This is a genomic window from Rothia sp. P5764 (assembly GCF_048512965.1).
Taxonomy (GTDB): Bacteria; Actinomycetota; Actinomycetes; order Actinomycetales; family Micrococcaceae; genus Rothia.
In genome coordinates this window covers 1-45,445 of sequence record NZ_JBLXXQ010000008.1, presented here as the reverse complement: position 1 = coordinate 45,445, position 45,445 = coordinate 1, and the positions used below count along the sequence as shown (strand labels likewise).

The window sequence follows — 45,445 nt, the reverse complement described above, 5'->3', positions numbered from 1 at the left end:
GGGGTGCTGCCCCTCCCGTCCTGAGCGCCCAGTGTAGCCCCAGCGGGTCTTGGTCAAGGGTGAAATGTACGGCTTCGCCGCCCTTGACCTGCGCCCACCGCTTTGGGGCTATCTGCTGCTCGCTATCAGGACGAGGGGGGGAGCTACGGGTGCTTTGCCCGGGTACCGGTGACGGCCGCCGGTGGGTGAGGTAGAAACGTAAATATTTATTTATGTTTTTATTGCTAAAAACCCTACCCTCATAGGTTTACCTGTGGTAAACTTATATATGTGGTCAGGGGACAGAAGACCCAAGCCACAACCCAAAAGAACCCCTAGAGACAGGAGAGCTATGATGAATAGCTTGCAACTGGCCGACCCTCAAAACCTGCTAATAGTCGCTGAGTCAGGATTCTACGCCGAGGATCCAGAACACGACGAGCCAACATCATGGGTGTATCACCTAGATGCTTTTGCCCTATCTCCTAAGGACGGCGAAATTGTTGCCAAGATACGCAGTGTCGAACTAGATGGCACACCAGGGCTAGACAGGCCCCGACCTTTCTACCTCACTCGGGAGGAAGTAGAGAATCGGAAACTCGAAGATGGACGCGAAGAGCGCGACTTAGGTGACATCCTGCCGCAGTGGAGGCCAATACTTATCGAAGCTGTTTTGAATGAAGCAGAGCACGGGCTTACTGAGCTGATGAAATCCAGCTAAACAACCCCAGCAGGGGAGCCGGGATACCGGCCCCCGCCCTGTATCTGCAAAACAACTAACCATAAGGAGCCGACATCATGGCCGCAAGTATCACCTACAGCAGTAAAAACATCATCATTTTTGAGTTCCAAAAAAAGATCGACACAGAGGTATCTCCAAACCTCATCAAAACATCCAGTAGCTACATCATTATCGGTTCTATCCCCCACAACTGCCCGGAAATACCCGGTACTGAAGTCAACCTGCAAGAGGTGAAGCAAGCAATCCGTGAGGACATCCTGAGCCTCATGAGTGAGGCTACTAGCCTAGAAGAATTCACCGACCACCTGCTGAAATACCTCGAAGGCTACACTGCGGGCCTGGTGGATGAAGATAAGCCATTCTCAGCCAGCTTCAACCTCGGAGACACCGAGCTCTCAGTTCACATATCCGCGCTGGAAAAGCTCGGCTTTTGGGAGTGCTACATTCACAAGAATATGAGGGTTGTTGAGTTCCTGCCCACGCTTGACCTCACCTCCGATACATCCCTTGCAGGGTTGGGGTCCGCAATTCGTAAGCACGGATAAGCAGTAGGGAGAGTAACCCCGGTCGGCTACCGCAAAGTACCGGCTGGGGCACCCCAGCCACGGCTGAACATTCTAGGCTCCTAGAAAGAAGAATTTCTTACTATGCAAGAGATAGTGAAAACCTGCTCAGGATCCCTGCAAGAACCTATTGAGTCACCAAATCTCGAACGCCCACTGCCTGAACTGTGGGAAGACAACCTAATACTGTGGGAAGAGTGGGAGCGGTGGACGGATATCCAAATGTTTTATTGCAAACGGCTTATCGAGCCCTGGCTAAGAGACGAGCTGGAAAGCCATTTTCGGCAGCGGTTTAGCCTACGTCAGCAGAGCCGAACTTATGAGCCGGTAGCCAGCTCCTATATGCCAGGTGCCTATGGTTGCTTACATTGTGGTCAAGCAAGTGTGAACCCTTTGCAGTGCAAAGGTGCTCTTTTCCTCCCCCGAGTCTTGGGTCAGCTGGTAGCAACTAGGTGCCCTCGGTGCTATCGAGATGTTATCTATACGCTTTGGGATAGGACGCTTTGGATCATGGAGGAAGGCGACTATTCAGAAGGGAACTACATGCAGGGCTCAGATGATGGTTCTAATCCTTGGGAGTCTTGGGAGCGCCGGAAAAGAATAGGGTGTTAGGGGTGTAGGCGTGGTAAATATGTATATATTTATTTGTGTTTTATTGATAAAAATACTACCCTGCACGGTTTACCTTTGGTAAACTTATATATGTAGCCAACGAGCCCGAGCGAGCTTATTTCGGAGTTCATTCGCACGCTCTAAGTAGGAGGCGAGAAATTATGATTAACAAAGAACGCATCAAAAACCTGGCACCCGAAGTAATCTTCGACATCTTGGGTTTAGCCTTGACAATCCGGCTCTATCCTAAGCATCCTGTACTTAGTGGAATTGCCCTTGGATCCTTTGCACTTGCTTATATTGTGCGCGGTATTGATTTTGCTGTTTGGCACAATAAGAAAGCCTAGAAACTATACCTGCTAAGCTACAGTGTTACGCCCCGGTTGCTCTATCGAGTGGCCGGGGCTCTTTTGTCAATCGAGCTTGTAGAAACGTAAATATTTATTTATGTTTTTATTGCTAAAAACCCTACCCCAATAGGTTTACCTGTGGTAAACTTATATATGTGGTCAGGGGACAGAAGCCCCAAGCCATCTTCATAAAACAACCAGTAGTCAAAGGAGATGTAACCATGGAAACCATCTACCGTATCGAGGCAACCCTAGAGCATGGCATGAGCGGTTGGCCCCGGGAAGAAGTCAAGCTTACCGGCACCTGGGGCGAGCTAATGCAGGAGCTTGAGACATGGCTGGGGACGGGCCTAGGTAGGACGGAATACGAGGTCAAGGAAACCAAGGGCTACACCTACTGGGACGAGGGGATAGGCGACTTTGACCCCGATGATCCCGAGTCAATGGCGGAAGCTACCGCGCAGGGGTGGATATACGATGAAAACGAGGAAATTTTTGTCCGTGCCCAGCGCAGAGAGCGCAGTATTGAAGCCTTACACGCCTGGGCTTGTGAGTGCCTGAAGCCCGACTCTAAAGGCGCGGTTGAGGTGACTATCGTTTCTGAGTAAGCAACAGGCCCCCACGATGTGGTGGGGGCCTGTTGTTGCCCATGATGGGTGATGCTGTTAAGGGGTATTCAGAGGTGTCTGGTTCCCAGGATACTAAAAGACGGTTCCAGTTTACCGGTGGTCAAAGCTGGCTGTAAACGGCCTTCGGTCATTAGATACTTTTTATTTATAGAAAACACTACCCCTACAGGTTTACCTGTGGTAAACTTGTATGTGTAGTCAGGGGACAGAAGACCAGGCCACAACCCAAAGAAGCCAACCATAAGGACAAAGAAAATGACCATCGTAACCTCATCTTGGACCCACCCCACCACCGGCCAGATTCGCCACTACATCAACTTCCAAGAATGGGCCCCCGCAGCAGGCATCACCAAAGAAAACGGTGAATACATCTTCCCCGCAGCACAGTTCGTACCCAGCAAGCGAGTATCAGGCTCCAGTCTCCAGAAGCTCAAAGGCTTCAAGATCTGGGCAGACAAAAACGGAAAAATCACCGTAGATAACTTCATCAACTTCTATAACTGGGGCGTAGATGACTCCGCAGAGTTTGCCCAGAAGCTCGAAACCTACTTCACTGAAAACGGCGGATTCGATTTTATGGGGAAGGCAGAGGAAATCCAGGAGGACGCCAAAGAGGTTGTGGAAGGCGAAGAATCTCCCGCCTTTAACGGAGAACTCACCGAAGAAGAGACTGCATATATCGAAGAAAAAGCCTCTGAAGGAAAGCCTGGTGAAAGGTTCGAGACTCCTGTGGATCTAGCTTCTGAAGCCGCAGAAGAAATAGCCGAGAAACACGGCGTGAGCAGCCATGTAATTTACAACGCTTACTTGAAAGCGAAAGGCAAGCGCACGTGGGAGATGCCCACGCCCACATGGAAGAATTTTAAGCGCCAATTTGAAGCGTAAAGCTGCGGGCTGAGATTCAGCGCCTGAAGTCTTTAGCTCAGTAGCGGGGCTCTGTAAAGGGTAAAGAATATACCCCCCGGCTTTATGATTTTCAGAAGCGCCGGGGGGTAACCCAAAAAGAAGCCCTATTAGGAGCAACTTGTAAAGCAATTTTACCACTATTTGCAGTTCAACGGGACTGCTGAGGTAAGGAAGTGAGTAGCCATGAGCAATCAAGGGTTTAAGCAGGAGTACGGGACCGAGCACTATCTTTCGACTACCGGGGCTGCTGAATATCTGGGTATGACCCGGCAGGCCTTCAAGAAACGCAACCCACCCAAACCCCAGGTAGTTGTGGGGGATGCTCCTGGCTGGACGCGGGAGCTGCTAGATGCTTGGGACGCTGATTTTCGGGCGAATTCTCCGAAGCCTAAGCCGCGCGTTTTCAAGAAATAGCTGTTAGGTGCCGGTGGCGGCCGCCACCGGATGAGGTGGAAACGTAAATAATTATTTACGTTTTTATTGCCAAAAAACCTACCCCCACAAGTTTACCTGTGGTAAACTTATATATGTAGCCAGGGAACAGAAGCCCAGGCCACAACCAGAAAGAACCCCTAGAGACAGGAGAGCTGTCGTGTCGAAAATCAATGTCACAGTGTATTCAACCCCCCGCTGCCCGCAGTGCACCATGACCATGCGCCACATGAGTGAAAAGGGCATCGAATATCGCCACATTAACCTGGCGAATGAACCAAAAATCGCTGACTCTTTGCGACGTCATGGGCACGCCCAAGCCCCGGTGGTTGAAGTGACCGGCCAGGTGCAGCAGATGTGGAGCGGCTTTGACCCCGACCGGATCGATGGGCTACTACCCTTGCTCTCGGCAGGGAACAAGTAGGAAAGGGGAGAGTTATGCTTCATGATTACGCAGAAATGGCTTATTGGAATCAAGGGGCCAGTTTGGCTATTGGTCTATTGTGTGCCTGCTCTCTACTCGCAGCTAGTGCTTGCCTTCTAGCCGCTGTGGTTTCTAACATCAAGCCAGGTGTTTGTATTTGGGGTGCTTCGCTCTGGCTTGTGATAGGGGTCGGCTCTCTGGTTCCGGTGGCAACCTATGAATCTGAAATAAAAGATTCAGCGCCGGTTCAGAGCTACATCTCCGAAGAACACCGCCTGGCAGATGCAGGCTATGCCAGGGAGCAAGTAGGGGAAGGGTCAGGAAGCGGTAGCCTTTTCTACTACGCTTCTGAGGTCAAGATTGAGAATGTCAGTATGCTTCAGTATGTCCGGCAGGCTGATGATGGTGCCTTGACCTTCCATACTTGGCCGATGGATGAAGTGAAGATTTACGAGTCTGATACCCAGGCCCCGATGGAACGCCACCATCACAGCAGAAAGGTTCTTGTTAATCCTTTCACGGGTGAAGAGGAATATGTGGATGATCGGCTTGATTATGTGGAGATTACGGTTCCTGCGGGTTCTGTAGCTAGGAATTATGACCTGAGCGTGCATAGCGGGAACTAGAGCATAAGGGGGGGCTACCTGCGCGGTGGCCTCCCGTACTAGAATCTAGCTGAAACCTCAATGAAGGAACCGTTTCCCCGCTTCTGCGGGGGTAGTTCAATACAGTTGTAGTGTTCCACAAGATTCCCCGCTCTTGCGGGGGTAAAAATAACCCCTGGCACCTTAGCGATAAGGTGCCAGGGGTTTTTGTATTACCTGGCGCGAGGTGAGGCAAGAAAACAGGCTGCGCCCCTAGATACCTAGAAGCGCAGCCCGAGCTTCAAACAACCCCTTATGAAAAGGTTGTACGAACAATCCTAGCAGACCTCAAATCGGGCCCCTAGCGTGTGGTGGGGTGCTGCCCCTCCCGTCCTGAGCGCCCAGTGTAGCCCCAGCGGGTCTTGGTCAAGGGTGAAATGTACGGCTTCGCCGCCCTTGACCTGCGCCCACCGCTTTGGGGCTATCTGCTGCTCGCTATCAGGACGAGGGGGGGAGCTACGGGTGCTTTGCCCGGGTACCGGTGACGGCCGCCGGTGGGTGAGGTAGAAACGTAAATATTTATTTATGTTTTTATTGCTAAAAACCCTACCCTCATAGGTTTACCTGTGGTAAACTTATATATGTGGTCAGGGGACAGAAGACCCAAGCCACAACCCAAGGAAGCCAACCATAAGGAGCTGACATCATGGCCATCAAAATGAGCCCCGCCCGCTTAGACCAGCTGAACCGGGCCACCAGTATTGCCCGTAACAAGGCCAGCGTTGAGTACAAAATCTCCCTACCCGACCTGCACGCCCGCGCTCGAGAGAGGTTTGCCGATGACCCCAAGGGTGCCCGCGCCCTGGTGCTCTTTCGAGAAACAGAGGGCGCAGAAGTTGTCGACGGCCGCCACGTTAAGCTCGGTGACTGCTCGGTTGAGACTCAGGAGGATGTCACCCCCAAGAGTTTTGCTATCTCCCGTGCGGTGGTTGCCTGCCATCTGCGAGAAGTTATCGAGAAGCAAATTCATGCTGAGGCTCAGAAGCTCACGGATGCTCAGCTAGGTAAGCGGTATCTCTCTCAAGAGGTCAGCGACTGGGAGAAGGTAATACTAGAGGGCCTGCTGCTCGATCGTTACGAAGCCCTGCGTGGTTCCGATGCTCTGGATAAGGCCCTAGAGAGCGCAGACGGGGTAGACCAAATCGCCAAGACCCTCCAAGAGGTAAAGAAGCTGCAGGTGTAAAACTTGCCCCTCATGTGGTGGCCAGGTGCCCTGGCCACCACCCCAACACCGGGCGTCATAGCCCAGGTTATACCACCTATTTCTTTTATGCTTACTAGAAGCACATCTGTAAGGAGTAATACCCATGAATACACCTAAAATTTTTGCCACCAGTGCAGCTCTCGTTTTGGCCGCTCTCGGGTTTTCTGGCTGCGGTGCCGGTGACACCACCGCTGCTAGTAGTCCCAGTAGTGGGGCACCCACTGTAACTGCCGTTCAGGAATCAGTGGTGCCCAGCACCCCCGCAGTGTCGGCTTCAGCTGTAGGCAATCTAACCTACCTGGATAAAGTGGACGATACGGACGTAGCTCATACTCTGGCAGACCCGTACCCTCCTGTTCGGTGGGAGGCTGTTTCTGATAGTGGAAAGAAGTTCTGGACTGACTATGCCCAGGCGCAGGGGGACTCCTTTTTTATCTGGGGAAATCAAATTGTTTGGCTGGAATCAGCAGACAAGATTGACGCTGATGTTAAAAAATGGCTAGAGGCCAAAACGGTGGAGTTCCACGATGATGGGCCTGTGGTGAGGGCTAATCTAACTCTGGGATCACCCTACTTGGTTCGCTCGTTCCCTGAAAAGGACGGGGTCAAGGCTGAGACGATAGTCTTTTATGCTCCTGATTGGGATAAGTAGATAGTTCTAGGGTGGTGGCGTCAAAGTGGCGTCACCGCCCTTTTTGTCTCTGACGGCCAAGGTGTCCGTTAGTGGGTGCCATGGAAACGTAAATAATTATTTACGTTTTTGTTGGTAAATCACTACCCTCATAGGTTTACCTGTGGTAAACTTATATATGTGGTCAGGGGACAGAAGACCCAAGCCAAAACCCAAAAGAAACCAACCAAAGGAGACATGGCCATGAGCCTAGCACTTACCCTGAAACAAGTTGAGAACCGCCACCTACTAGCCCAGATTGAACTAGCCAAAGCGCAGGGGCTACGCCGAGAAGCAGACCGGCACCTAGAAGCCCACCGCAAGCACCAGGCCGAAGCCCACAGGCTCACCGAAGCCGGAGCTTACACCGAGTCAATCAAGACCGCAGAGGCCGAAGCAGACCGGGAGCTTATTAGGTATCACCAACTAGAGCACGAAGCTAACGAAGCTATCGACGAGGCCCGCCGAGAGGCTTACAGGGCGCAGGAGTTTCTAGCTAAATAATCCCAGCGGGGGAGCCGGGGAACCGGCCCCCCGCCTTATATCTCTAGCAAGAGTGAGGACAATCTGAGCTATGCAAAAGGTCAAATGCGACATCTGGGGACTACAGCCCCGGCCACCAGCGCAGGACTTCCAGCCCCTAGAGTGGCACGAGTCCATCAAAGAATTCTTGCGCCCTAACGGGCTGAGAATTATCTGCATGCTACCGGACAACAAATGCACAGAGCACGAGGACTTAACGCAGTGTGGCACCGAGGGCGAGCTCTGGCGAACCGACAGCGAAACCGGCGAGTGTATGGGTGAGGGCTGGTGCTTTGAGGACGGAGAGGCCTACATCTGGGAGGAATCCCGCGCCGAAGATTTATCTCAAAGGTGGTGGGGGCAGACCATCAGCGAAGCCTACGCCGAATGTGAAGCCGAGGACATCACCAGCATCTATTACACCCAATGGTTCTAGGCACTAACTAAGAATGGGGGCACCGGCACAGGTGCCCCCATTTGTTGCCCCGGCGCGTTAAAGTTAGTGCTATGAGCGACGCTAAACGGTTCAATCAGCACATCATTAAGAGCAAAGACCCTGCCGGGTGCTGGGTCTGGGTAGGTGCTATCAGCAATGACGGCTACGGCATTTTTTGGCGCAAGAACCCGCAGACCGGCAAAGATCAGGCCGTGCGTGCTCACCGCTACGCACTAGCCCTAGTACATGGTGAGCTGGGCCAGGACTTGCACGCCTTACACCGGTGCGACAACACCCTATGTGTGAAAGCTACTGCCGATGAAGCCAGCCATCTAATTCTAGGCAACCGCGCCGAAAACATGGCCGACCGCTCACGCCGGGGCAGGTCAAACTTCCAAATCGGGGCTACCCAAAGTAAGGAGCAACGCGCCGAGGCCGCGCGTAAGCTCAGACTCATTACCCTACGCAAGGGCTACGACCAGCAGGCAGTTAACGAGCTGATGAAGGGAATACCTGCCGGACAGCTCCCCCTCTTCTAAAACACTGGTGGCCACCAACTAGAGTTGGTGGCCACCAGTGTTTTACTCTGCTTCTTCTTGCTGGTGTTCCTGCTTCTTGAGCTTGCTCAGTTTCCGTACCTCTGCCGAGCTAATATCCAGACGTGTCGCTACCTCTGTAGCGTTAATGCCCTCTTCCTGCATACGCAAGATTACGTCTGCCTGCTGGCTAGATAGCTCAGATTCTTTGGCCGCTATCTGCTCTTCTAGCTCACTGATTTTTTCCCGGTACTCACTAATTTTGTCCTCTAGTGCTGCAATGCCGGTTGTTTCTGGCAGCGTGAAAAATTCCTCTGCAAGTGCTAATAGGCGTTCCTGCTGCTGCTGAAATTTTTGTGCTGCTTCTAGTGCTTTGCGCTGTGCCTTAATGCTGGCGGTGCTCTTGCGTCCTGCCATTGTGTGCCTCCGTAGCTGTGGGGTTTATATTTCTTTCTAGCCTACCGGAAGCCTTAAATCTTTAATAGTCTGTTGCTGTGTTTTTATCTGCGAGTGCTGCTGAAAAGGGCATCGTCGCTGGCGCTCCGCTGGCTGTGTTTTCTCACCGCAGGCTCACGGCGGCATGATCCCAGCGTTCTTTTGAGTTGTGGGGGAGTGGCCGCCGTGAGCGCGGTACTTTTGGGTGCCGGTTTGCGAGCTTCAAGCTAGAGCACAGCCTGCCAGAGCGCAAGTCGCCGGGGGCGACCAGGTGGGTATTCCCGGTTGAAAAATTTTTCAGCGCACCCTTCCTGAGTAAATCTTAAGTGGTAAGGGTGCGCTGAAAATTTTTTCTGCCCGTGATGCCCCACCTGCCCAGGGGGTTGACGCTCTAGCTGGGCTTTGTGCTCTTTAGCTTGGCTTCGCCAACCGGCACAGCGGGACGGCAACCAGCCACCCGGCTTGGTCGCCCCGTATAAGAAATAGCCGGGACAGTTTGTGTCCCGGCTATCCACCAAGTCTTAGGTTCAGGGCTCGAATCTTGTACCTAAGACCCTTACTGAAAGGATAGCAGATTATGTCTGTTCCAGCCACTGTTGATTTGTTAGAGGTCAGGGCGCGGGTGAACGATGACCTTGTTACGGGAACTATCAGTTTTTACGCTGATACTCCTGCAAAACATAAGGTTGTTTTTACTGACTCAGGCAAGGTTAAGGTAATGACCCGTAGCCAACGTAGTCACCTGGTGACTGTTGAGGTGGACTGGTTAGAGCCTAGCTCAGTCAAAGGACTCTTGATGTTCGACTTAGAACGCAAGGCCAAAGGGCGGGACATTCCTAAGCATCTAGTCGATGGGCTTAGGTATCACGTGCTGATGACCAGCAGGGCTATTTTCGATTACTTCCCCAGCGCGGGTAAGTAAGAAATAAGGTTTGCCCCCTACCACGCCTAACGGTCACGGTAGGGGGCAAGCCCCCACCCAGGGTGCTGGCAGAGCCAGCACCCTTTCGGTTTTACACAATCGGCACGGATACGAGCAAGCTCTACTTATGGAAAAGCTGGGCACAGCTAAACTTCCTCCGCAAGCTCCCCCGTTTACCTGCACCCAACTTTCCCACAAGAACCTCAGCCCTGATGCACAGACCTGCCCACAGATTCCTCCGCAAGCTCCCCCTCTATGGACAGCCCTGCACACAGGCTGGCCTCATGTGCAAAACCGCGACAAGTATGCCGGACGAAAGCGCACTAGAACGTTTCAAATGTCTCTTCCTCCGCAAGCTCCCCCAGAGCCGAAACCCTAGTTCTAGCGCACAATTTTTCGTCACACCTCATGCATTGAATGAGTCAGGAACTTCTAAAATGAGTAATTCATAATAAGAAAGTGCTATGATAGCCCTATGATGACCGTGCATAAGCTATCGGCAGGCGATGGCTACCGTTACTACACTGGCGAGGTTGCCAGTGGTGACGTCTTGCGCGATAAGAACCGTGAACTCGGGGACTACTACACGGTCGAAGGTATGCCCCCCGGCCAGTGGCTAGGATCCGGTGCCAGTGAAATTGGCCTTTTCGGGCGTGTCAATGAAGCCCAAATGCAGGCCCTATTTTCCGGCCAGCAGCTACCAGTTACCACCGAAGAGCTAGCGGAATTACTAGCCCAAAAGCCAGATGCAGCAGAAGCTAAATACGCTTCAACCCTAGAGAAAATGCGGCGTGAATACGCCAAGAAAGCCTGGGAAATTCACCTAGCTATCAAGCAGGGTAAGACCCAAGAAGAAATCAGTAAGTCCTTTATTAAGGAGCGCAGCCAGAAAGCTATCAGCCTTAAAATTGAGGCTTATAAGGCAGCAGGAAACGACTTTTCCAAGAGGAATAAAGCCGCCTACCGCGACCCTAAAAACCTAGAAACCCTGCGCCAGCAGTTCATCAATTCCTACACCATGACCCAGGCCGAAACTAAGCGCGCCCAGAACAAAGCCCGCAAAGAAGCCAACAAGGTTCCCTCAGTTACCTCCCGTAAAAACGCCGAAGCAACCCGCACCTATGAGCAGACCAAGACCCCTTTCATGGTGCGTATGGCCGAGGAAAAAGCACGCTTTATCCGCCTGAAAGACCGCCAGCCCAGCAAGGACGAAACCCGCGAAATCCGCAACCGGGTAGGCGGTGAACTCTTCCGCAAAGAGCACCTACGCGAACCGCGCACCAAGGAAGAACTCAGCCGCTGGATCACCCAGCAGAGCAAACCCAAACAGCAAACCATCACCGGCTTTGACCTGGTATTCACCCCCACAAAGTCCGTCTCTATTGCCTGGGGTCTAGGAGATGAAACCCTCCGCAAGGGCATCGAAACAGCGCATGAGAAAGCTATCCAGGACGTTGTAACCTACCTTGAAAACAACGCTGTTTACACCCGCCGAGGCAAGAACGGTATCGCCCAAGAGAACGTCCAGTCAGGCATCATTGCAACCAAATTCCGCCACTATGACTCCCGTAATGGTGACCCTAACCTGCATGACCACCTAGTTATTGCCAATAAGGTTCAGGGCAAAGACAACAAGTGGCTCACCCTTGACGGGCGCATGATTTACTCCTTCAACGTGGCCGCCTCAGAACTCTATAACTCCAAGATTGCTGAGTACATCCACGCTGATCTGGGCCTAGAGTTCAAAGGCGAAAAGCGCAAAGGCCGCAAGATTTACGAGCTTGCAGGTATCGACAGCGAAACCATCCAGGCTTTTTCCTCCCGCAGCTCAAGCATCAACAAAACCCTAAAAGAACTCAAAGCTAAGTACATCCAAGAGCACGGCTACGCCCCCAACGATAAGGCCCTGATTGCCCTGCGCCAGCAGGCCACTTTAGCGACCCGCCCTAAGAAAGAGGGCGTTCACTCCCTGGCTGAACTCAACGAAAAGTGGCGTCACCAAGTAGCAGAGAAAAAGCTGAAACTACCTACTGGTGAGAGGCTATATCAGCACCTCAAAGAAGCCTCAAATAAGCAGGCTAAGGAAGTCATTAAAGCCAAGGCTCAGGCTTTAGCTGTCCCTGCTATGGCACATGCAGAGCAGATTATTGGGCGACTGCAAGAGTCTCGTTCGACCTGGAAGATTAACCACATCGAGGCCGAAACCCTCCGCTACTTCCGCGACATCACCAAGGGCTCAGGACTAGATCAGCCCGCCATCGACGCTGCTGTTTCGGCTGTTATCAATCAGTCCATCAGTATCAACGACTTTGGTGAAGCAGTCGAACTGCCCCAGGCCAAGCTCCGCAATGACGGCACAAGCGTTTACCGCAGAGCCGACTACCAGCTCTTTTCCTCTCACGCTGTATTTGGGGCTGAACGCACCCTGATTCAGGCAGCTACCACCGATAAGGTCATACCCGTAGCAACCCATGATCTCTTTGAGAGGCAGGTAGCCCAGCTCAAGGCTGAGGGCGGTCTTATCTCTTCTACCCAGGAAGATATGGCCCGCGCTTTTGTCACCGATGAACGCTTACTTGTGGTGGGTATTGGCCCTGCTGGTGCCGGTAAAACCACCTCTATGAAGGCAGCCGTTGATACAGCCCGAGCTGGTGGCCATCAGGTGATTGGCCTAGCACCGACTGCTGTTGCGGCCTCCATTATGGAGAAGGAACTAGATATTCAGGCCATGACCATTGCTCGTTTCACCAACCCTGAAGCGCCACGGATTATCCTTGAGCCAGGGACCGTGCTGCTGGTTGATGAAATTGGTATGGCCTCCACTTTGGATTTGGCAAAGATTGTCGATCAGGCTCGTGAGCAGGGCGCTGTGGTACGCGGCATTGGTGATTACCGCCAGCTCTCTGCTATCGGCTCAGGCGGTGCTCTGCGCCTGATTGAGTCTGAGGCCGGGGCTATTTATCTTGAAGATGTCTTCCGTTTCAAGAACCCCGAGGAAGCAGCCGCCACCCTTGCCTTGCGTGAACCCCCGCTGGTGGGTGTTGATAAGCCCTTTGGTTGGTATGTCGATCATGGCCGTGTAACAGCCGGTGAAAAAGATGTCATGCTGGCCGATGTGTACGCCGCTTTTGCAGCTGATACCGCAGCTGGCAAAAACTCCTTGATGATTGCCCCCACCAACGAGGACGTTAAAAAACTCAACGAATACGCCCAGGTTGCTGCCATTGACGCGGGCAAGGTTAAAGAGTCGGCTAAACGTATGGCCATGCTTGATGATGGGTCTAATGCCTACAAGGGCGACATCATCGTAACCCGTGACAATAACTACAAGCTACGTCTGAATAAGGGTAAAGATTTTGTTAAGAATGGTGACCTCTGGAAAGTCCAAAAAGTCACCTCAGACGGTGAGCTCAAGGTTAAGCACCTGAACCACGGCGGGGTCATTACCCTGCCTGCCGGTTACGTTAATGAGTACGTTCAGCTGGGCTACGCTTCCACTATTAACCGTGCCCAGGGTGCCACCGTGGACACCGTACATGCTGCCGTCGATGCTTCCACCTCCCGCGCTAACGCCTACGTCGCGCTCTCTCGTGGCCGTGAGAGCAACCAGCTCTATGTGGCCACCACCGAGGACAAGACCCGCGACGATGTACTGACGGCCATCACCAACAGCTACGACCGCAACCTCTCCTTCCATGAGGAAACCCGCGCCCAGCGAGCCGCTGAACGCAACGTGGCCGCCGGTCTGGATAAGTACGCTGATCTGTCCCTGCATGCTTCTGAGGAAGCCATGAAGACCGTCGTTGCCCAGGCAGTCGGAGCAGAAGAAGCATCCTTGTTCACTGAGGCTGACGCCTGGGGTGCTTTGGCCCACGAGCTGGCCGATACCTACCGCAGTGGCCTAGACCCTGTTGTGACCTTCCAAAAGGCTTATGCCCAACGAGACTTCGGAGACGCCGAGGACTGGGCGGCAGTGATGCACTGGCGTATTCAGGGCCTGCGTGAGCGTGATAGCGCTGCGCGGGAGCGCTTCGGTCAGTATTCCCGCCCGATGGCCCATATCCCTGATGACCAGCTTGATAAGCTCATTGCCCGCGCCCAGGAGCGCACCAAGCCCCTCAAGGAACGCGATATTGAGGATAAGCGCTGGGTTGAGCATGATTACGCTCTGGTTCCCAGTGACCATCTCAAGCAGATGCGCGTGAACACCTACAAGGCTCTGAACGCGGCTGATTCGAGTGGTGATACTCGCGGGTACGCGCAGATTTCTGAGAACCTGGCGCTGATGGATGCTGAGGTAGCGCGACGTCGCTGGTCTTCGCCTGAGCAGAAAGCTGTAGAAGAGATTGTGCGTGGTGAGCGGCCCCGTTCTGGTGCTGATTTCACCATTCTGAACGCCTTGAAGTGGGAGAAGAAGGTACGTGAGAGCCTTATTCCTTCTGTTGAGGTGCCGGGGGAGCAGGATAAGGCCCGGATTGTTAAAGGCGTTAGTGGCCATAGCTTGGATTCGTTCTGGCAGTATGACCAGTACACCCCGGACTCGCTCAAGCGCGTGCTCAAGGCCCAGCATCGTGAGGTGGCTGAGCTGGTGCAGTTGCGTGGCCATCAGATCGCGGTTGAGAAGCCTGCTTGGGCTGATGCTCTGGGCCAGGTGCCTGCCCGTGGCCGTAATGCCCGGCACTGGTACAGGGTGGCGGCTGAGGTTGAGGCGTTCCGGGAGAAGTACAAGGTTCCTGCGGGCGAAGCTGAAGCTCTGCCCAAGGCCGTTGTCCGTGGAGGCGAGCATGGCCAGTTCCTAGCGCAACAGGTCACTGATGTTCATAAGCGATACCGCCTATCGAGCACTCTTAAGAGCGACCAGACACTTCAGCAAAACCTTTCACAACAGCTTGATACCCGGATTGAGAAGGAAAATCGCTCAGAGGCAGAACAGCTTATCTCCGTTACGAACTTGCAGCATACCAATGAGAAGTACTCAGAGGTTAAATACATCCTTGATGTAGATAACCGCGATGAGAAGACAGCTGTGCTCAAAAAGCAGATTAGTTCATTGGATGAGCAGATTAACAATCTGACTGAAAGTAGGAATGATGTTGCTCAGAAGAACCGTCAGCTTAAGCAACTACTAGAGGAACTGACCGCCTTGAAGCACCAGCACCATGCTGAGCTTGTACAGGTTAGATCTGATGTATTCTTCCCTGCGAAGAAAGCTTATCGACCTGTCAAGGAAGCCAAAGCAGCGGTAGAAAGTGCCAGCTTCTTCACCCGCGCAAAGGCTACGCGTCAGCTGGAAGAAGCTACAGGACAGTTCGCCGCTATTTATGGCGGGTTCACAACTCTTGACGAGGTAGAGGCTAAATGGGTGCCTGCACAGAAGACTGTGCGTGAGGCTATGAAGCATGCCGAGCAGAATGAAACCCGTATCAGCCAGGCTAAGGAGCAGCTAGAGCAGAACGAACAGCTGTTGAAAGCCTTGAAGCAAAAGATTATCAAGGCTCGCAGTTCTCGTGATGTGGCGCGGGCGAAGCTAACCAAGCTGCAAGAAACCGTACAAGCCCGCCAGCACCGCAGTCACCAGATTGCTATAGCTCTAGATGCCCAAGCCAAGAGTCAGAGTACGACTGGCGATTTGAACCGAAAGTCAGTGAATAGACAACACGGTACTACTCACTAACCAGATATGCGGGGTATGTGTATAAAAAAAGGGGGTAGTCCACAAATCCTGTGGACTACCCCCGGCTATTGCTGGTGGTTCAATCTGTCAACTAGCTGTCAATAGATTCTTTCTTATGTGCATCAAAGGTATATTCAAGCTCGTTCCAGTCAATCTTTGGGAAAGATATGGTCTCTGTGTGCGCCCTTTCGTATGTGTGAGGATCTTTGTGCTGATAAACAGTGCAATCTGAGAAAGGTGAAGAGTTCCCCTCAAAGAGCATCTTGTTATGATAATCAGCTTCACGCCACCAGTCTCGTAAACTCATTGCCAGCTTCAAACCATCCTCACCACCTATTGCTGTGCCAGTTTCATCTACTTCGGGAATTGCAACGGTTAGCGAAGCTGACCAGAGGGCAATAAGCCGCTCTACCGCTTCGGGATGCAAATACCACTGGCTACAGGGCTGATGATTTCGGTTGCTCTCTAATACCTTGAAGTACCATTGGACAAAGCGTTCAAACTCTCCCTGTTGGGCAGGGGTCAGGGTCACTAGCCGGTTCGGTTCTAAGGGATTATACAAGGCGTAATGGCTCCTTCTTTGGTTGATGAGGGGATTCTGTACTATCTGCTTGTAGCCCTAGACTGTAGCCCAGGCTATTAGCGATTCTTTCTACTTCTTTCGGGTCAATTTTCTCTTTGAGCACTGAGTCCTTGAACCAGGGTACGGTCTCAACCAGCCCGCGCCCTACACCTGAAATCCGGCAGACTGCCCGGAACTGGGGCAGGTTGCTTAGTTCAGCTACCGACATAATCTCTTCCTTGCGACGAGAAACTGAAGTTGAAGTAGATCCAGTTCTGAACCCTCCTGCACGAGATGTTGAAGAGGAGACAGTTTTCTTCTCATAAGTACCTAAAGTCTTAGCAATAGCGGCCAACTCCCGCTCTTCATCAATACCTCCACCAACAACCTTGACGGTAGCAGCTGAGAGTAGAGCTCTAAAGCCTTTTTCTCCGTAGAGCCTAGCCCCATCTGAATAGGTCTGGAAATACTGATTGACGATGATACCGCGTGACCCAAAATAGGTATAGCGCTTAGGCATGGTGCGAATATGCACTGTGTTGTTCGCTTCATCGAAATCACAGACAAGCGGAGGATCAAGGCGGGGGCTTGCAGCATCAAGGGCAGCGTTCATGACTGCTTCAGCCAGCAAGGACGACAAGGTAGCAGCAGATGAACCACCGTCTTTAACCAAAATGATAAGGGTATCTCGAGTATGAACAAACTTAGCTGGGTCAAAGAGTTGGTTCTTACGGACCTTATCAGAAGCGAGCCAGGGGATGATTTCATCGTTAGAGAGTGCAGAGAGTATACGAGAGGCACCTGCAAGAATGTTCTCTTTGGTCTTATCAGGCTGTTCGGCAACTTTTTTGACGTCGGCAGCCAGCAGAGGAAAGTCTTGCTGAACAATAGAAAAAAGCTGAGCGAGGGTGGATTCTTTAGCCATTTCTAACATCTTCACAACCGAATAGCCACGTGATGAAGCAGCTAGCAGGGACGCGACAACGACATTTTGGGCCAGGGGCTCAAAGAAAGCATCAGATGAGATGTTATCGTTTTCGCCTGAGAGTTTAGATGAGTCATTGAGAATCTTGGCGTAGGCTTCAGCGCGGGATCGGGAGGTAATAGCGCCAATGAAATCCCAAACCATCAAAGGCTTCTTTTCTTGGCCAGCTGGGATTGGTACAGGTAATAGGCCCTCTGTATCCCATATCCAGATTTGGCCCATGTGTTGACGGGCCGCAATAATCTCTGCAACGCCATCTGGCTTATTGGCCGTAAAGACATATGCGCCAGGTGCTTCAATGGCGTGCCGTACTACGATGCCGCTGGTTTTACCCATACGGGGACCCATGAAGTATAGGCCAACTGATTCCCAGCTCTGGATAGCGCACTTTCCTGAGCCGATGATACGGCCTATAGTCAGGCCAGGGCGGGAAGCATGTATGGATAGGTTTTTGTCGGTGGCAGTTTTCTCAAGCTTTTGAGCACCAAGTAGCTGATTTTTACGCTCTGGTGACTTTTCATTGGGTTCTTCGCCAAAGACTACGTAGAAGATAATGCAGCCAATAAGAACAAGTGCTATCAGAATCCAGCTGACCAGTGAGGCCTTAACCCGGCCACTGGTGAGTTCGAGAATACCGATAAGGGGGTTGAGACTTGTGGTCTTGGCTCCGGTAAGCCGTTGCCCTAATTGTAGGGCAACAGCCAGACCGATAAAGCCTAGTACCAGCGTATAAAGCCCCACCCATGAACGTGAGCGGAACATAGAATGTTTACCTTTCCTTTAGGCGGAGCGCATAGGTGAGCGGGCACGGGAGATGGCCTGACCCCATGCTCCATCTGATTCGAAGATTTCTTTCTCACCCTTGGTGATGGTCAGCTGGAAGGGCCTACCTGGTCCTTCGCCGTACTTGAGCAGAAACTTGCCACGCCCGATAGGAGGTGATACCTGCATGGTTTCAGGATCCATATGCCCAGCAGGGGACCAAGAGATAAGGGTGTTCTTCTCTCGTTCTGTCATCGGCATGACTTTATCTAGAGCCTCCATATCAGTCTCAGCTAGAGCCCCGTAGAGTTTCATAGGTGAGCGTTCCAAGAAGCCCTTAGCCTTTTCTGTAAGGCCAGGCTCATTGAATACAAAGTCCTTGGGGGTGTGGGTAATGAGAATTTGAGCAATACCGAGGGTACGGTTCAGGCGGGTAATTTCGTCGATGTGGTGAATCATCTCGGCGTCAATTTCTAGCAGGGCCCAGAGTTCATCCATTGCAACGCAGTAGTTCCGCTGAGGTTCTAGACCCACATCAGCTAGGCGCTTGGCTGCACCAATAGCAGCCTGTCCGTATGCCCAGCAGACAATCTGAACTGCGGCTAGCAGGTTCTTGTTTTTTGATTCACGTACCGCTGAGATGTCAAAGTCTACCGAACGGGTCAGGTCAATCTCAGTAGTGGTTTGGCGTGAGAAAACGTCACCAAATGCTCCACCAGTGTTAAAGACGTTCAAAGCTAATACCAAATCGCGTGAGGCAGCTTTGTACTCTTCGTCGGTTTCGGTCAGCAGCGCAGTTCGCATAGCTTCGTTTCCCTCTATCACAGCCTGGCGAACATCTTCAATTAGGGGCTGGCGGGGTGGTTTCTCAGCCATGCACTTTGAATCAGCTACGTCAATCGCCAAAGAGAGTAAAAGGGAGTCGTTGGCAACGCGGGTTGCTTTTTCATCGCCGGAGAGCCGGAAGAGGGACTGCATCGTGGAGACTCGGCGCGTGTGAATCTCTGCTTTGAGGGTCTTAGCATGACGGGTTCCGTTGGTGGCGTCAAAATCTTCTAGGTCTTTGATTCGGTGCCATAGGGGTCCTGCATCCAAGGGATTAATGGCATCAAGTTCAGGCCCAGGTTCGATAACTTGCCCACCTAAAGCGATGATAGTTTTCCGGAAGTCCGGCTTCACATCGCCCAAAGCCATAATTAAGAAGCCTGCATCGGCAATACCAAGCATCATGCGCTGCACGAGGGTTGATTTACCGCGCCCGTTCAGTCCCATAATCATAGCTAGCGGTGCAGAAATGATGCCGGCAAGATACAGAGAGACAGGATCGCCCGTAACAGGCTGGCCATTGGTTAAGGAGCGACCCAAGATGGTTCCGATAAGTGGTTCAGATGAACCAACGCAAAAGGGGAAGAGGCCTGCGACCTGCTGAGATGAGGCTGAAAATTCTACGGGTGGTTCGATGATGCTCATGTATCCACCACCAGATTTTTTGAATCCTCGGGTAGTTAGTTCGCTGAATTTGACCTCTGGAACAGGCTCTTCAGGGGCAAAGTCTTTTTTGGAGCCATTGAACTTATCAAGAATCTTGATGGTCCAGTCGATCAGGAATTCCATGTGTCTGCCGCCTAACGCTTATGTAGGATGGGTGATATTTTAGGTGAGAAAAAAAGGGGGGCATCCCCCGAGGCCTAAAGGCTAGGGGGATGCGGTAATTGATGTATTAAAGGTGAGGATTAGAGTTTGAACTCACGTGGGATAATGCCAGCGCCTAGAGCTAATGCAAAAGCTGCATCATGGGTGTAGGTAGCTTCTCGCAACCCTAAGTTGACTCCGGTTGATCCAGCACGGCGTACGTCGCTAGAGATACGCGGAAATTTTGCGGGGTTATCTGTGGTAGCACTCACAATCATGGTAAACGGTACCAGCGTGGCACCGTGGGCCATTTCATTTTCGGTCTGTTCGGCTTTTTGAATTAGTGCGCGAGAACGGGAGCCCCCTTTGCGGCCTTTCTGGTTGCTTTCATAAAGAGCGTCGTTGACAGTGCTGAGGGCAATTTCGTGGCTCTTGTCCTGCGCAAGAGGTCGGTAGATGAGCGTAACGCGTTTCTTCTCCAGGTTGGCATCAGGTGAGAGTAGCGCCCGCAAGGAATCTTCCATAAAAAGTGTGGCCGGTGGCTTCCACATCTGAAAGCTCTTAGTGTAGTAGTCAGAATGAGCGTAGTAGTCCTTTTCAGCATCTGCAAAAGTGGGGCCTGCTTCTTCCCAACGTAAGTTGGTTCCGCCATCAGCCATGCGGGCAATGTCGATAGAGTGCGCCTGCCCAGGGTTATAGGCTGAGTAAAAGTTATCAGTGATGGTCTGAGCGTCCATCAGGCGCACAGTCCCAGCAGCTGCAGCTGAAAGAGTGTCCTTGAAATTCTTGATAACCGTAGCGATTTCGTCGGCTAGTTCATCTTTAGTACGTGCAGTGAGGCCCTCTGAGCTGATAGCCCGTGCTGAAAATGTTAGTGAGACTGTATGCTCAATACGCGGTAGGGCTTGGTTTTCTAGATCGAGGACTTCGTCCATGATTTCACGAGCAGCCAAGGGAACCAGTGAGTCACCGGCATAAGTACGATGCTTAGCGACTGCTAAGGGTAAGCGCATGCCGGAGTCCTTAGTGGAAACAACCGAGGCAGCTACCTGAATGAGATTGGCGCTGGTACCTGCCTCACGTTGAAAGGCAGCCCATTGTGCAACCATGCCATCGATGAACTTCTGGTCAAGTAGTTGTAGGCCAGGTGCTGCTACTGAAAGGAAAACCGTTCCGACCTCACGTTTAGGGTCCCAGAGCAAACCAAAGGTATCGTGAAAGGAGTCGATGTAGTCGGAGCATTCAGTATTAGCTAGAACTCCCGGCATACGGTAGGAACCGTCTGGGGTAGCTCCGGAAGGCCCAGGCCTGTAGGAGGTCAAACCTTCCTTTTTTGCTTTGAGAAAGAGCTTTTTCATTTTCTTTTCCTGCCACTTGTAACGTCCTGCGTAACCTTTACGCAGGCGACGCATGATGTAGATACCACTGATTGTGAGGTAGATAAGCACTACCCACATGGAGTAGCGGCTAAGTGCTGGTATAAACGAGATGAAGAACCAAAGGACGAAGGCACTAAGAATAATGCCTACAGATAAGTCCGAGACTGATTTAGGAATGCCAAAGAATCCTGAATCTGGTGGAATGATGATGTTACCGTAACGGGTACGGGTCTCTTCTTTTGTACTCATTTTACTGGCCTGCTCCCTCTGGTCTAATGGCGCCTTCTGTTTCATCGCCAACGGTGCGAGTCATGTCTTGGAGATAGCGTGCTGCGTCATGTGCTGAGATGCCACCACGTGGGCGGTAGGTTCGGTTGGTGGTCGTCGTTGCTCCGCTGGCGGCGGTAGGAGTTGAATTGCTGTCGGAGTAATTTGAGTGGCTTGCGCCATAACTTGCGGAATTATCAGCACCGGCTGAAGTGTCTGCTGCGTCGGCGGAGGTCGCGCTGCTCCCTGAGTTGGGAGAACCGGTAGCTCCACTTCCGCTAGAGTTAGGTGCACCGATGTCGGGGACGCTAGTATTCTCGGCGTCTGCACCGGTATCGGGGATACCTGTACTTCTGTTCTCAGCGGTAGATGATTCAGCTACAGGGCTACCCGATGCCGAGGTCTCAGAGCTATCAGCCCCAATGGCATTTGCATCTCCTGTATCTAATTCTGAACCTGTATCTTCTTGGCTATGGCTTGCGCTAGTGTCAGAATCTATGCCAGGTGTACCACTCGATGCAGAAGTATCGTCAGCACTAAGTCCGCCAGCGCCAGCTGCTCCATTACTTTCTGCAGATGCTTGAGCACCGCCAGCTACTTCGGCACCAGCACCGCCAGCTACTTCGGCACCAGCACCGCCAGCTACTTCGGCACCAGCACCGCCAGCTACTTCGGCACCAGCACCGCCAGCTACTTCGGCACCAGCACCGGCCGCTCCACTAGCACCGGCCGCTCCACTAGCACCGGCCGCTCCACTAGCACCGGCCGCAACGGCAGCACCAGTTCCAGCAGTGGCCACACCAACCGCTGTAACAATGGCAGCACCTACCGCAGCACCGCCAGCAGTAGCGAGGAAGCGTCCACCCGATGACCCAAGAACACCAGCCATAGGAGCAACCAACGACACCAATGACGGCAACGCAAAGCAAGCCAAAATAACGACCATGAGACCTGCAATTATGGACAGAACTGGATTAGAGGAACCATCAGTGGTGCTCAAATTTCCACCAACCACAAGGGCGATCCCAAAGCCATAGATGATAGCAGCCGCAGGTTTAAAAGCAACACAAGCGATGATCCAGCCAACCTGTTTCCAAAAGGCTTTATTACCCTGGGCAGTAACGGAGGTGGCAGCAGTGATAGGTAGAAGTGCAGAAAGTAAGGAAGCTGCTATATCCGTACCCATTGCCATCATGGCTTGAATAACCGAGGCTAAAAGCATCAGCGGCCCAATAAAAAGGATGGAGAGGCCAGCTAATCCGACCACAGCGTTATCAATCTCTTGGGGCAGGACGGCCATGAGTGAGGCGGTTTCTTGCTGCGCGGAAGTCAGAATAGTTTTATAACTCCATGGCGCAAAAGCAGATGAGAAACTCATCAGTAGTTGTGTACCAGGAATGGCAACGCCACCGGCAATAGCTACACGCATGAGCCCTTCAATCAAGATGGAGGTATCTTCTCTTGAACCCTGGGATCTACCTACACGGACGAAACCGATAACGAGACCAATGGTGCCGAGCATGGCAGCAAGTGGGCGGGTGGTGTCACTAATAGTGTTGACAACTGAACCTTCACCTGCACCTATAGGGTCAAGCCCCAGCCACCAGCTACCAATAATTTCAAGGATGCTAACTAGCCAGCTGTACAATATCTGGACTAAAGCCTCGAGCGCTTTGCCGATTGCAGTGCTAGCGATGGCTTCAATACCTTTGAATACTGGCCCAAAGACGTTGCCGAGGACATCTTTCAGTATGTCCATGAGCTCACTTTCCTTTCTAGAGGTTTAACGAGAGGCGCTAACCTTTGGGTTAGCGCCTCTCAGTTTTTCTGGTCTAGGAGCCAGAAAATTCAGGGCATTATTTACATGAAGAAGCTGAAGATAGTACCGGCCATACCTAACATGGCAGCACCAATAAGAGGCCAAACCGGTGCTTCAATACGCTCTTCTGCATGCTGTCGGCGAGACTGCGCGGCTTTAACGATGCCAATGATGAAGAAGACTAGCAAGGCCATCATGCCACCATACATAAGCCAGCCAATAACAACGTTTAGGTTTTCAGAACCAGGAAATGGAGTAGGAGTAGGGTTCATTGTTGTTCTTTCTCTTTCTATGAAAAGAACCCCTTGTGAGGGGTTTATGGATGTAGATAGGAGCGACTACGCAAAAGGTGCCACCGCACCTTCTAGGAGCTTGATACTTTAACCAGGCTCTCTAGAGCTTTGCGGTAACGGTAGGGCAACTTAGTAACTTCTTTAGGTTCGCGCAGGTCATTGACAAAGGGAATACCCCAGCTGTGTTTAGTCATTCGAAGGGTCTTTTTGGCCTCCTTGATGGTTTCTTTTGAGAGTTTGGGACGGTCTTCTACCAGCACGATTCCGATAATCTGCTGACCACCGGGAATGGTACCTACACGGAGAAGATTCTGGGCTTTGAAGAGGTGGTCGGCAGCTGTGGTACTCACTAAGATCACAGCATCACAATTATTGTGGTTTTCGCTTAGCACACCATGCCCGTAGCGCACCATTGTTGAGAGTCCGACACCCCCAGCCACCGGATAGAGACCGATGGACGATGAACCAAAGCTAGGAGTTTCAAAGTGCTTCGATACATCGTTATCGAATAGAGCGCTAACACCGATGTCTTCTACATCTTCTTCCTTTGCAGGCGGAGCTACGAAGGGATTGGCAGGGGTTGGTTTTTCTACTACTTGACGGCGTAAGAAAACTACCATATTTAGTTCTCCTTTCGTAGAACGTAGAGCTTAGAAGGAACATCTTGAGATGAGGGTTTATAAAGAACCACGGCTCTACCTTGACTATCGACATCTGCCGGGATAACAGGGATAGCTGAACTGGTAGACCAGGTTTTGATGTCGCCAGTGACACTAATCCGCTGTGGATTAGTTCCACGAGCCCAGGCATAACCACCACCATAGGAGGTGTTAGACCCTACATTCATTGCTTGGTTAGCTGCAACATCTACAAGGGTTGAGCCAGTTAGTAACAGATTACGGGCGAGATCAACTGATACCTGTGATTGGTTATAGCTGCCCTTGACAGTACGGCCGTTCTCCAAGGAACCTGACGCCGTTGCATCGACAAGAACAATGGCCTGTTCTCGTGACTCACTGTTGTTAAAGGCAAAAGCTAAGTGATCATTAACTGATGTGATGAAACCCTGGTATGTGTAACCCGCAGGAGCGGGGATACTTACCGGGGCAGGTAGCTCAGGTGCACTAGACGATATAAGCCAGGCTTGTGTATCAACCGTTGAGACCATCCAGACAGTATTGCCGAAGACGGCGGCAGGGACGCTATCAGCAGGAGCGGTGAGCTGAGTGAGTTCACCCGTTGTATTCGGCACCCAGACAGTACCGGTACTGAGGAATACAGGTACGCCTGAGACCCAGCGTAAGGAAGCTTGCTGGGTAGGTCGGGTGATGGTGTGCATCTCCCCTCCCAAGGGGCCAATAGCTGCTTGGGAGTTTGCTCCACCAACAGCGATAATGTTCTCCCCCAGGCCGCTCACAGTGGTGATAGAGGTAATATCAAAGCCGACGGAATGAGTTGATTCTTGTACTCCATCGATAGAGTTGGCGATTTTCAATTCACTACCCTGCGCGTACAAGAGTTTATCTCCCACGATCAGTGGTGCAGCTGTGGTAGCTTCTAGGGAGTAATCTGCGAATGTGTCCCAGCCAGCTGGTGCTGAAACCGGTAGCTGTACTGCTGGTGGAGTATAGGTAGGCGCGGCTTCTTCCTGTCCTTTTTTCCACAGAATTGCCCCTACCATAGTTACAATGCAGAGGATAAATGCAGTGATTGCGGCCCACAGTTTTAGGGAAAGCCCTCCAAAAATTTTACCTTTGGAGGGATTCATTCCTTCTGGGCTAGATTCTGGAAGCATATGTAGCTCAGTGCCTTGATGCTCCATCCACATTTTGAAGGTGTTTTCATCGTCCATTGCTACATTGACACGTACAGCATGTGTAAGGCCAATATCTTGAGCGATAGCACCGGCCGCCTCAGCAACCTGCTCATTGCGGTAAGCTACCTGACTCTCATCGACCCATCGTTCCCTATCATAGGGGCGGGTAATAAGAGTAGAACCAGGAGCTGAAGCGTAGAGCTGATGATTCTCATCGTCGACTTCTACCGTAATAACCGGGAAGATTGGTAACTCTGGAGGCTTGTGGGGTGATGTATCTTTTTTATTCATTGGAAGGTGCTCCCTGAAAATGAATCAACTAAGATTGAGCCGTCGTCTGCTTTGATCAGGGTTACGGTGTAGAAGCCACGGGCTTCACGAGAACCCGTTATTCCTGAGAATCCGATGCGGATAACAGCCTTATCTGGTTGAGAGAAGTCTGCTGAGTCAACAGAACGGACAATGCCCCGAGTCTTGATTCCGTTGCGAGTTCCATCAATCTGGTTCCTGAAATTATCAGTGCCATACTGCTCGATGTGGAAAAGGTAAGACCCAAAATCATCACCGGGCCCACGACGCTCTATACCCGTAGCTGCGGCTGCTACAGCAATAGCGCTATCTTGTTCCTCGCTGGACCAATATTGGGTATCAGCCTTAGAGGTCTCGATAGTGGATTTCTGTTCTTGAACAGTATTTTCTAGGGATGTTACCTTGTTTTGTGCGGCGTCCAGTTCTCCCTGTGTTTTGATGTATCCCAAAAGCAGGACACTACTAATCAGGACAAGCAGAATAGTGAAAGCGAGCCATAACTTATTACCCCACCTATGTTGAGATTGCTGGTTTTCTGGAGTTGTGCTCATGGTGCGTCCTTTCTACTGATTAGTGTTGCTGTAGAGCATGGCGGTTTCACTGGAGATCGAGTTAATTTGCATCCCGCTGATAGCCCACCGCCCAGGCTCTTCTTCAACAGCGGCAACGCTTACTAGGGCGCGTCCTCCCTTATATTCGTATCCATCTCGACCCAGCCATGTCCATTCAACAATAACTTCTTTAGCGGTAAAGCCTTCGGGCACCTGGCCTGCCTCATCTGGGGCAAAGCTAACCTTGGGGATGGTATAGGCCTGACTGCTGGATACTGCAAGGAAGTCTGCGTTCATTGAGTTCCGCACGTTGGGGTCGATGGATTTGTAGTAGTCCTCAGTCAAAAGTGGCTGGGCCCTGAGAACGGCAGCTGTGGTATTGGCGTCAGTAGTGCTGTCCCAGCAAAATGCAATTTCTGTAAAGCCCTTAATAACCGCTTCGGGGTCTGACCTATTGATAGTGGCCGGATCCGTACAGCTACCTTCTGCTAGCTCATCGCTGATTGCAGTGAGCTGTGTGCTGGTGATGCTGGGCGTAGCCGCTGAGGTGCTGGTGCCTCCCGCAGATGCAGGGGTTTTCTCGTCCTGGGGGTTTTTATCAGGCCAGATGGTGAAGATAGCAAAAAGTAGGCTTAGTACGCTTAGGCCAGTGATAGTGATGATTGCGCCAGTGTTCTTTTTATCGGTCATTAGTTCACCCATGCGCCTTTCTCTTTGAGGATGGGTTCGGGATCAAGGTTGTGCCCATTGTAGGGATAAGCCGGCACTGATGATTCTGGGTCATAAATTTCAAAATGCAGGTGAGTTGCAAAAGTAAATTTTGCGCCACCAGCAGTGCCGCCCTCAATACCAATAATGTCGCCGCGCTTAAGGCTTTGGCCGACACTAACATCTATGGAATCTAGATGACAGAAAGCAAATTGGAAACCAGGGGCTTCAACCTGCTTAGCGATAACACATCCGTCCGCATCAATCATTCCGACCACAGTCATGTCAGTGGGGGTAATAATTTCTCCACCAGCTTGTCCCTGTTGTATGCCCGGGGTTGCAAGGTCAATACCAACATGGTTATTTTTCCAATCTCCCGGAGGAAAAATATTTCGAACGCCAAAGCCGGAAGTATAGACACATCCTGGACAGGGGTTCGTCCATTCGCCAGGACCTAAGTCGCCATCCCATGCCTTTGCCCCATTAATCTGTGAGCAATTTGCTGAGAAATTTACTTGTGCGCCAGAGGTAATAACTTCAACGTAATGTTGGGTTTCTCCAATAGGCGGGATTCCACCATGATTGAGAACGGCCCCAGGACCTGCGTTGTATGCCGCCAGGGCCAACTTCACAATCTGATTTGCATCGCCATTAGCTAGATGCTGTACCTGGTCTTTAAGTTGCTTCATATAGCGACCTTGCGCGGCAATAGCTGCGTGTGGGTCAAGAGGATCTTCACCTGGCGCTATCGTGTCCCATGTTGCGCGCATGAACTGGGCAATGCCTATCGCCCCGGCAGGTGATACAGCATTAGGGTTCCAGCCAGATTCCTGTTGAATCTGTTTAGCAAGTATCTCAGCTGGTAAACCAGAGTTTTCTGCAGCTTTTTTTATATCTTCTACATATTCAGCTGGGACGTTGATGAGGTTGTCACCGTTCGCGTTTTCGGTAGTTACTGAACATTTGGCTGAGACCGTTTCAACAGGGGTAATGGCGGCGATGAAGACACCGACAAGGAGGGGCAGGACGGCAACAAGGCTAATCAAAACGGCTACGAGGACACCTGCTCCTATGAGAAGTCCTTTATTTTTCATGTCTACCTCTGATCTATCCAATACCTGCTAGCTGTAGACCGCGGCCGAGGTGTTTGTCGAGACGGTTTAGAAGCAGGGTGTAAGCATGCCAGGGGGTAATGTCTTGGTTTGCAGCTTGTGAGGTTACCAGGGTGTAACAGCCGGAGCAGACCGGGTGAGAGGTGTCGGTGCCAGGTTGGGCGATAGTAACGAGGTTGGTTGTTCCAGTGCAGAGGGTACAACGGGTGGCAAATGCAACCATATTGTGTTCTTTCGTCTACGTTTGTGGGGTTCGTAGAGATATATGCACTGGGAATACGAATTCGGCGGGCTGGTGAAGTGTTTTTTGAATTATTTTTTGACTTTTACTTATACTGCATGATGTCGCTTTACATCACATCACATCACATCATTATTAAACCGCCCGAGCTACACAGAACGATGCCATATCGAGTGATATGGCATCGTATGATATTACTGATAAACAGCTAGACCTCTATCAATCACTAGCTTTGCAACAGACAGCAGCTTCAAAGTCTGATTGTAGTAGTTCCGACTTAGCGAATATGAAATACCTAGTTGCTCACCCAGGGCTTCTATAGCAGAGGTATTAAGTTCTGTGCCGGTTGCAATCATTGAGACAAGCACGCCAAAGCCTGTTGGCAGGTGAGTTTCTTGCATCGGCAGACAACCGAGTAAATCTTCAACGGTCAGAATCTCGGAAATATTACCCCCCTGTGACGCGAGCCGCTCATGTGCGTCCAGCGCCCGGTGAATGACCTGAGCAAGCCGAACAGTATTAGCCTGGTTATCTCGTAAAGTTTTGGGTGCGATACCTAGAGCTCTTGATGCTGCTGCTACGTTTCCGTCAAAGGCTAGAATAATTTTGAGAGTACGCTCTAGGTGGGCAGGATTTTCCATAACAGTAGCCAAAATACCCATGACATGATGCAAGCGTGTATAGTTCCCATCTTCCTCAATAATGTCTTTAGCAATGTCCTCTTCAACGAGGGATAAGGTTTCGCTGACGCCGGTATTAGCTAGGTGATTATAGGCTTCACTATGCTGAGATTCAGTGATTTTTTTACGTTGGTAGGTTTTGACCTCAGTGATAGCAACGCTTCGAATCCAAGGCCCAAAGGGGCCCTTCGAAGGGTCATAGGAGTCAAGCCGTTGATGAGCCGCAAGCCAGGTGTTTTGATGTACATCATGAGCGTCATGAGCAGGGCAAGAACTGGTGAGACGTGCTCGAATAAGGTAGATGGTATTTTGCCACTCTTTGAGCATTTCTGGTGTCCAGGCGCGGGCGGCTCCGGTCTGTGTATATGTCATGGTTAGCCTCTTTGGGATTGATGTTTTAAGGTGGTAGTTCGTTAAACGATGAGGGTAGCTGTGGCTGCTTATAGCTTGGTGCTTTTACTCATAGGGGGCGCGTAAGTAGGTGTATATTAATAGTTGCGGAACTATGCACTTCAGATAAGCGGGTTAGCCTATTGGGTGCCTAGTGATGCGTAACTGAATCTGGTGCCTCCGATAGGTAAGATCATCTGAGATTCTCCAGATTTCAGCAGGCAGGTTGTCTATCCCGATGCGGGTAGGGAACCTGCTTTTATATACCCGTTGGCTGTCCCCTGTTGAGGCCTGCTAAAGCTATCCATATTTCAGCATGGGTAATGTTTTGGGCCATTGCTTTGATTGTCGGCTCGTTTTCATTGAGTAAGAGGTTGTAACGGATAACGCGGGCTGTATTACGATACTTTCCGGGCCGCAAGGTGGGTAAGTGTTCACATTTTTCATAAGCCCTAATTTGAGCCATAAGCGGGCCGCTGGCCGCGCCCGCTTTGTATGTTGCTAGGGTCTGGATTGGCCTTATCTTAGGTATTCGTAGGGGCAAATTGCTGGCTGACTGCTTGAGGGGATCCATTAGACAACCGATTCCTTGCGTGAGGTTCCTTCAAAAAAGTCAATTACTTCGATACCCATAGCTTCTGCCAAAATTGCAAGTTCGCTAAGTCGAAATTCAACTTCACCAATAAGCCTTGAGTGAAGTGCTGTTTTACTCTTGTTGAGAAGTTTGCCCAGGTCTTCATTGCTGAAGCTGTAGCGAGTAGCTTCTGCGCGAACGTTGCGGGCTACGATCTGCGGGATTGTTAGGTGTCCTGTCATAGTTAAGGACTATATTCTTGTTTACAGAATTTATCAAGGATATATTCTGATTTTCGGAACTTTTACCCCGTTTTTCATGGCTTTTGTATTGGATTGAGCATAGACTCTCATCCTGATAATCAAAGCAAAAATCCCACGGGGTCCAACGATGCTCAACTACACCAAATACCAGCCCCCTCCCCCAAACGGGAAATGGCAACGCTTCTAACACAATAAAGCTTCATCGTTACTAAAATAAACGGTAGGTATTACAAAGTAACTCGCCTGAAACATCATGTTGAGCCGCCCATATGGAGTGCGGCTCAACGCCATATCAAGAAAATCACATCACATCACATCACATCATGTGATAGGAAGGAGCCTGACACTTATGTCAGCTCACACGACAAAGACCGCTACCGCGTTAATTGCCACCGGGATTGTCATTACCGGTCCACTCCCAACGGCAGCATCTGCAGAAGAAGTCACGTTCGAACCTACCACAGCATCAAAGACTGCCTCCCCTCTACCTGGGGAGACAGCCACTGCTGAGGAAAAACTCTTAGAGCCTATATCTACAGAGGAGCCAGTAGAAGATCCCATTGCACCCATTGAAGTAACTCCGATTGACCCTCCAACTGCTCCGGAACCTATTCCAGACCCTTCAGACCCTGCCGATCCGTCCCCAGCTGAACCTACTGACCCTTCATTACCCGTTGTACCCATCGAGACTGAAAACCCGGCTCCCTCGCCCACACCAGTACCAGTTGAAAGCGTCATCCCTGCACCTGATCCCACTACGGAACCAATTGAGAGTGCCGCCCCAGTAGATACCGAGAATCCTGTTGAGGATTCCGCAGCTCCAATTGCATCAGACCAACTTCCTGCCCCAATAGCTGATGCAGTAGCACCACCACAAATCGACCAAGAACAAAACATCATACTGACTGGAACCATCACTAATCAGACTAGCGATGAGGCTACCGGCGCATCCACCATTGTGACCGAACAAATCACCCCAGAGGGCCACCAGGTAACAACCGAGTACGTTACTGACCCAGCAGCGGGGCAGACTAACGTACGCCAGATAATCACTGACGGGGCTACTGGCCGTCAATCTATCTCCGAACGAACTGTACCAGCAACCACTTTTAAGGCAGGCGGTGCGGCATCAATAACTTCAGCACAGCAAGCCGAGGTGCTGGCTGAGAACACCAGTAGCACTAGAGTTATAGCAGGGTGGCTCATTAGCCTACTAGCGCTTGTGCTAGGTGTAGGGGCGTTTTCCCAATACCGCCGCACGAAGAAGTCCCTGTAGCTACATAGCTACAGCCCACGAATAATGGGGCCTACACCTGAACCAGGTGTAGGCCCACAGTTCTGTTAAGGAGAGCAAAATGACCAAGAAGATGGCCAGGCTACTTGCAACAGGCTCTGCAATTTCAGCCTTGAGTGCCATAGCACTCTTTATAACCCCCAGCCCTGTTATAGAAAAGACAGTGCAGGCACCCACTGTAACTGCCCATTCAGCCCCTGAACCGAAGCAGAGCTTTATGGATGTGAAGTGTGATCCCCCTGTTGATATGGGCCAAATACCGGAGCTCTCACCGATGAGCTGGTGGGCACCAGCAATCAACGCTGGGGCATCATTCACGCCAGGTTTTACCTTGCCTGTATCCGCGGCTACTAATGACGGAATTATCTACAGCCATTCAGAGGAAGTCGGAGCAGCACAAGGGGTATCCTTGCTTGTGGGGCATGTCGATTATGAACCTGGAATAATCAGCGACAGTGGCGGAGAGCTAACAGCTTGGGGGCAGTTGCATGAACTTTCAAAATGCGACCTGATTTTTACTGCCGACAAGGACGGTAAGGTGATAGCTACCCAGCTAACGAGCCTTTACGTAGCACCTCAATTTGATGAAACCCTAGAACAAAAAACGGCAGACGAACCGTCCAATGAGGAACTTCAGAAACAGCTACAGAAACAACGTGAGATACAATCACGAGTCTTTCGCTCAGCAGGTCCTTATACCATCACCCTCTTAACCTGTTCAGGACCTTCAGTGGCAGATGTCGGTGGGGCTTTTCAGTTTCGCTACAGTAACAATTTAATTGCTGAGACCAACCCCATTGATTGGGTGTATTAATGGGCTGGTTTCAGCAAAGATTACAGGGGCTAAGGAGGCCTCAGGGCACTATGATATGAGTTATATCTGAAGGCAGGAAGATAGTGCCCTTCACCAAAGCAGATAACAGCTCATTATCAGGTCTACGTATCAAGTAATCTTCGGGGTTCTGGCTGAAAACTTCTTCAAAGAGCATATATCCAGCTGCAACGAGTCCAGGAAGTGGAGAAGTGCCTAGATAAGTAGCCAGTTCTATGATGCGGGGGATAGACAATGTGCCATCTTTAATTTGTTGTGAGAAGTTTGACGGTTGCATGGTCAAATGCTGAGCCAGCTCTCTTTGAGTAGCTGATTTTCGGTTTACATCTATCCACCGCTTAAGTTTAGCTTCGGGCGCTGCGAAAACTAATCCTGGGTGAGATTTGCCTTTTCTAACGAACCACTGGTGCAACAGCTCAAGCGCAGAATAAAACGGGGCCGCATCTACAAGAGTGAGCGGCGCTTTTGCAAGTGATTCATACCCCGAGAACGTGGCCAACTCATTTCCTGGGTTGAGCCTGTATGCCCTGGCAATCGCAATGATAGTTTTCGGTGTAATGCGCTGGCCGCTACGCTGTTCTGAGATCGTGGAAAGACTTAGGTTTGCTTCTGTGCAAATCTCCTTAAGAGTTGCACCTGGGGCAAAACCTTCGACCCATAAGGTAAATTCTGAGGATTCAATATTCACTGAGAAAGGCTTCCTTACAGGGTCATGTACATTTCGATTCTACGCCATACCGTTGGAGTACCTTCCGTGGGCTTGATCCTTACAGCCTAAATTATTCATATCATTTCACATCACATCATTGCATATCACACGACATTAGGGTTAGAATGATGTCATGATCTTACTTATTGGAAACCATAAAGGAGGGGTGGGAAAGTCCACCCTGACCGTCAACTTAGCCACCACTTTTCAGCAGCAAGGCATGAGCGTTACCATCGTTGAGGCAGACCCTTCTATCCACACCGCCTCACGCTGGGCAGACGATAGGGAAGAGTTTGGCTACGAGGCCATCATGACCCTCCGAAAAGAGGGTCGCCTGAGTCAAACTTTGTGCGAACTAGATAAGAGCTACGATGTAGTTCTTGTCGATACGGCCGGCAAAGACTCTAAAGAGTTGCGGTCAGCCATGACAGTTGCAGATCTCGTGCTTGTTCCCAGCCGCCCAGCCCAGGCTGACTTAGACGCAACTGTGGACTTGATGCAGATTATTGACATGGTGCAGGATTTGAACCCTAAGCTCATTCCCTTCATCGTTATCTCACAGGCTTCTACCCATGTAATGAGCTCTGAGGCCCAAGAGGCTAAGGAATACCTGAGCCAGGCAACACCGCAGGCTAAGCTAGCGGATGTAGTGATTTACAGTCGCAAGGCATACCAGGTAGCCCTAGCCGAAGGAAAAGCTGTTACCGAAGGCACCGACTCGAAAGCTAAGGCTGAAATTCAGTTGCTTGCTCAAGAAGTTCTCGAACTCACCAAAGGACGATAATGGCATCCACTTTCCGCCAGCGAGCTACCCCTACCAATATTGACGCCTTTATCGAAGCGGCTGAGGCGCCACGAGTCACTGCCAGTAGCAGAGTTGATTCTGGGCAGAACACGAAAGAGTCCGAGGAAACCCCCGAAGCCCGCCTTGAAAGACGAGCAGCAGGCCGCAAGTACAGTCTCTACACCTTGCGCGGCACCGAAGCCCAAGCTGAACTGTTGAAATATTCAGCTAAGAAAAAAGGTATGAGCCAAAATGAACTCATTAGCCACTACCTCTTCGAAGCTATCGAGTTTGAATTTGGTGCGGACGTACCTATTAAGTAATCACATCATGTCATATCACATGACATCGAAAATCTGGAGAACTCACAATGAATAACGAAATTCCTCTCACCATCGTTGGAAACCTTGCCCGCAACCCTGAACTACGGTTCTTTAAAGATGGGGCAGCTGTAACCTATATGACCGTGGCACACACCCCGCGTGTATGGTCCGCAGCGGACAAAGACTACGTTCCTGGTATCACCACATACCTAGACGTCGAAGTGCGCTCTAAAGGAAGTGAGAAACAGAACGATTATGTTCAGCGTATCAGTGAAGAGTTACAAAAGGGCGATCGACTAATTGCCACAGGAATTCTTATCACCAAGGAACGTAAGCGTGACGGCGAAACCATCCGCAGCATGAGCCTACTTGCCGATGAAATAGCGCCGTCTAACCGTTTTGTTTCCGTCACCATTAACCGTAAGCCTAAGCCCGCTCAGGGTACCGTCGAAGCACACCCCTCGACCCTCGAAAGCTAGGATAGCTAGCAACGTAGCCCACCACAAGGAGGCTAAGATGGGCCAGATTTACTACACCACTCCTAACCGCCCTCAACAGCAGGCCCCGACCTATAATCCTGGGCGTCCGCCGCAAAACTACTATCAGCAACCTATGATGATACCTGAACAGCATAGGCAAAACCCCCTTGCTGGTTTCTTCCACGGTGTTAAAAAAGTGTTTCTCTGGCTCTTCTTAGCTTTCCATTACACCGCCCTTGCTCTGAGCTGGATTTACATCATCGTTCCATTCTTTGGATGGAACCGGTACAGTCGAATTTTCCTAGGCTATGTCGCCTTAACTTTTTTCTCCGTCTGCATCGTCCTGTTTATCTACAACCTTCTAACCGGCAATATTCAGGTTCAGCAAAATTATTAGAGCTCCTTTACCGCTATTTCGTAAATTCATAACTTTCTATTAAACGTCTCGATCCACGGTTAAAGTAGGTGGCATCTATCCGCTATCTGCATGGAGTACATCGTGGCGAAAAAATACGGCCTTATTGAGGGCCAGCTCGATATTTTCGAGTATCTATTCTCAAACTCTCAGGAGGTTCAAGATGAGCAACTACGCAGCTATAGCCAGGCAGAACTGGCAGATTCTAGCTCCGAGCACTTACGTCCAGATGCAAGAGGAAATGAATCTGGACGAGCACTTTCAACAGATTCAGGAACAAGCCGAACTGATGATTCAGGAGCTAACAACTCAGTACGCGGGACCGGATTCCCTGACCGAAGGCTATATACAGAAGGTGGGACGCTTGGAAGCGGCCAAGAAGCGGGCGGAGGAAACAGTGCGTCAGGAGCTACTGCTACCCCCACAAGAACTATGGGAGGAAGAATCGATGAGCCAGGAAGAAATACAGAGCGAATTGGACTGGATTCAGAACAGCCTGGAGGAATCGCTAGTCTTTCATCAGCTGACGCCATCTCTACGGCAGGGCCGGGACGAAGGGGAGATTCAGGTCAGCCAGGAGGCCTACAATCTGGCAGCATCGCCCCTGCTGAAAAGGCAACAGGAATTGCAGAACATGCTGGCCCACTAGCTGAAGACTTAGTGCTTAGTGCCTCTCCGCAAGGGGCACTAAGCGTCGCTGAACGCTATCGACGTAACATTGCGGCAGTAGAAACCTTAAAAAGGTTACAAGAGGCCGGCAGGTCTGCAACTGATGAGGAAAAACAAGTTCTAGCCCAGTACACAGGTTGGGGCGCAGGCGATCTATCCGAAATCTTCAACGAAGCTAACCGTGAGACAGAGCCCGATCGATTCGAGCTCAAAGAGCTACTGGGTGAAGAAAGTTATCGGCAGGCTGCGCGAGGGGTCAACTATGCCCACTATACTGACCCCACTTATACCAAAGCTGTGTGGCAAGGCCTGAAAAAGTATGGTTTCAGCGGGGGACAAGTCCTAGAACCAGGTAGCGGTATCGGAAACTTTATTAGCCAGGCTCCTGCCGATACCCGCGTAACCGGCATCGAAATTGACCCCACCAGCGCAGCTATCTCAGCCTACCTCTACCCCGAAGCCACTATCCGCAATGAATCCTTTGCTGACTCGTTTATCCCGAATGGTTACTTCGACGCAGCTATTGGTAACGTGCCATTTTCCCAGACTGTTTTGCATGACCCACGCCATAACGCAGCTGGACATTCCATGCATAACCATTTCATTATCAAGTCTTTGAACCTCACTAAACCAGGCGGTATGGTAGCTCTGATTACGTCAACAGGAACCCTTGATGCAGCTGGTTCTTCCGCAAGAGAAGCCATGTATGCCCAGGCTGACCTGATGGGTGCGTACCGTCTACCAGAGCGAGCTTTTGATAATGCAGGCACCACGGTAATGACCGACCTGCTGATTTTCCGCAAACGCCTAGAGAATGAGACTCCACTCTCTGATGTCTGGATCACCAGTAAGCAATACAGCACTGAGGACGGACTGACCTATCACCGTAACGCCTATTTTGAAGATGCACCCCAGAACCTGCTGGGAGAAACTGTACTCAAAACTAACCGTTTTGGGCAGATTAGTGAAGCTGTTACTGCAACTGCCCAGAAACGTGCAACATTGTCTCAACGCCTGGCCCAGGCGATTGAGGCCGATGCTCAGGTGGCTATCACAGCAGGTCGCGCATATTCCACTGAACCAGCTAAGGCCTCAGAATCTATGCCCCTACTCCTACCTGGGGAAGGGCTACTAGACCAGCACATTAGCGTGCACCCTAATGGTACATTCACTATCTACCAGGAGAAAGAGCAACGGCCTCTACGGGTACCCAAGACCCAAGAGCAAGAACTCAAGAGTCTGCTTTCATTGCGCGACCAGACGAAGACTCTTCTGGCAGCTGAAGCTACCGATGCTGTGCCAGAGACTGCAATGGAGGCTGCCCGTACCCAGCTACGCGAAACCTACCATAGACATACAGACAAATACGGGCCACTTAACGGTGGAACTCTCACCTATACCCAAAGCGGTGAGACTCGTGTGCGACGCCGCCCTGTCATGAGCACCTTCCTCAAAGACCCTGCCGGAGCCCTGGTACTAGGTCTTGAGAATTATTCCCAAGCCACCAACTCAGCCACACCCGCTGACCTGCTAAACCACCGTATTCTAGAACCGCGTAAACCTGTCACCCACGTAGATAACGCACTGGATGCCCTAGCTGTCTCACTCGACGTTAAGGGCGGAGTGGATATCCAGTACATGGCCGAGCTAATGAAAGACTCCACCGAGGCTGTGATCTCTGAGCTAGGAGACCGCATCTTTGTTCTGCCAAGCTCTAGCGCTGAAGCACCGCAGTACCAGACTGCGGAGGAATACCTTTCTGGGAATGTCAAAGCCAAACTCAAAGAAGCTCAAGCCGCTGCGGAGCGCAACCCTCATTTCACAAAGCATGTTCAAGCTTTGGAGAAGGCCATTCCCGAGGATATTGCTGCGGCTGATATTACTGTTCAGCCTGGCGCAGTCTGGATTCCTGAAGCTGTTCACGAGCAATTCCTGCATGAAGAGCTTGGTGATATGCGTGCCAATCTACGCCGTGTTCACGGCGGCATGTGGGAGCTAACAAACAGCTCAAGCGCTGACCCAAATAACTACGGGACACCCGAGCGTAGCCCAGCCCAGCTGTTCCAGGCAGCAATTGAGAAAAAGCCGATTAGGATTATCACAGATAAGGCTTTTAATCCCGAAGCCACCGCCCATGCCAATGCACAGGCCGAAAAAATCAGTGATCGGTTCGCTGAGTGGGTCTGGGAAGACCCAGAACGTCATCAAATGCTCTTAAGGGCCTACAACGATACACATAATAACTATGCACTGCGGAGCTATGCCGAGGCCGGCAAAGCCCTAACTCTGCCGGGTCTAGTGAAGACCTTTACCCCTCATGCTCACCAGCGCACAGCTATTGCCCGCATGATTAATGAACCCAGCGTCGGGTTATTCCATGAAGTCGGCGCAGGCAAGACCGCTGAAATGGTAATTGGCACTATGGAGCTAAAACGTCTAGGTCTTATCAAAAAGCCTGCGATTTTGGTGCCCAATCACATGCTGGAGCAATTCTCTCGAGAGTGGCTTGAGCTGTACCCCCAAGCCCGTCTGCTTGCAGCCTCCTCATCGGACATTGGTAGTGGCGATAAGCATAGACAGTTTATTGCGCGTGTAGCCACAAATGACTGGGACGCAGTAATTATGACGCACGTTGCTTTCAACAAGCTCCAACTTTCTAATGAAGGCCAGGCCGCCTACCTGCAAAAAGAGGTCGATCTGATGGAGCATGCTCTATATAAGCACAATGAGAGGGCTGCAAGTTCAGGTAAGGAAACTAGAAGCACCAAACAACTCCAAGAACGTATGGAACGACTGGAGGAACAGATTAAAAACCTGTTGTCCAGCCCTTCCCCAGTTGGTATTTCATTTGAGGAAACGGGTATTGACTATCTGTGTGTTGATGAGATGCATGAATTTAAGAACCTCAAAACATTCTCATCAATCCCTGGAGTACAAATTGAAGGTTCAAAGAAAGCAACAAACCTGCATTCTGTAGTGGAATATCTGCGGGAAACCAACGGCAACCGCGTTATCACCGCAGCCACAGGAACCCCGGTGGCTAACTCAATGGCTGAACTTTACGTCATGAACCGCTACTTGGCCCCAGAACTTTTACGTGAACAAGGCTTAGAGGACTTTGATTCTTGGGCTGCGACCTATGGTAAGACGGTGACGGAGATGGAACTGACCGTTGCCGGCGGTGATTCTTACAAAATGAATACCCGCTTTTCGAAATTCGTCAACATCCCAGAGCTGGTACGCACCATGCATACCTACGCAGATGTAAAGCTAGCTGATGATTTAAGTTATCTTAAACGCCCAGAATTGGAACCTAACGAGAAAGGCGAGGCGGCACCTCATATCCTTTCTTTGAAACGATCACCGGAGCAAGCCGCATATATAGAGCACCTGGCAGATCGGTATGAAGCGTTGAGCGGCCGTGCTGAAAAAGGTGCAGATAACCCTTTGGTTATCACCTCAGACGGGCGTAAAGTGGCCGCTGATTACCGTCTGATTGACCCGGCTGCGACGCCTACAGGGGAGGTTCCTACGAAATCGGAGGCCACAGCGCAGGTACTAGCTGAGGTCTACGAGAAAAATAAGAACCGCAACTACCTAATTCCTGGCACTGACCAGGAACACCCTAACCCTGGCGCTTTGCAAGTAGTCTTCTGTGATTACGGTGTTCCCGGTAAAGACCGGGGGTTCGATATGTATAATGAGCTCAAGCAACAGTGCGTTATTGCAGGCATACCCGAAGATAAAATTCGGTTCATTCAAGATGCTGATACTGAGGCGAAAAAGGCAAAACTCTTCCAGCAGTGCCGTGATGGGGAGGTAGCCGTGCTCATTGGCTCTACTTCTCGTATGGGTACAGGAACCAACATTCAGAATCGCCTAGTACATCTAGTTCATATGGATGCCCCTTGGCGCCCCGCTGATTTGGAGCAACGCGATGGCCGTATTTTACGCCCAGGTAATCAGAACCAACAGGTGCGGATTACTCAGGTTGTGACGTCTGAAACCTTTGATGCGGTAATGTGGTCAACTCTTTTGCGTAAGCAACGGTTTATCTCGCAAGTAATGCGCGGTGATATGTCTATCCGCACGATGGAAGATTTAGGTAAGTCTGAAGTCTCTATGGCTCAGACTCAGGCGATTGCAACCGGCAATCCTTTCATCATGAAACATTCGGAGGCAGTTGCTAAGGTGAGAAAACTCCGTAGCATCATGTCTGGTCATGAGAACGGACGTAGATTAGCGCAATTTCAGTACGATACCTTATCTGCCCGAACCAAGGTACTGGAGGATCAGATTCCGGCGATGAAGCAGGCCGCTGGACAGGTTGTTGAGACCACAGGTGATAAGTTCTCAGCAGTGATGAATGGAAAACTTTTTGATTCGCGTGTTGATGTGGCTGAGGCGTTAAAGCAATGGGCTGATGGCATCGGTTCACCGTCCTGGGTAAGGGCTACGCAATTAGGGGAGGTTATTACTATAGGTGGGCTCAACTTTGTAGGGGTGTTGCAAGCAGCTACACCTGGCCACATTTCCAAGACACCGGTAACGCTTCATGTTCAAGACATGCCTTGGGTGAAGGTTGAGACCGGGTACGCAGAAATGAAGCAGGTTAATCGAGGCCTGGTAACCCGTTTAGAAAATGCAGTTTCTTCCATCGCCATGAAGGCTGAAAGTCTAGAGAAAGAACTGGTAAAAGCTAAAGAGCTGTTACCCGGCTATAAGGCTAAGGCAGAGGTTCCATTTGCCCAAGTAGAGCAGGTGCGCCTAGCGGAAGCCGAAGAGCTACGTCTAAGGCAGATGGTGGAGAAATTCAAGACTGCCGATGATCAGGTTCGGTCACAAATGCTGATGGAAAGTCAGCAGGAAGAAATTAGTTTGGTCACAGATTCAGTAGAGAAGCTAGGAGAGAAAGCGATGGAACAGGCAACTATGGAGAAGGTTCTTCCTTCTCTTACAGAGGCGATGGAACAGATTTCCGAGCAAACCGGGATTAAATATTGGCACGATGAGACTGCCTTTGAAGAGACAGAAATGAAAATTGATTCTTCAGGGTATAAGTATGGAGAGGATAGGGCAATACTCTACGACGAACTGAATGCTGGTTTAACGGGTATTGATGTTGTAGCTCTTTATGATGTCAAAGATAACAAGGTGCAAGGTTTTCTTCTCGAAACTCCTACTGAGCAGAAAAGGTTCAGCAACGTAGATGAATTGAAGGTTGGAGTTCAGAGCAGTTATTTAGAGTATAACCATCGCGAGTTAACAAATAGGGCTCAGGAACTACAAAAGAATCTGAAAGAAGCTTGGGATGAGTATGGAAAAGCAGAAGGTGATTTAGCCAAAATTAAGGCCTCAGAATCGTCTGTGAAGGCTTCTATCGATGAGCGGGAGTCTTTAATTGAGCAGCAGGCTGTAACCGATTTTGCTCGTTTACGATCAGCAGAGCAAGAGGTCGAAAAGGCTGGAATCTTTAATCGCACTAAGAGGCAAGATGAGTTTAAGCACCTTAAGGCTGAAATTTCCCAGAAGTACCACGGCGCTTCAGAGGCTTACCAGGCAATGAAGTGGGCTAAAGAAAACGATGAAGAGCTGGCGAGCTGGAAGAAGCATCTATCTGAGGTTTCCTCTAGTAAAGAAGCTAAAGCCCAAGAGCTATCTGAGGTAAGAGGAAAGATTCAGGTTGCAGACGAAAAGCTCAAGGCTGTTCAGGTTAAAGCTGAGGAATTAAAGCGTCAAAGGCAGGCGACTGATCCTGTTTTACGGAGCCAGCAGAGAGTCGCAATGGCGGCAAGTGTTCAGCATGCTAACCAAGACCGTCGTATGGGTAAAGTGCAAGGATTAGTCCGTTAGTAAATGCTATGCTAACTATGGCGTAAGTTGTAGATTGCTTTTGCGTTCTCTTTGGCGCTGATGTTTCGCATTCTATAGCTTGTGCCCAATGTATCTGGCTATGGTTTGGTAGCCACGGTTGCAGATACAGGGGGGCACCTCTTAGTGAGGTGCCCCTTTTTTCATACCCGATATAAACATCAAAAGTTGGATTAAAGAGATTCATCCTACCGTATAGATGTCATTCTTAGTTACTTAGGTTTTTGGCTTTAAGGCGGGCAATCGTAGGCCGAGAAACCTCAAAAGCCGCAGCCACCTTAGACTCACTCATACCCGAAGCAAGAGACTGCAACGCCGCCTCCCTCTGATCCGGTGAGAGCTTCTGAGGCCGCCCCAATACTCTCCCCTGAGCCCGCGCATGAGCCAGCCCCTCCCTAGTTCGCTCGATCAGCAAATCACGTTCCCACTCTGCAAGCGAAGCAATGACCTTGATAATAAGGCGGCCTGCCGGGGTCGAAGTATCAAGCTCAATATCCAGGGCCTGCACTTTGATACCTCGTTCATCTAGTTGCCGAATGGTGTTTAGGGTATCGAGGGTTGTGCGACCAAGCCTGTCTAACCTGGTAACAACAATGGCGTCATCTTTCCGAGCGTAGTTGATGGCCTCAGCAAGGCCGGGGCGTTGAGCTCTAGCGCCGGAAGCAATATCTGTGTAGACCTTTTCGCACCCCTGGGTAAGCAGGGCCTGTTTTTGGGTGGTGAGGGATTCTGCTTGCTCAGGGGTGGAGATGCGGGCGTAACCAATCTTCATTGCAGTTTTACCGGTTGCTTTGTGAGTAGATAGCACCGAAAATGAGGGCGGCGGCTGCAAGTATGATGGCGGTTGTCCAGGCCATAGGGAGGCCAGCGAGCCCTTCTGAGAAACGGTCAATTACGATGGCCGAAAGAAGCCCACCGAGCGGAGACCCAATGCTTGGAATCGGGTTGGGGGTGTGGCCGGTAAAGGATTTTATGCCGATGAAGGCTACCGCTACCACGACCAGGAAGCCAATGGTTGCGAGCCTGTTAGCGGCCTCCTGTGCGGGGGCGATTGCCCGGAAGATGGAGAGTAGGGGCGGGTAAATCACTAGGGCCAGGAAGCCCGAGAATAGCCATGTGGGTGGTTCGTAGCGGCCAGAGAAGATGAGGCCCAGGAAGTTGGCCACGGCTAGAAGGAAAAGGATTACTACGATGCGCCATGACCACCCCCAGGCGCTGAGGGGTTCGATGATCTGTTCTGGGGTATTACCTAGAAGGTCTTTGGCCGCGGTCAGGGTTGGGTACATGAGTGTTCTCTTTTCGTGTGTTTCTTGGGTGCATTAATACGACCGGTTTTGATACAGGGTAAGCAGGGCTGTGTTGCCGAAGTCAGCGGCCCCCTTTTTTGTATCAGAAGTCTGTATCATAAGTCGATTGTATCTAAAGTTTGAGTGTGAGCGGTTTTGATACAAAGTACGACACCAAATGTTCAGACCCCTATTGACATTGTTTAGGGGGGTATATACACTAGGGGTATGCCACAGAACAAATACCTCACCACCCCAGAGCAATTCCTGGAACAACTCGACAAGCTCCCCCCCGGCTGGGCAGAAACCGAAGGCGGGCTCCTTGAAGTAGTCAAACGCCTCGGTCAATTCCAGGACGAGCTCAACAATCAATCACAGCAAATCGCAGCCGTCCGTGCCGCAGCAGTCACCCAACTACTCAAAAGCAAGTCCGGGGCCGAAATCGCCCGCGAACTAGGACTAGGCAGAGCCAACATATCCCGACTCTCAAAAGCGCAGAAGTGGAGCAACCCAACATGGTAGAAGCAGAGTTTACGCTCGAACACCCCCTGAAATACAGCAAAAAGTCAGCCTTCTGGTGGCTGGCCACCTATGCGATCGAGATAGCCTGCACAGTGGCAGCTATGTATTTTGCGGCCCAATCAACCCCCTGGGACAATGACATGCCAGAGTCCTCCGGGGTGTACATGCTTCTTGTTGTCGCCTCATTCCTGCTCAGTCGTGTTCTGACCGACCTCACGTGGAAGCAGGTCAGATACCACACCGCAGGGTACATGGCCGAATTCAGTATCTTCGACAAGGTTACTGGCCCCGGCTCTGCCTTCAACTATCTGGCATGGTTCACTGTGGACCTTGCAACGGTGGCAGCCTTTTATGCGTTCAACCCCTCAAACTTCACGTATTCATCTCTTGCTACCGCAATAGCAATCGCACTTTTCGTGAAGAATATGGCTTCACTGGCGAAGCTAATCTATCGGGCTGCCAGGACAAGGAACCTGGACTACAAAGAGTACACTTTGCGCTATCGCTTACTCGGGGCAAAACTGCTGGTGATAACGTCTCTGTATCTAGCTTTTCCAGCCTATGCGGAAGTTCCCCCGGAGGCGGGTATGGTTGTGATCTTGTTAGGTTGCATGGCTATTGCCCGTATTGTGTTCTGGGGCATGGGTGAAGTAGTGAGAGCAGTCCGGGGATAGAAGTAATAAGTACCCTGGCCTAGCGGGGCGGTGGTGTCAAAATGACGCTACCGCCCCGCTTTTTGTGTCTGGGGATAAAAATAACCCCCTGCACAAGTGAAAAGCAGGGGGTGGAGTAAAACTGACATCAAATCAATTAATTTTTAGGTGGCAACGGCGGGACAGAACGATAAAGAACCAGACCCTTAAACCCCTTGGTCTTACCCTGCCCGGTGCCCATCTCACGCACGTTCGCGCCAGGATAGTACTCCTTGACAGTTTCCAGGGCAACGCGGAACGATTTTTTGAACTCGGCTAGACTTTGGGATTCTGAACCGAACTGAGAATATAACTGATCCCAAGTAATATGAACGGGGCTGGTCAGGTTAGCTAGGCGTGAGGATAACCAGAGATAAATATCAAGGGCTAGGGGTGACTTTGTTTCTTGGATTAGCGCCCGCCATGCTTCGGTCACAATCGGAACGGCATGGCCAACGACTACCGCTTCATAAAATTCTTGGGAGAGCAGGAGGTAAGATTCACGCTCTTTAATATCGGCGTTGGCATCAAAATGAATTTCCCGGCCACTGCCGACTCTAAAATCGTATTCGCTGACAACGTTGCCCCCCTCGCCGTCTGCGGTGACAAAGGAGAGCTGGATACTCATGGAGAGTACCGCGCGGAGCTGACGGACAGCTTCACGGGCGTTGCGTTGATTCCACTGGATACCTAAATCTTGCAAAAAGCCTCGGTAGCTCTTAGCTAGCTCGATACGGGGTGAGCCTGTTTTGACGGCCTCGGTGGTCACATACAGCAAAGCAGCGCGGGCTAGTTTGCCGGAGGGGATAAAGGACTCTCGGGAGCCGTCTGGGTTAGTGACGATGCCGGGGGTGATACCCAGTGTCCAGGTACCGTTTTCGCGGAGCCAGATTTTCTCGTCAGTGGCTCGGTAGGGCAGGCAGCAGTAAATGAATTGTGCTGGGTAGAAGCTACTGTGAGAGTTGCCGGTTTCTTGTGCCAGGTCAGCACGCTTTTTGGCTACTTTTGCTATCTGAGAGAAGTTGATAGACTCATTCATGGTCAATCCCCTACTATGACTAGGTGGTTGGCTGGCCCTCATGGTGTTGCTAGCACTATGGGGGCATCTTTTTTGCCCTAACGTTTTGAGCCTAGAGGTCATACCACCCCCTGTCAAGGGAACCACCTTTGTTACTGACCAGTAACAAAGGTGGTGAGTTGTCCAGGGTGGGACATTTACCCCAAAGTGAAAGTTATCCACAGGAATGTGACTCAGTTCACCCGATGCGGCCTGAAGGGTGGGACATTTACCCCAAAGTTGAGCTAAGGGTGGGACATTTACCCCAAAGTAGTGGGACATTTACCCCAAAGTAGTGGGACATTTACCCCAAAGTGAAAGTTATCCACACCCACTATTTATACTAGTCAAACCGCGATTTTTGAGCTTTTTTCAGGGGTACTACAAAAAGCTTTTACAAAAAGCTTTTTTCATTTAAACCTCCTACTTAAACGCGCGCGCGAAACTTGTGGATAAGCAATCTTCAGCTGATGGTCATCTTTCCCGGCA

Annotated in this window: 43 protein-coding genes; 25 read left to right on the top strand and 18 right to left on the bottom strand. The window is 50.9% G+C overall.

Annotated elements, in window-relative coordinates:
- Positions 1–334: 334 nt before the first annotated feature.
- The 13 genes from ACN08Y_RS10155 to ACN08Y_RS10095 all read left to right on the top strand — a co-directional run bounded on the left by ACN08Y_RS10155 (position 335) and on the right by ACN08Y_RS10095 (position 8,652).
- On the top strand, positions 335–700 hold the full coding sequence (locus ACN08Y_RS10155; RefSeq protein ID WP_419112610.1) for a hypothetical protein: 366 nt from the start codon (positions 335–337) through the stop codon (positions 698–700).
- A gap of 77 nt (positions 701–777) precedes the next feature.
- A complete protein-coding gene (locus tag ACN08Y_RS10150; RefSeq protein ID WP_419112609.1) occupies positions 778–1,266 on the top strand; it encodes a hypothetical protein in 489 nt (162 codons plus the stop codon).
- Between the two features lie 791 nt (positions 1,267–2,057).
- The gene (locus tag ACN08Y_RS10145; protein WP_419112608.1) at positions 2,058–2,243 is read left to right on the top strand and encodes a hypothetical protein; all 186 of its coding nucleotides are present in this window, start codon (positions 2,058–2,060) and stop codon (positions 2,241–2,243) included.
- Positions 2,244–2,467: 224 nt separating this feature from the next.
- Positions 2,468–2,854 (top strand): hypothetical protein, encoded by a 387-nt coding sequence (locus tag ACN08Y_RS10140; protein WP_419112607.1) that lies wholly within the window; start codon positions 2,468–2,470, stop codon positions 2,852–2,854.
- 276 nt (positions 2,855–3,130) lie between these two features.
- Positions 3,131–3,760 (top strand): hypothetical protein, encoded by a 630-nt coding sequence (locus tag ACN08Y_RS10135; RefSeq protein WP_419112606.1) that lies wholly within the window; start codon positions 3,131–3,133, stop codon positions 3,758–3,760.
- A 204-nt stretch (positions 3,761–3,964) separates the two neighbouring features.
- Positions 3,965–4,195 carry a hypothetical protein gene (locus ACN08Y_RS10130; RefSeq protein ID WP_419112605.1) on the top strand — a complete coding sequence of 77 codons (231 nt, stop codon included), beginning with the start codon at positions 3,965–3,967 and terminating at the stop codon, positions 4,193–4,195.
- 178 nt (positions 4,196–4,373) lie between these two features.
- Positions 4,374–4,637, top strand: coding sequence for a glutaredoxin family protein (locus ACN08Y_RS10125; RefSeq protein WP_419112604.1), 264 nt, complete (start codon positions 4,374–4,376; stop codon positions 4,635–4,637).
- Positions 4,638–4,651: 14 nt separating this feature from the next.
- Entirely contained in the window at positions 4,652–5,263 is a 612-nt protein-coding gene (locus tag ACN08Y_RS10120; protein ID WP_419112603.1) for a hypothetical protein, read from the top strand.
- Between the two features lie 664 nt (positions 5,264–5,927).
- A complete protein-coding gene (locus ACN08Y_RS10115) occupies positions 5,928–6,464 on the top strand; it encodes a hypothetical protein (RefSeq protein ID WP_419112602.1) in 537 nt (178 codons plus the stop codon).
- A 124-nt stretch (positions 6,465–6,588) separates the two neighbouring features.
- The gene (locus ACN08Y_RS10110) at positions 6,589–7,137 is read left to right on the top strand and encodes a hypothetical protein (RefSeq protein ID WP_419112601.1); all 549 of its coding nucleotides are present in this window, start codon (positions 6,589–6,591) and stop codon (positions 7,135–7,137) included.
- A 222-nt stretch (positions 7,138–7,359) separates the two neighbouring features.
- The gene (locus tag ACN08Y_RS10105; RefSeq protein ID WP_419112600.1) at positions 7,360–7,659 is read left to right on the top strand and encodes a hypothetical protein; all 300 of its coding nucleotides are present in this window, start codon (positions 7,360–7,362) and stop codon (positions 7,657–7,659) included.
- 70 nt (positions 7,660–7,729) lie between these two features.
- The gene (locus ACN08Y_RS10100; protein WP_419112599.1) at positions 7,730–8,113 is read left to right on the top strand and encodes a hypothetical protein; all 384 of its coding nucleotides are present in this window, start codon (positions 7,730–7,732) and stop codon (positions 8,111–8,113) included.
- Between the two features lie 71 nt (positions 8,114–8,184).
- Positions 8,185–8,652, top strand: coding sequence for a hypothetical protein (locus tag ACN08Y_RS10095; protein WP_419112598.1), 468 nt, complete (start codon positions 8,185–8,187; stop codon positions 8,650–8,652).
- A 42-nt stretch (positions 8,653–8,694) separates the two neighbouring features.
- Here ACN08Y_RS10095 and ACN08Y_RS10090 read toward each other — a convergent pair whose 3' ends face one another.
- Complete coding sequence (locus tag ACN08Y_RS10090) at positions 8,695–9,066, bottom strand: hypothetical protein (RefSeq protein ID WP_419112597.1); 372 nt, start codon at positions 9,064–9,066, stop codon at positions 8,695–8,697.
- Between the two features lie 595 nt (positions 9,067–9,661).
- Here ACN08Y_RS10090 and ACN08Y_RS10085 point away from each other — a divergent pair.
- Both ACN08Y_RS10085 and mobF read left to right on the top strand, forming a co-directional pair.
- A complete protein-coding gene (locus tag ACN08Y_RS10085) occupies positions 9,662–10,006 on the top strand; it encodes a hypothetical protein (RefSeq protein ID WP_419112596.1) in 345 nt (114 codons plus the stop codon).
- A 475-nt stretch (positions 10,007–10,481) separates the two neighbouring features.
- Positions 10,482–15,680, top strand: a complete 5,199-nt coding sequence (gene mobF / locus ACN08Y_RS10080) for a MobF family relaxase (protein ID WP_419112595.1) — start codon at positions 10,482–10,484, stop codon at positions 15,678–15,680.
- A 91-nt stretch (positions 15,681–15,771) separates the two neighbouring features.
- Here mobF and ACN08Y_RS10075 read toward each other — a convergent pair whose 3' ends face one another.
- The 13 genes from ACN08Y_RS10075 to ACN08Y_RS10015 all read right to left on the bottom strand — a co-directional run bounded on the left by ACN08Y_RS10075 (position 15,772) and on the right by ACN08Y_RS10015 (position 30,002).
- The gene (locus ACN08Y_RS10075; RefSeq protein WP_419112594.1) at positions 15,772–16,212 is read right to left on the bottom strand and encodes a hypothetical protein; all 441 of its coding nucleotides are present in this window, start codon (positions 16,210–16,212) and stop codon (positions 15,772–15,774) included.
- Positions 16,213–16,234: 22 nt separating this feature from the next.
- A complete protein-coding gene (locus tag ACN08Y_RS10070) occupies positions 16,235–17,989 on the bottom strand; it encodes a type IV secretory system conjugative DNA transfer family protein (RefSeq protein WP_419112593.1) in 1,755 nt (584 codons plus the stop codon).
- Between the two features lie 18 nt (positions 17,990–18,007).
- The gene (locus ACN08Y_RS10065; RefSeq protein WP_419112592.1) at positions 18,008–19,603 is read right to left on the bottom strand and encodes a hypothetical protein; all 1,596 of its coding nucleotides are present in this window, start codon (positions 19,601–19,603) and stop codon (positions 18,008–18,010) included.
- 119 nt (positions 19,604–19,722) lie between these two features.
- Positions 19,723–21,249, bottom strand: coding sequence for an SCO6880 family protein (locus ACN08Y_RS10060; RefSeq protein ID WP_419112591.1), 1,527 nt, complete (start codon positions 21,247–21,249; stop codon positions 19,723–19,725).
- A 1-nt stretch (position 21,250) separates the two neighbouring features.
- A complete protein-coding gene (locus tag ACN08Y_RS10055; protein ID WP_419112590.1) occupies positions 21,251–23,026 on the bottom strand; it encodes a hypothetical protein in 1,776 nt (591 codons plus the stop codon).
- 101 nt (positions 23,027–23,127) lie between these two features.
- Entirely contained in the window at positions 23,128–23,283 is a 156-nt protein-coding gene (locus ACN08Y_RS10050; protein WP_419112589.1) for a hypothetical protein, read from the bottom strand.
- 167 nt (positions 23,284–23,450) lie between these two features.
- A complete protein-coding gene (locus ACN08Y_RS10045; protein ID WP_419112588.1) occupies positions 23,451–23,999 on the bottom strand; it encodes a DUF6668 family protein in 549 nt (182 codons plus the stop codon).
- A gap of 2 nt (positions 24,000–24,001) precedes the next feature.
- Positions 24,002–25,486, bottom strand: coding sequence for a hypothetical protein (locus ACN08Y_RS10040; protein ID WP_419112587.1), 1,485 nt, complete (start codon positions 25,484–25,486; stop codon positions 24,002–24,004).
- Positions 25,483–26,055 carry a hypothetical protein gene (locus ACN08Y_RS10035; RefSeq protein WP_419112586.1) on the bottom strand — a complete coding sequence of 191 codons (573 nt, stop codon included), beginning with the start codon at positions 26,053–26,055 and terminating at the stop codon, positions 25,483–25,485. The genes ACN08Y_RS10040 and ACN08Y_RS10035 overlap by 4 nt, the downstream gene beginning before the upstream one ends.
- A gap of 12 nt (positions 26,056–26,067) precedes the next feature.
- The gene (locus ACN08Y_RS10030) at positions 26,068–26,757 is read right to left on the bottom strand and encodes a hypothetical protein (RefSeq protein WP_419112585.1); all 690 of its coding nucleotides are present in this window, start codon (positions 26,755–26,757) and stop codon (positions 26,068–26,070) included.
- Positions 26,745–27,857, bottom strand: a complete 1,113-nt coding sequence (locus tag ACN08Y_RS10025; RefSeq protein WP_419112584.1) for a transglycosylase SLT domain-containing protein — start codon at positions 27,855–27,857, stop codon at positions 26,745–26,747. The genes ACN08Y_RS10030 and ACN08Y_RS10025 overlap by 13 nt, the downstream gene beginning before the upstream one ends.
- Positions 27,858–28,310: 453 nt before the next feature.
- Positions 28,311–29,168: an RNA polymerase sigma factor gene (locus tag ACN08Y_RS10020; RefSeq protein WP_419112583.1), complete on the bottom strand. Its 858-nt coding sequence runs from the start codon at positions 29,166–29,168 to the stop codon at positions 28,311–28,313.
- 591 nt (positions 29,169–29,759) lie between these two features.
- Positions 29,760–30,002: a hypothetical protein gene (locus tag ACN08Y_RS10015; protein WP_419112582.1), complete on the bottom strand. Its 243-nt coding sequence runs from the start codon at positions 30,000–30,002 to the stop codon at positions 29,760–29,762.
- Positions 30,003–30,372: 370 nt separating this feature from the next.
- Here ACN08Y_RS10015 and ACN08Y_RS10010 point away from each other — a divergent pair, with 370 nt between their 5' ends.
- Together ACN08Y_RS10010 and ACN08Y_RS10005 are read left to right on the top strand one after the other, a co-directional pair.
- A complete protein-coding gene (locus tag ACN08Y_RS10010; protein ID WP_419112581.1) occupies positions 30,373–31,299 on the top strand; it encodes a hypothetical protein in 927 nt (308 codons plus the stop codon).
- 79 nt (positions 31,300–31,378) lie between these two features.
- Positions 31,379–32,131, top strand: a complete 753-nt coding sequence (locus ACN08Y_RS10005; RefSeq protein ID WP_419112580.1) for a hypothetical protein — start codon at positions 31,379–31,381, stop codon at positions 32,129–32,131.
- A gap of 40 nt (positions 32,132–32,171) precedes the next feature.
- Here the strand turns inward: ACN08Y_RS10005 and ACN08Y_RS10000 are convergent, their stop codons facing one another.
- Complete coding sequence (locus ACN08Y_RS10000) at positions 32,172–32,837, bottom strand: hypothetical protein (RefSeq protein ID WP_419112579.1); 666 nt, start codon at positions 32,835–32,837, stop codon at positions 32,172–32,174.
- Between the two features lie 154 nt (positions 32,838–32,991).
- Between ACN08Y_RS10000 and ACN08Y_RS09995 the strand changes: the two genes are divergently transcribed.
- The 6 genes from ACN08Y_RS09995 to ACN08Y_RS09970 all read left to right on the top strand — a co-directional run bounded on the left by ACN08Y_RS09995 (position 32,992) and on the right by ACN08Y_RS09970 (position 41,381).
- On the top strand, positions 32,992–33,642 hold the full coding sequence (locus ACN08Y_RS09995) for an AAA family ATPase (protein WP_419112578.1): 651 nt from the start codon (positions 32,992–32,994) through the stop codon (positions 33,640–33,642).
- Positions 33,642–33,965, top strand: coding sequence for a hypothetical protein (locus tag ACN08Y_RS09990; RefSeq protein ID WP_419112577.1), 324 nt, complete (start codon positions 33,642–33,644; stop codon positions 33,963–33,965). The genes ACN08Y_RS09995 and ACN08Y_RS09990 overlap by 1 nt, the downstream gene beginning before the upstream one ends.
- Positions 33,966–34,012: 47 nt before the next feature.
- A complete protein-coding gene (locus tag ACN08Y_RS09985; RefSeq protein WP_419112576.1) occupies positions 34,013–34,444 on the top strand; it encodes a single-stranded DNA-binding protein in 432 nt (143 codons plus the stop codon).
- Between the two features lie 37 nt (positions 34,445–34,481).
- Entirely contained in the window at positions 34,482–34,841 is a 360-nt protein-coding gene (locus ACN08Y_RS09980; protein WP_419112575.1) for a hypothetical protein, read from the top strand.
- Between the two features lie 181 nt (positions 34,842–35,022).
- Positions 35,023–35,508: a TnpV protein gene (locus ACN08Y_RS09975; RefSeq protein WP_419112574.1), complete on the top strand. Its 486-nt coding sequence runs from the start codon at positions 35,023–35,025 to the stop codon at positions 35,506–35,508.
- Between the two features lie 11 nt (positions 35,509–35,519).
- Positions 35,520–41,381 (top strand): helicase-related protein, encoded by a 5,862-nt coding sequence (locus tag ACN08Y_RS09970; RefSeq protein WP_419112573.1) that lies wholly within the window; start codon positions 35,520–35,522, stop codon positions 41,379–41,381.
- A gap of 226 nt (positions 41,382–41,607) precedes the next feature.
- Here the strand turns inward: ACN08Y_RS09970 and ACN08Y_RS09965 are convergent, their stop codons facing one another.
- Both ACN08Y_RS09965 and ACN08Y_RS09960 read right to left on the bottom strand, forming a co-directional pair.
- The gene (locus ACN08Y_RS09965) at positions 41,608–42,171 is read right to left on the bottom strand and encodes a recombinase family protein (RefSeq protein ID WP_419112572.1); all 564 of its coding nucleotides are present in this window, start codon (positions 42,169–42,171) and stop codon (positions 41,608–41,610) included.
- A gap of 7 nt (positions 42,172–42,178) precedes the next feature.
- The gene (locus ACN08Y_RS09960; RefSeq protein WP_419112571.1) at positions 42,179–42,685 is read right to left on the bottom strand and encodes a hypothetical protein; all 507 of its coding nucleotides are present in this window, start codon (positions 42,683–42,685) and stop codon (positions 42,179–42,181) included.
- Positions 42,686–42,913: 228 nt separating this feature from the next.
- On the opposite strand from ACN08Y_RS09960, the gene ACN08Y_RS09955 reads away from it, so the two are divergent.
- A complete protein-coding gene (locus ACN08Y_RS09955) occupies positions 42,914–43,207 on the top strand; it encodes a hypothetical protein (protein ID WP_419112570.1) in 294 nt (97 codons plus the stop codon).
- Positions 43,201–43,881, top strand: a complete 681-nt coding sequence (locus ACN08Y_RS09950; protein WP_419112569.1) for a hypothetical protein — start codon at positions 43,201–43,203, stop codon at positions 43,879–43,881. Before ACN08Y_RS09955 ends, ACN08Y_RS09950 begins: the two co-directional genes overlap by 7 nt.
- Positions 43,882–44,017: 136 nt before the next feature.
- Here the strand turns inward: ACN08Y_RS09950 and ACN08Y_RS09945 are convergent, their stop codons facing one another.
- A complete protein-coding gene (locus ACN08Y_RS09945; protein WP_419112568.1) occupies positions 44,018–44,938 on the bottom strand; it encodes a replication protein RepA in 921 nt (306 codons plus the stop codon).
- Between the last annotated feature and the right edge of the window lie 507 nt (positions 44,939–45,445).

What these genes read in the sequence shown, in the direction of transcription:
- ACN08Y_RS09980 (WP_419112575.1), top strand. Translation starts at nt 34,482, where the DNA reads ATGGGCCAGATTTACTACACCACTCCTAACCGCCCTCAACAGCAGGCC.
- ACN08Y_RS10070 (WP_419112593.1), bottom strand. Translation starts at nt 17,989, where the DNA reads ATGTTCCGCTCACGTTCATGGGTGGGGCTTTATACGCTGGTACTAGGC.
- ACN08Y_RS10110 (WP_419112601.1), top strand. Translation starts at nt 6,589, where the DNA reads ATGAATACACCTAAAATTTTTGCCACCAGTGCAGCTCTCGTTTTGGCC.
- ACN08Y_RS10050 (WP_419112589.1), bottom strand. Translation starts at nt 23,283, where the DNA reads ATGATGGCCTTGCTAGTCTTCTTCATCATTGGCATCGTTAAAGCCGCG.
- mobF (WP_419112595.1), top strand. Translation starts at nt 10,482, where the DNA reads ATGATGACCGTGCATAAGCTATCGGCAGGCGATGGCTACCGTTACTAC.
- ACN08Y_RS10065 (WP_419112592.1), bottom strand. Translation starts at nt 19,603, where the DNA reads ATGGAATTCCTGATCGACTGGACCATCAAGATTCTTGATAAGTTCAAT.
- ACN08Y_RS10120 (WP_419112603.1), top strand. Translation starts at nt 4,652, where the DNA reads ATGCTTCATGATTACGCAGAAATGGCTTATTGGAATCAAGGGGCCAGT.
- ACN08Y_RS10105 (WP_419112600.1), top strand. Translation starts at nt 7,360, where the DNA reads ATGAGCCTAGCACTTACCCTGAAACAAGTTGAGAACCGCCACCTACTA.
- ACN08Y_RS09990 (WP_419112577.1), top strand. Translation starts at nt 33,642, where the DNA reads ATGGCATCCACTTTCCGCCAGCGAGCTACCCCTACCAATATTGACGCC.
- ACN08Y_RS09950 (WP_419112569.1), top strand. Translation starts at nt 43,201, where the DNA reads ATGGTAGAAGCAGAGTTTACGCTCGAACACCCCCTGAAATACAGCAAA.
- ACN08Y_RS10155 (WP_419112610.1), top strand. Translation starts at nt 335, where the DNA reads ATGAATAGCTTGCAACTGGCCGACCCTCAAAACCTGCTAATAGTCGCT.
- ACN08Y_RS10015 (WP_419112582.1), bottom strand. Translation starts at nt 30,002, where the DNA reads ATGACAGGACACCTAACAATCCCGCAGATCGTAGCCCGCAACGTTCGC.
- ACN08Y_RS10045 (WP_419112588.1), bottom strand. Translation starts at nt 23,999, where the DNA reads ATGGTAGTTTTCTTACGCCGTCAAGTAGTAGAAAAACCAACCCCTGCC.
- ACN08Y_RS09955 (WP_419112570.1), top strand. Translation starts at nt 42,914, where the DNA reads ATGCCACAGAACAAATACCTCACCACCCCAGAGCAATTCCTGGAACAA.
- ACN08Y_RS10060 (WP_419112591.1), bottom strand. Translation starts at nt 21,249, where the DNA reads ATGAGTACAAAAGAAGAGACCCGTACCCGTTACGGTAACATCATCATT.
- ACN08Y_RS10140 (WP_419112607.1), top strand. Translation starts at nt 2,468, where the DNA reads ATGGAAACCATCTACCGTATCGAGGCAACCCTAGAGCATGGCATGAGC.
- ACN08Y_RS09975 (WP_419112574.1), top strand. Translation starts at nt 35,023, where the DNA reads ATGAGCAACTACGCAGCTATAGCCAGGCAGAACTGGCAGATTCTAGCT.
- ACN08Y_RS10090 (WP_419112597.1), bottom strand. Translation starts at nt 9,066, where the DNA reads ATGGCAGGACGCAAGAGCACCGCCAGCATTAAGGCACAGCGCAAAGCA.
- ACN08Y_RS10135 (WP_419112606.1), top strand. Translation starts at nt 3,131, where the DNA reads ATGACCATCGTAACCTCATCTTGGACCCACCCCACCACCGGCCAGATT.
- ACN08Y_RS10145 (WP_419112608.1), top strand. Translation starts at nt 2,058, where the DNA reads ATGATTAACAAAGAACGCATCAAAAACCTGGCACCCGAAGTAATCTTC.
- ACN08Y_RS10030 (WP_419112585.1), bottom strand. Translation starts at nt 26,757, where the DNA reads ATGGGTGAACTAATGACCGATAAAAAGAACACTGGCGCAATCATCACT.
- ACN08Y_RS10130 (WP_419112605.1), top strand. Translation starts at nt 3,965, where the DNA reads ATGAGCAATCAAGGGTTTAAGCAGGAGTACGGGACCGAGCACTATCTT.
- ACN08Y_RS09965 (WP_419112572.1), bottom strand. Translation starts at nt 42,171, where the DNA reads ATGAAGATTGGTTACGCCCGCATCTCCACCCCTGAGCAAGCAGAATCC.
- ACN08Y_RS10040 (WP_419112587.1), bottom strand. Translation starts at nt 25,486, where the DNA reads ATGAATAAAAAAGATACATCACCCCACAAGCCTCCAGAGTTACCAATC.
- ACN08Y_RS09985 (WP_419112576.1), top strand. Translation starts at nt 34,013, where the DNA reads ATGAATAACGAAATTCCTCTCACCATCGTTGGAAACCTTGCCCGCAAC.
- ACN08Y_RS10055 (WP_419112590.1), bottom strand. Translation starts at nt 23,026, where the DNA reads ATGGACATACTGAAAGATGTCCTCGGCAACGTCTTTGGGCCAGTATTC.
- ACN08Y_RS10010 (WP_419112581.1), top strand. Translation starts at nt 30,373, where the DNA reads ATGTCAGCTCACACGACAAAGACCGCTACCGCGTTAATTGCCACCGGG.
- ACN08Y_RS10005 (WP_419112580.1), top strand. Translation starts at nt 31,379, where the DNA reads ATGACCAAGAAGATGGCCAGGCTACTTGCAACAGGCTCTGCAATTTCA.
- ACN08Y_RS09960 (WP_419112571.1), bottom strand. Translation starts at nt 42,685, where the DNA reads ATGTACCCAACCCTGACCGCGGCCAAAGACCTTCTAGGTAATACCCCA.
- ACN08Y_RS10085 (WP_419112596.1), top strand. Translation starts at nt 9,662, where the DNA reads ATGTCTGTTCCAGCCACTGTTGATTTGTTAGAGGTCAGGGCGCGGGTG.
- ACN08Y_RS10095 (WP_419112598.1), top strand. Translation starts at nt 8,185, where the DNA reads ATGAGCGACGCTAAACGGTTCAATCAGCACATCATTAAGAGCAAAGAC.
- ACN08Y_RS10025 (WP_419112584.1), bottom strand. Translation starts at nt 27,857, where the DNA reads ATGAAAAATAAAGGACTTCTCATAGGAGCAGGTGTCCTCGTAGCCGTT.
- ACN08Y_RS10115 (WP_419112602.1), top strand. Translation starts at nt 5,928, where the DNA reads ATGGCCATCAAAATGAGCCCCGCCCGCTTAGACCAGCTGAACCGGGCC.
- ACN08Y_RS09945 (WP_419112568.1), bottom strand. Translation starts at nt 44,938, where the DNA reads ATGAATGAGTCTATCAACTTCTCTCAGATAGCAAAAGTAGCCAAAAAG.
- ACN08Y_RS10150 (WP_419112609.1), top strand. Translation starts at nt 778, where the DNA reads ATGGCCGCAAGTATCACCTACAGCAGTAAAAACATCATCATTTTTGAG.
- ACN08Y_RS10020 (WP_419112583.1), bottom strand. Translation starts at nt 29,168, where the DNA reads ATGACATATACACAGACCGGAGCCGCCCGCGCCTGGACACCAGAAATG.
- ACN08Y_RS09995 (WP_419112578.1), top strand. Translation starts at nt 32,992, where the DNA reads ATGATCTTACTTATTGGAAACCATAAAGGAGGGGTGGGAAAGTCCACC.
- ACN08Y_RS10035 (WP_419112586.1), bottom strand. Translation starts at nt 26,055, where the DNA reads ATGAGCACAACTCCAGAAAACCAGCAATCTCAACATAGGTGGGGTAAT.
- ACN08Y_RS10100 (WP_419112599.1), top strand. Translation starts at nt 7,730, where the DNA reads ATGCAAAAGGTCAAATGCGACATCTGGGGACTACAGCCCCGGCCACCA.